Origin of the sequence: Rhodococcus sp. SBT000017, assembly GCF_003688915.1 — a bacterium.
In the GTDB taxonomy this organism is placed as follows: domain Bacteria; phylum Actinomycetota; class Actinomycetes; order Mycobacteriales; family Mycobacteriaceae; genus Rhodococcoides.
In genome coordinates this window covers 3,829,244-3,886,914 of sequence record NZ_REFU01000001.1, presented here as the reverse complement: position 1 = coordinate 3,886,914, position 57,671 = coordinate 3,829,244, and the positions used below count along the sequence as shown (strand labels likewise).

Sequence of the window (57,671 nt, the reverse complement as noted above, 5' to 3'; positions counted from 1 at the left end):
AGTCTGCGATGGGGCACTCGCGCGTACCGCAGCGCTTCTTTCCACCAGTCGTCCAGCGTCCGGGGTGCCACCGCGCGGCCGTCCCAGTGCGTGAGCACGTGCAGATCTCGGGCCCCAATCCATGCATCGCCGGCTCTCTTTCTGGCGATCTGCTGCCGTTCATGCGTGCCCCTCAGCACTTCCAGCACCGGGGCCGGCAGTTTCAGGGACCGTCGTGCGCGGGCGGTCTTTCCGTTCTTCTGATCAATGGTTTGCCCACTGATTCGAACCCGGGTCCGCGCGGCTACCGTGATTCTCCCTGCATCCAGATCGATTGCACTCCAACGTAACCCGGCAAGCTCCCCGCGCCGCAACCCGATCAACGCCAGGTGCACCATGGGCGCATGGACCACGGCCATGTACTCAGCCGACCGCTGTCCGCCGAACAGCGGCAGATCCACTTTGGAGTGCACCGTCAGCAGCCGCGCATATTCGTCTTCACCGAGTCGGTCCGATAAGTCCAACGCACCCTCGTAGGTTTCGACGTCATCCTTCTTGCGCAACGGCTTCACATATTGAATGAGGTTTTCGCTCAGGACCTTCCGCCGCTCAAGGTCTTTCCACACGGCTTTGGTGCGTGCAAGCATCGGGTTGATCGATGTTCGTTTCCACTTCCGCTCACCCGGCCCGGTGCCCGCTACCAGGTCTTGCACGAGCTGCTCTACCTCTCGGTCGCCAATTGTCCGCACGTCGCGATTGCCGAACCGGTCAACGATTGGTGCCAGCGCCGCCGTGTAAGCCGCGAGAGTAGTCAGATTGATCCGCTGCGACGCAAGCCAACGCTCGACCGCCTCGGACACCTTTACGACTCCAGCCTCGTCGGCGGCAGCCGCCACCGCCTCAGCCGACATAGTCTCTTGCAGCTTGTCGAGGTACTCCCCCGCGTGCGCGGCAGTAGTGAACCGACGCCGAGTCTGCCGTCTAGTGCCGTCAGCCCGCGCCAGACGCACCCGCACCTCGTATCGGATGTCCCCGCTCGGGAGCGCCACTTTATCCACGCCTTTTCGCAACGCCATGTCGCGATCCTACTGAGGACGTGTCACATGTGTGTCATACCGGCGTATGGCCAGGTGCGTCGGTGTCAGGGGCGGTTTGTCGAAACCGCCCCTGACGTGCAGCGGAAGCGGAGGGATTCGAACCCCCGGTGGTTTTACCCACTCTCGCTTTCAAGGCGAGTGCATTGGGCCGCTCTGCCACGCTTCCGTGTGCGATCTTAAACGGCCGGGCGCACCGGGGCCCAATCGCCCCTCATCGCCGCGGTGTGGAGCCGGACGCGTCCATCGCTGCGTCGACCTTCTCGAAGATGTCGCCCAGCACCTCGAGTTCGTGGGGCGAGAGGATGTCGATGAGGTGCTGACGGACGCCGCGGAGGTGAGTGGGTGCCGCCTCCGCCAACCGCCGACGGCCCTCTTCGGTGATCACCGCCAGCACGCCCCTACCGTCGTTGACGCAGGTACTGCGAGTCACCATGTCCTGGAGTTCCATTCGCCTGATCTGATGCGTCAGGCGACTTCTCGAGGACAGGACACCGTCGGCCAACTCACTCATCCTGATGGAGCCGTCGATCGATTCCGACAACATCACCAGAATTCGGTATTCGGCCATCGACAGATCGTGGCGATCCTGCATATCTTTGTTCAATACCCCCATCAATCGCTGCCCGCCGTCCATATAGGCGCGCCATGCTTTCATTTCCGCAGTATCGAGCCACTGCGGGTCCCCCCCGGAACCAACGGCTAGTTCGGCTGTCACCCGTGACATCCTAGGCAAGAAATCTACCGACGAGTAGCTTGCGATGGTTGAATGTTCGATTCGAGTCCGGGACCTAGGGTCGAGTTATGACAGATCCCAACATCGACCCACCTTTCGTTGCCGCAGCCGACAGATACGAGTCCATGGTCTTCCGGCAAGTGGGGTCTCGCGGGCCGAAGCTACCGGCGATCTCGCTGGGGCTGTGGCACAACTTCGGTGACGACGTACCGCTGATGAACCAACGCGCGATCCTGCGTCGCGCATTCGATCTCGGTATCACGCACTTCGACCTGGCCAACAACTACGGCCCGCCGTACGGCAGTGCGGAGAAGAACTTCGGCCGCATCTTCTCCGAGGACTTCGCCGGATATCGCGACGAGCTGATCATTTCCAGCAAGGCCGGCTGGGACATGTGGCCCGGCCCCTACGGCTTCGGTGGCTCCCGCAAATACCTGCTGTCCTCGCTCGAGCAATCGTTGACGCGGATGCGACTCGACCACGTCGACATCTTCTACAGCCACCGACCCGACCACGACACCCCGATCGAAGAGACTGCAGGCGCACTGATCAGCGCTGTCCAGCAGGGTAAAGCGCTGTACGCCGGCATCAGCTCGTACAAGCCCGAGGGCACGCAGAAGATGGCGGACCTTCTCGCCGACGCGGGCGTTCCTCTACTGATCCATCAGCCGAGTTATTCGATGGTCAATCGGTGGATCGAACCCGAACTGCTCGACACCCTCGACGCGGTGGGCGCGGGCGTCATCGCGTTCTCACCTCTGGCCCAGGGCATGCTCACCGACAAGTACCTCGACGGCGTCCCGTCGAATTCGAGAGCAGCGCAGGGCAAATCGCTGAATCCGGACTGGCTCACCGACGACCACGTCGGGCACCTGCGTGCGTTGAACGACATCGCCTCGACCCGCGGCCAATCCCTCGCGCAACTCGCGCTGAGCTGGGCCCTGCGCGACCCGCGTGTGACCTCGGTACTGATCGGCGCATCGAGCGTCGAACAGCTCGAGAACAACGTGGCGGCGTTGAAGAATCTGGACTTCATCGACGCAGAACTCGCCGAGATCGACACGCAAGCCGAGGACTTCGGAATCAATCTCTGGGACCTGTAGGAGTGCCTGCGGCAGTGGGGGCGCACTATGGAGACATGCGTGCCATCACACTGAAAGAGTTCGGCGATCCCGACGTCATGGAATGGACCGAGGTCCCCGACCCCCGTCCCGATCGCGGACAGGTGATCGTCGATGTCTCGGCCACCGCCGTCAATCGAGCCGACCTGATGCAGCGACAGGGAATGTACCCGCCGCCGCCCGGTGCCAGCGACATCCTCGGACTCGAATGCTCGGGCATCATCTCCGAACTCGGTGAGGGTGTCAGCGGCTGGAAGGTCGGCGACAGGGTCTGCGCTCTGTTGGCCGGAGGCGGCTACGCCGAGCAGGTCGCCGTACCCGCCACCCAGCTCTTCCCCATACCGCAGGGCCTCGATCTGCATGTGGCAGCGGCACTTCCGGAAGTGGCCTCGACCGTGTGGTCCAACCTGGTGATGGACGCACACATGCGTTCGGGGCAGGTATTGCTCGTTCACGGCGGCGGCAGCGGAATCGGTACTCACGCAATCCAATTGGCCAAGCAGATGGGCGTCACCGTCGCCGTCACCGCTGGATCGAAGTACAAGTTGGACATGTGCGCAGACCTCGGAGCCGACATCCTGATCGACTACAAGAACCAGGACTTCGTCACCGAGATACGTTCACAGACAAAGGATCACGGTGCCGACCTGATCCTGGACAACATGGGAGCGAAGTACCTCGACCGCAACATCGATGCGTTGGCCATGGACGGCACCGTCGTCACCATCGGCATGCAGGGCGGCGTGAAGGGCGAGCTGAATTTCGGCAAACTCCTCGCCAAACGTGGCTCGGTGCATGCTGCCGGTTTACGCGGCCGACCCGAAACCGGGCCGTCGAGCAAAGCGAACATCGTCGCAGACATGACCGCACACCTGTGGCCCATGATCTCCGAGGGCCTCGTCACCGCCGTCGTACACGCCGAGATCCCGATAACCGAAGCGGCGCAAGGACATCGAATGCTCGACGAGGCCGAGACCATCGGGAAGGTGATCCTGCGAATTCAGTAGCGCGCAGGTCGGCGGTCGTGAGTGGAACCTCGTAGTGGGCTACGAGGCCGGAGTGGAGCCTGCGGAACGACCCGGAGGCACCTCGCGCACGTGCGGCGGAGCCGCTCCGTCAGAGGGCGAGAGCGGACAGCGCTGTGACGAGCTGATCGATCTCGTAGCGGGTGGTGTACGGAGCCAGACCGATGGTGACGGCACCACCCTCGTCGTTGACGCCCAATGCGTCGAGCAACCGACTCCCACCGTGGACTCCGCTGACACTGCCGATTCTGGCCTGCGCGAGTTGCTCGGACACCTTCACCGCCGGCATGCCCTCGACGGTGAAGCTCAGGGTGGGAATGCGCGTCGGCGCATTCCCCAGCACCATGACGTGGTCGAGGGAGTCGAGCGCCTTCATCAGGTAATCGAAAAGGCCGTCGTGGTAGTGCTGCAACGATCCGATCGACAGCTCGAGGCGCTCGCGACGCGTCCCAGTTGCTGCGTCGTCGAGATTGGCCAGGTAGTCGATGGACGAGACGACGCCCGCCAACAACGCGTACTGATGGGCGCTGACCTCGAGCCGCTCGGGCCCCTTGGCCGACGGGTTCAGCGACATCGACGGCAACTGCTCCAGCAGCGTCGGATCGCGGAAGATCAGCGCACCGACCGACGGCCCACCCCACGCGGCGGTGTCGATCGCGACGATGTCGGCCCCGAGTTCCTTGATGTCGACGTGGGCGTAGGGGGCAGCTCCGGCCGCGTCGACCACGATGAGCCCACCGACCTCGTGCACCAGATCCGCCGCGACCCGAACATCGGGCGCACTACCGACGATCGGCGACGCCGCAGTGACCGCGACGAGCCGAGTGGTGGAGGTGATCAGGTCGTCGAACTGCCAGGTGGGCAACTCACACGTATCGATTTCGACCTCGGCCCATCGCACATGCGCGCCGGACCGGCTGGCGACCCGCAGCCACGGTGCGACGTTCGCTTCCTCGTCCAGCCGCGAGAGCACCAGACCGGTTCCCAGCCCCAGCCGCGAGCTCATCGAATCCGCGAGCCAGGACAGCAGCGTCGCGCGATCCGGACCGATGACGACACCGGACGGATAGGCACCGACCAGATCGGCGATCGCGACGCGAGCGGACTCCAGCAGAGCTGCACTGCGCTTGGCCGCGATGTTGCCGGCCGAATGATTGGACGCACTGTGCCGGAACGCGGTGGATACAGCGGTGGACACGCGGTCCGGAATCAGCATGCCCAGCTGAGGGTCGAGATGAATCCACCCGTCACCGAGCGAGGGGATGGAACCTCTCACTCGCGCGACGTCGTAACCCATGCCGGACACTCTAAGCGCCGACCGGTGCAGCATGTGTTCCACGTCCTGTTTCGCCAGGGAACGGTTGCCCACCTCGCACGCTCGATCCTCCCGGCCTCCACTGTTCCAGACGACCGAACCAGGATAATCGCCCCAGACGATCGCGCAACGGCGAGCGACGGGTAAAGATGGATATATGACTCAATCCGAGCCGAACAGCGCACCCGACGACCATGTTGTTGTGATCGGCCCCAATGGAGAACCGCTTGCCCTGAGCCGTGAGGAAGCGACGGCCGCCGCGGCCCGCGCCGCCGGATCCTCCGCGAACGACGGATCGGACGATGGATCGGGCCTGTCGGAGATGGTCGAGCAGCCCGCGAAGGTGATGCGCATCGGCACGATGATCAAGCAGCTTCTCGAGGAGGTGCGCGCCGCTCCGCTCGACGACGCGAGCCGGACGCGGCTGAAGGAGATCCACAAGTCGTCCATCCACGAACTCGAACAGGGCCTCGCACCGGAACTGCGCGACGAGCTCGAGCGCCTGGTACTGCCCTTCGGCGACGACGTGGTCCCCACCGACGCCGAACTGCGCATCGCGCAGGCCCAGCTCGTCGGCTGGCTCGAAGGCCTGTTCCACGGCATCCAGACGGCCCTGTTCGCTCAGCAGATGGCCGCCCGCGCTCAACTCGAACAGATGCGGCAGGGCGCGTTGCCTCCCGGTGTGATGCCCGCACCGGGTGGCGGCCACGGCGGCAGCGGTACCGGCCAGTACCTGTGACACGCTCGGAATGAGCCGAAAAGTCGAATGCAGGTAGTGTCGACCGTCGTGTCGGCACCAGCGAAGGATCCCGAGAGCGAGGCAGGAGACCAGATGCCTGCTCCGGTTTCGGACTCACAGACTTATCGGCGGGCTTTCGGCGACCTCAGAACCGGTTTCAACCAGCGCGAGCTGTGGCTGCACCTCGGCTGGCAGGACATCAAGCAGCGGTATCGCCGGTCGGTGATCGGTCCGTTCTGGATCACCATCGCCACCGGCGTCCAGGCCATCGCCATGGGTCTGCTGTATTCGGTTCTGCTCAACATCGATCTGCGCGAGTTCCTGCCGCACGTCACCGTCGGTCTGATCATCTGGAACCTCATCAGTGCCGCGATTCTCGAAGGCGGAGACGTCTTCGTCGCCAACGAAGGCCTGATCAAACAGCTGCCGAGCGCGCTGAGTGTGCACGTCTATCGACTGGTGTGGCGTCAGCTACTGCTGCTCGGCCACAACATGCTGATCTACGTGATCATCATCGCGATCTTCTGGCCGCCCGGCGGGCTGCACTGGACCGTGATCTTCGCGATGCCGGCGCTCGTGCTGATCCTGCTGAACGCGGTGTGGGTGTCGATCCTGTTCGGCATCATCGCGACCCGCTACCGCGACATCGCCCCTATCCTCGGCAGCTTCGTCACGCTGATGTTCTTCATGACGCCGATCGTGTGGACCACCTCGGGACTCGAGTCGATGGGCGGCGAGGCCGCGAACCGCGCCAAGCTCGTCGAGATCAACCCGCTCTTCCACTACCTCGACATCATCCGGGCCCCCCTGATCGGCGAGGATCAGCAGGCGTACCACTGGTACATCGTGCTCGGCTTCACCGTCGTCGGATGGGCGCTGGCCATCGTCGCACTCAAGAAGTACCGGGCCCGCGTGCCCTACTGGGTTTAGGGGTATTCGAGTTGTCCATCAGTATCAGCACGCACGACGCCTGCGTCGACTTCCCCATCTTCGACGCCAAGACGCGGTCGCTGAAGAAGGCGTTCCTCGGCAAGGCCGGTGGCGCGATCGACCGCAACTCTTCCGATGTCGTCGTCGTGGAGGCTCTCAAGAACATCACGATGAACCTGAAGGACGGCGATCGCGTCGGACTGGTGGGACACAACGGTGCGGGCAAGTCGACGCTGCTGCGTCTGCTCTCGGGCATCTACGAGCCGACGCGAGGCAGCGCGACCATCCGCGGCCGCGTCGCGCCGGTGTTCGATCTGGGCGTCGGTATGGACCCGGAGATCTCCGGCTACGAGAACATCATCATCCGCGGCCTGTTCCTGGGGCAGACCCGCAAGCAGATGCTCGCGAAGATGGACGAGATCGCCGACTTCACCGAACTCGGCGACTACCTCGACATGCCGCTGCGCACCTACTCGACGGGCATGCGGGTGCGCGTCGCGATGGGCGTGGTCACCAGCATCGACCCGGAGATCCTGCTGCTCGACGAGGGCATCGGAGCCGTCGACGCCGAGTTCATGAAGAAGGCTCGGCTGCGACTTCAGGAGCTGGTGAAGCGCTCGGGCATCCTGGTGTTCGCAAGCCACTCCAACGAATTCCTGGCTCAGCTGTGCGACACCGCGATGTGGATCGATCACGGCCAAATTCGCCAGCAGGGCGGCATCGAGGACGTGGTCCGGGCATACGAGGGCAACGACGCGGGCGATCACGTCGCGCAGATCTTGAAGGAAATCGAGCGGGAAGATGCAGCGGGTGCCTGACCGGATCATCGGGGTCATCGTCACGCACAAGCGGCGTGAGTTGTTGGCTCTGTCGCTGGACGTGATCGGTGCGCAGACGCGTCCGCTCGATCACCTGATCGTGGTCGACAACGCCGATGAGCCCGCCGTACGCGAACTGGTGGAATCGATCGACCTGCCGACAACGTATCTCGGCTCGCAGCACAATCTCGGCGGCGCAGGCGGGTTCGCGCTCGGGATTCTGTACGCGCTCTCCCTCGGTGCCGATTGGGTTTTTCTCGCCGACGACGACGGCCGCCCCGAGGGCCCGAAGGTTCTCGAAACCCTCTACGACTGCGCGCTCGCGCATGGACTGGACGAGGTGTCGCCGGTCGTCTGCGACATCGAGGATCCTGATCGCCTGGCGTTCCCGCTACGACGCGGCGTCGAATGGCGTCGGCTGCGGTCCGAGTTGATCGACCCGGCGAACCCGAACGACGATCTCCTCGAAGGCATCGCCTCACTGTTCAACGGTGCCCTGTTCAAGGCGTCGACGATCGATGCGGTGGGCGTGCCGGATCTACGCCTGTTCGTCCGCGGCGACGAGGTGGAAGTGCACCGTCGGTTGCAGCGCTCGGGCCTGAAGTTCGGCACCTGCCTCACCGCCGCCTACGTCCACCCCAACGGAGCCGAGGAGTTCAAGCCGATCCTCGGTGGCCGGATGCACACGCAGTACCCGGAGGACGCGACCAAGCGCTACTTCACGTACCGCAATCGCGGCTACCTGATGTCGCAGCCCGGCATGCGAAAGCTGCTGCCGCAGGAGTGGATTCGCTTCACCTGGTTCTTCCTGATCACCACCCGCAACCCGAAGGGTCTTGCCGAATGGTTCCGGCTGCGCGGGCTGGGGCGTCGGGAACACTTTCGTAGGCCCTGACGCTGCCGCCATGGGGTGCGCGGACCCGCGTGATACCGCTACCGTGTGCCCATGACGGAACCTCGGAAGCTCGCTGATCGCATCAAGTCGTCGGCACGGGAGAAGCTTCAACGAGCGATCGGCGAGGTTCTGGCTCAGCAGACCGCCCAGCTGGCCGAGCAGACCAACGATCAGCAGGCGAAATTGCTCGACGTCCTCGAACGCCAACGGCGTGAGATCGACGATCTGCACGCGTTCATCCGCGGCCTCGAGATGCGGATGCGTCGTGACATCCCGTACGCGTCCGACGTCGAAGCAGCCGCCCAGAGCGCCGAGTTCGCCGAAGAGATGATGCCGCAGGCCCCGACGTTCCTGCGGCCCCACGCGACACTGCGATTCGCGCTAGGCGAGGTCTCCATTCGCGGCATGGCCCTCGAGTTCGGCGTGGCCAGCGGGACGACGCTCGAGATCATCGCCGAGGAATTGAGCTCACGTAAGGACATCACCGTCGTCGCCGGATTCGACGTGTTCTCCGGCCTACCCGAGACCTGGCGCACCGGCTTTCCGAAAGGGCTGTTCGAGCAGGAGAGCATTCCCGAAGTGCCGGGCGCGCAGATCGTTCCCGGACTGTTCGAGGATTCGCTACCGGGCTTTCTGAAGGGTCACCACGAGAAGCTTGCGTTTCTGCATCTGGACGCAGACCTGTACTCGTCGACGGTCACCGTGCTGGATCTGGTGGCCGACCGACTCGCCGTCGGCACCGTCATCGTGTTCGACGAGTACTTCAACTTCCCCGGCTGGCGCAACCACGAGTACAGGGCGTGGACGGAATTCGTCGCTCGCACCGGCACAGAGTTCGACTACCTGGGCTACACCGCCGACAACGAACAGGTCGTCGTCCGCATTCGCACCGCCCCGACAGTCCGCGCGAAATAGCTACTGCCCGTACAGGCGAGCCCAGTTCTCTCGGCTCGTCAGTTCCGGCACTGCTGCGCGGTAGGACGCGGCGACCGTCGGCGTCTCGCTACGCAGGCGCTTGAGCGCCGCCACACCGCGCTTGAACAGCTCGACCGCATGAGCCTTGTTGCGCTTGCGAACTCGAACACCCTCCTGCGAGCGATCGGTGACGATCGCGTGGGAGAACAGCGAGACGTGCCACCAGTGCGCGTCGTCGGCCGAGATCGCAACCGGACCGGGATCGACGGTGCCGCGCCACTGATTGAGTACGCGCTTGGCCAGCACTGCGAATTCCATGCTCTTCTTCGGCGGTGGGCCTGCCGGAGTGATGAACATGTCGGCCGGACGCACCCCGGGAACCTCGTTCGCGTTGTGGCGCTTGGTTTCTCCGTACGCGGCGCGTTCCCGCCGGATGGAACCGGCCGCGTCCATTCCGCCGTCGAGCAAGTATTCAGGTCCGGCCAGGAAGTCCTCGACGGCCTTGATCAGCGTGTAGGCCATGCCGTACTGCATCGACACCAGGTACCGCAGCAGGTCGGTGAACAGCTGCTTGGCGAGCGCGCGGCCGTCGAGTTCGATGTGCAGGGCCGCGGTGATCATGCCGTTGCGCAGGTTGAAGTAGCGGTGCCACTCGTCCCAGTCCTTCCACGCGAAGTCGGCATGCCACACCGCTGCGCCCGGAAGCGTCACGGTCGCGAATCCGTTTGCGCGAGAACGGTATCCGTACTCGATGTCGTCCCACTGGAAGAACAGCGGCAGCGGGTATCCGACCTGCCCGACGATCTCGGACGGGATGAGGCACGACCACCAACCGTTGTAGCCGGCGTCGACTCGGACGTCCTGCTGCCGCTTGCGCTTGAATGCACTCTTGTCCGAGATCGCGTTCTTGACGTGCACTCCGGCTTCGAGCTTCTGCAGGTTCGCCACCTCGGCACCGACATGCACACGATCGGGGTGCAACAGATACAGCATCTGCGCGCCGATGATCGCCGGCTCGACGGTCATGTTGGCGAACGAGTTCATGCGCACGATCGCCTCGGGCTCGCACAGCACGTCGTCGTCCATGAAGATCACGTTGGCCGGGTCGCCGCCCTTGCCCTGCACCTCGTAGAGCCCGCGTGTGAATCCACCTGCGCCGCCGAGGTTGGGCTGAGTGATGTAGACGAGCTTGCTGCCGAGCTCGGCCGCGACGCGCTGGAACTTCTCGCGCGTCTGCACCTGGTCGGTGCCCTGATCGACGACGTAGACGTTGTCGACCCCGAGCAGTGCGATGGGATCGTCGGCCATGGCAGCGACGGTGTTGGCGCAGTCGTCGGCGCGGTTGAACGTGCAGATCACCACCGAGGTGGGACGCAGCTTCTCCGGTGCGGCGACGGTCCATTCCGCGTCCTGCACCGACAACTCGCTCGATGTGGTGGTGAAGCGGACGTACAGCGCACCGCCGTCGAGGAACTGCGTGGTGGCGACGGGAACGGCCAACTGAGTCGACGCATTCGCGGAATCGACCGTCGTACTGGCCATCGTGCGCTCGTGGCCCTTGTAATCCGTGGCCACCAGATCGATCCGACCGGCACCGGCGACGGTCGCCCGGAACACCACCTCGGTGACGGTGGTCCACCGCTGCCAGTAGCTGGCCGGGAACCGTCCGAAGTAGCTGTTGGTGTGCAGCACGCTGCGCTTGGCGATCCGAGCGCCCGTGCGGGTGCGCTCGGCATTGCCCTTGCCGACAGAGCTGTACATATCGGCACTGACCAGGGGCGACGGACCGTCGAACAGCAGTCTCTGGACTGTCAGTTCGGGCTCACCGTCACCGCCGGCAACAGCCGACAAATTCGACGCGGAGCCGAGACGATCGAGAGCAGTGCCGTCCATACCGAGAAGTTTCCCATCCAGTTCGAGTAATGACGCTGTGCGGCCGTGGTGAGAAGAAGACCACTGACCATGGTTGCACAGGCCCATCCCGTTCCGTCCGATGCACGCCGCGCCGAGTTCCTTCGTCCGGTTCGGACAGGAGATCCGACTATGCCCCGCGGTCGATCCTCATGCGGCGCTGGTCGTCGAAACGTGGGCAGTCTCGCGACGGAAAGGGGGGCGACGTCGCCAGGTGACGGCCCGGAGGATCCATTCGAGTGGTCCGTAGCGAAATTTCGACAACCAGATTCGGCTCGACACGGACTGCGTAGCGATCAACACGACTGCAACGCCCATTGCTGGGTACACCGAATCTGCATCGAACAGTCCGAACACCCTGGCGGCCACCAGAACGACGAACGACGCGGAAACGTAATTCGTCAAGGACATCTTGCCGAGTGGATCGAACACCGCTCGCAGCGCAGCACGGATCGGTGCCCATTGCCACGCGAGAGCCAGAATTCCGATGTATGCCAACGCCATTGCCAGGCCTGCTTGCGCACCGGGGAGGGAGAATCGCGGATCGCCTGCCCCCGCCGAGATGTAGGACATCATCAGCGGTATTGCGGCCGCACCCGCCGCGCAGGTCAGAACCAGCCCAGGAACCACAGACTTCTCCATCAGCGCCGGTACTCCCAGCTGCGCAGCACCCGCACCGACCAATACCAACCCCGGCAGCGAGTCGACTCCCCCGCCGAGGAAACCGAAACTCACCACGGTCAAGGCACCGCCGACGACTACGTTGACCGGGGCTGGAGCCCAGACGACCAATGGCAGCACGAGCAGTCCGACGATCGCGTACATGCGGAGAATGTCGCCCGAGTACGCAAACGAGTGCACCACCCCGATCAGTCCGAGTCCGAGCAATCGAAGAACCAGCGGCTGCCATGCACCCACACCGCGGCGTCGGGCACCGTCGGCGATCAGATACATGGAAACGCCGAACAACAGGGTGAAGATCGGGACGAACCTTGATTGAACCGTGTGATCGAGCAGGGCCCGGCCTGTACTCGCCGCGGAAATTTCGGTGATGTCCAGGACATTGACCAGCAAAATCCCGAACAGCGCGAATCCGCGCAGCGAGTCCATGAAGTGATATCGAGTCATGATGAACACTCTTCGGTCTCGGGGGTCGATGCGCATCGACCGAGCGGATGAGTTCGATCGTTCGCTCGGATGATCGTGCACTGTTTCATCGACCGGCGGCGAACTGCGGGTCACACGCGTCGACGTTTCGGTTCCCGGACACCTCGAGAGCTACAGTCGAGTGTCTTTGCCCGAACTCACGGAGTTGACCCTTGACCCCCACGGATACACAGATCGCGCGCGCCGCCCTGCCCGACAGCAGGAGAGAGCGCCTCGCGTGGGGAGCAGCGGTCGCTGCAGTCGTCGTCCTCGGTTATCTCCTGGTGCTCAGCGTCGATCCCCGCTTCTTCTACATCGACGACACCGAATCGGGGGCCGTACCCAACTGGCTTCAGCTCGGACGCATCATGCGCGACGGGCATTTCCCCTCGCTGGTGCTCGATCAGTGGATGGCCGGCAACTACCCGGTCGAGGGCCAGGGCGGCCTGTGGAATCCCGTGCAAATGGCGATCAACTACATCTCGCCGTCGATCGACAACCTGGTGCTGCTGGCCACGGTCGTCAAACTCGGCTTCTCGATTCTGTTGGCCTGGGGCGTCTTTCGTGTCGCTCTCGCCTACGGAGCGCGGGCGAACTGGGCTGCGGTGGCGGGCGCGAGCGCACCGTTCGTCGGCTTCACGCTGTTCTTCGAGAACACCTCGTGGGTGACCGCGCTGATGGGCACCGCGTGGATCATGAACGCGTGGGCGAGCTCGGTGTCCTACGCCCGCGGCCGGTCCGGCCCGATCGTGCCGTTCGTCTTCCTCTACCTCGCCATCAGCGTGGGATACGTCCACGCCGCAGTGATGGCCGGAGTGATGATCGGATCCGTCGCGATCGGCGAACGATTGTTCCAGCGGCTGTGGCGTCCGGCGCTGAAGGTGTGCGCGGTCGGTATCGCTGCCGCGGCCTGCGGGGCCGTCACCTTCCTGCCCGGCGTGCTCACGTCCGCTGTCACCTGGCGTAGTGGCGACGAGGGCACGTTCAACGACAACTTCCTGACGGCACCGTGGTCGGAATCGCTTACTGCGAGCATCCCGACGGCGGTGACGAGCATCGAATCCTGGGCGGGTGAGACTACCGAATCGCCGGTCACCTACATCGCCTGGTTCGTGGTGCCCGCGCTGGCGTTCATCGCCTGGCGTCGGGTGCCCGCCGCCCTGCGCGAGCTGGCAGCCCCGCTGATCATGTTGGCGTTCGCCCTGATCTTCACCGCAGGTCCCAGCGACATCGGGCCGATCCGCTGGCCCGCCCGCATCCTGCCGTTCGTCGCCCTCGTCGCGCTGATTCTCGTGGTCACTCTGATCAGCCGGTACGGAACTCTCGACAAGCTGCGGCCCCGGCTGCTCGCGGCCGGTCTGCTGACGCTGGTGCTGCTGCTGCGCGCCGGTTCTTCGGGCCCGGAGATCTTCGGCCGCCACGTGCTCGCTGCGCTCGTGATCCTGCTCGTCGGAGCACTCGCGCTGCTGTTGGCCCACCGTTTCTCCACTCGCGCCACCGCGGCACTGCTGTTGGTGACCATCGCGCCGGTGGCGATGTACCAGGTGGCCACCTACGAACCGCCGTTCGCCAAGTGGTGGCTGCCGGCGTCCCAATCCGAGGCCAAGGCCGAGTTCCCGCGGTGGCAGGGCGCGACGCTGCAGCTCGGCAGCCGCGCACTCACCGAGACCGAAGCCGACGAACCCGACGACCCCCGGCTGCCCTGGCACTCCCAGGTGTACGGCAACTCCGCCAAGATCATGGGCCTGGACTACGTCAACGCCTACACCCCCGTCGGCTATCTCGACTTCGCCAACTTGCTGTGCTTCGAGCACGAGGGATCGACCTGCACGGACGCCTTCCAGCGAGTCTTCGAGATCGAGCCGTACACCGGCCGGACCTATGCCGACCTGATGCAACTCGACCGCATCGTGCTGCAGAAGAACCAGTATCCGCTCGCGAACTCCCGGCCCGCACCCGCAGGCTGGCAGTGGGTGACCGCTCCCACGCCCGAGTCCGCTCGCCAGATCTACGTCCTCGAACGCGTCGACGGGTTGATTCCCGCCACGTCGGGACGCGTCGTCGCGACCGTGAACGCTACGGCCGATCCCCGATCGTCCGATGCGGACTCGGAACACGTCGACGTCAGCGCACCGAACGGCGGCAGCGTCGTGTTCTCGCGTCTGGCCTGGCCCGGCTACACCGCGACGCTGAACGGTGAAGAGCTGCAGACGAAGGGGTTGGCCGACATCTTCCTCTACGTCGACCTGCCGCCCGGCACCGAGAACGCAGATCTGCACATCACCTTCCGGCCGCCGGGCGAACGTCTCGGACTCGCCGCGATGGCGGGCGGGGTGATGCTGCTGGTCGGTCTGGTGGTGCTCGATGTGCGACGACGCAGAAGCCCTGCCGCGCCGGAGTTCGATGGTGACGCCAAGAGCAGTTAGGCTCAGACCTCGTGATGTCCGACGCTGCTGCTGCTGATCCGCACCGCATCTCGATCGTGGTGCCGGTCTACCAAGGTGAGCGGACCCTCAGCGCGTTGATGGACGAGATTCTTCCGCTGACGCAGGTGACGCATACCCCCGTCGGGCGTCCGATGATCGTCGAGGAAGTTCTGCTCGTCTTCGATCACGGACCCGACGATTCCGCTGCGGTGATCAGGCGGCTGACCGCTGCGCATACCTTCGTTCGCGGTGTATGGCTGAGCCGCAATTTCGGTCAGCACCCCGCCACTCTCGCCGGCATGGCGTCGAGCGGCGGCGAATGGATCGTCACGATGGACGAGGACGGCCAGCACGACCCGGCGGCCATCGGCGGCATGCTCGACACCGCCCTCGACCAGCAGTCCACCGTCGTCTACGCCAAGCCGACCAACGTCGCACCGCATGGACTGTGGCGCAATACCGCCTCTCGCGGCGCAAAATGGTTGATCGCCAAGGCCCTGGCCGGGGACAACACCGTCGACTATCAGAGCTACCGCCTGGTGCTCGGCGAGGTCGGTCGCTCCGTCGCCGCCTACGCCGGTTCCGAGGCGTACCTGGACATCGCACTCGGGTGGATAGCGGGCGACGTCACGACCAGCCCGGTGGCGTTGCGCGAAGAGGTGGACCGTCGATCGGGCTACCGACTGCGCACCTTGCTCTCGCACTTCTGGCGGATGGTGCTCTCGAGCGGCACCAAGGGCCTGCGGCTGGTCAGCTTCATCGGCATCGCCTTCGCGGTACTCGGCCTGATTCTGGTGGCCTACGTGCTGGTGTCGTACTTCGTCTTCGATTCGGGTGCCGAGGTGCGAGGCTGGGCGTCGACGATGGTGATTCTGTTGTTCGGCTTCGGGGCAACACTGTTCTCCCTCGGTGTGGTGGCCGAGTACGTGGGCGTCAACGTCAAGACCGCCATGGGCAAACCGCCGTACCTGATCGTCACCGATCCGGGGAACGGCCCGCTCGGTCGTACCGCGCCATCGACCGAACCTGCACCGCCGGCGTGACCGCGACGCACACGTGGATCGTCGGCAGCGGCGGACTACTCGGCGCTGCGGTGACCAGGGAGGCCGGACGTCGCGGACATCGGGTGCACACCAGCACCATCCCGTGGGCGGACACAGCCTCTGCCGAACAGGCTCTGCTGCAGCGCTGTTCGGAATTCTTCGATTCCTTCTCCAACGGCACCTGGAACGTGATCTGGGCCGCGGGCGCGGGCGTGAACGGAACCAGCGCAGCGCAGTTCGCCGAAGAGAACGGTTTGATCCGAACCGTTCTGGCGCGCATCGAGGCTGTCGCCGCCGACCGCGCGGGCACCGGAACCGTGTTCCTCGCCTCGTCCGCCGGTGGCGTCTACGCGGGCGCGACCGGAGCCCCGCATCACGAAGGAACGAACCCGGTTCCGTTGGGCGACTACGGCTTCGCGAAGCTGCAGTCCGAGGCCATCGCGACCGAGTTCGGTGAACGCACCGGCATCAATGTGGCCATCGGTCGGTTCGCGAATCTGTACGGGCCTGGGCAGAACCTCGCGAAACCGCAGGGCCTCATCTCGCACCTGTGCCGCGGATACCTCATGGCCTCCCCCGTCTCCATCTACGTGCCGATGGACACGTTGCGCGACTACCTCTACGTGTCCGACGCGGCCGAGATGGTTGCCGACACCCTCGCAATGTCGGCCACGCGACGACTCTCGCCGACGATCAAGATCTTCGCCTCCGGTGAGGCCGTCACCATCGGCTCGATCCTCGGAGCGTGCCGGACGGTGTTCCGCCGTCGACCGAACGTGGTGCTGGCGGCGTCCCCACTCGCGGTGTTCCAAGGTCGCGATCTACGGCTTCGGTCGACGGTCTGGCCGCAGATCGATCGTCGAACGCACCGAACGTTGCCCGCAGGCATCGCCTCCACCCTGTTCGCGACGCGTCAGGCATTGGGGGCCGGTCGATGACCGAACCACAAACCCCTGCTCCCCCGGCAGGCATGAACGGCGCGCCGGGGCCGCTGATGCGCATCGTCAAGAATCAGAAGATCGCGTTCCTGCTCGTCGGCGGCGTCAACACCGCATTGGGTACCGCCTGGTTCATCCTGTGGCAGTTGTTGATCGGTGAGCAGTACGGCTACCACGCCGCGATCGTGCTCGGCTATCTCTGCAACGTGCTGTGCGCGTTCGCGATGTACCGGTACCTGGTGTTCCGTGTGCGGGGGCACTTCCTACGCGACCTGATGCGGTTCTTCGTCGTGAACTTCGGCGCGTTCGTCGCCAACATCTCACTGATGACGATCGCCGTCTCCGTCTTCCACTTCCCGCCCATTCCTTCACAATTGGTCGTCACATCAGTGATGGCAGTCGTCAGCTTCTTCGGCTACCGCGACTTCTCGTTTCGCAGAAAGAGCCAGGCCCCCACATCATGACGCCCCGTGTTTCCGTAGTCGTTCCCGCGTACAACAACGCCGAGTATCTGGCCGAGACCATCGATTCGATTCTCGCCCAGACGTTCACGGACTTCGAGCTGGTCATCGCCGACCATTCGTCGACCGACGGAACCCTCGCCGTCGCACAGAAGTTCGACGACCCACGGATCCGCCTCCTGACCACCCCGACCGGCGGCGGCGCGCAAGCCAACTGGAATCGCGTGACCGCCGAGGCCACGGGAGAATTGATCAAACTCGTGTGCGGCGACGACACCATCGCGCCCACCGCGTTGGCCATCCAGGTGCAGGCGTTCGACGACAACCCGTCCGCCGTTCTGGTCGCCTCGCAGCGGACGCTGATCGACGCCTACGGCAAGACCGTCATCGCCGCCCGCGGGCTCGGCGGTCTCCACGGCACGGTCTCGGGCCGAGTCGCCGCCCGAACCGCAGTTCGGGCCGGTGCCAACATCTTCGGCGAACCCGGCGGCGTCATGATGAAGCTCGCGGAACTCCGCGAGATCGGACTGTGGGACAACAGTCATCCCTACCTGATCGACCAGGCCACCTTCATCGCAGTCGCCCTTCGCGGTGATATCGTGGCCATCCCACAGCCATTGGCGTCGTTCCGCATCAACTCGGGGCAGTGGAGCGTGGAACTGGCGACACAGCAGGCACGTCAGGCCGCGGACTTCCACCGCTCACTGCAGGCCAGTGACCCGAGCCTGTTGTCCGACAACGACGTTCGCATCGGCAACGCCAAGGCGCTGATGACGTCGTTCATGCGTCGCGCGGTGTATCTGCTGCTGCGCCATCGGATGTCGCGCAGTAGCTAGTGTCGCGCGGCGGCCTCGAGACCCCGCAACCTGTCCGACGGCGATCGACGCGGGCAGCTGGTGCACTTGCCTGCTCCGCCCGTCTCGTAGAGCAGGCAGCACGAGCAACGCTGCGTGAAACGTCGTCCACCGACGTCGACGAAGCGCGGCTTCGGAAGCGTTGCAGCCATCTCCCCGATCAGCCATGCTGCGAAGTCACTGCCGAGTGCCTGATCACCCAGCGCCACAGCCACATCCACGCTTCGATTGGCGATCGAATCCGAGGCGATTGCCCACAGCGCTTGCCTGCGCGCCCCCGACGCCGCCGCCAACGCGTCGACGATGCCGGTGAACGTCTCGGTCAGTGCCTCGGGCAATGCCGAGACCTCGATAACTCTGTCCGACACCGTTCCGCCCAGGTATCCGTCCGGCCGCAGGAAGCAACGCGCACCATACAGTCGTGGATCTGCCGACTCACCCGTGACCATCGCTGCGGCGATGGCAACGAACGCGATCGTCGAGCTGGCCGAATACCACCACAGAGTCCCGTTGACTCGCGCGTCGGTGCGCTGCCACCGGCGGCCGGTGTCGTCGACTCGCGCCCGCAACCACTCGCCGTCGAGCATGACCGTCGCACTGAGATCGAACGGCCCGTCGAGGTACTGCTGAACACTCGGAACTCGCTGCGCTGCAAGCGCGTAGATGTTCATGCCAACCCGTGAATGTCGATGGTGGGCGGCGGTCCTGTACGGACGGTCGCGCGAATGCCGAACACGTCGGCGAGCAACCGATCATCGAGAACATCGGTGGTCGGTCCCGACGCCACCACGGCTCCACCGTCCAGGACAGCCAGACTGTGGCAATACTGCACCGCCAGCCGCAGATCGTGCACGGTCACGACGATGGCCAACCCATCCGCGGCCAGGTCGCGAACCGCATTCATCACGATCAACTGCTGCCGTAGGTCGAGATGGTTGGTCGGCTCGTCGAGCAACAGTATCTGCGGCCGCTGCGCCAGGGCGCGCGCGATGGACACCCGCTGCCGCTCACCGCCGGAGAGTGACCCGACGTCGCGACTCTCCAACGCGAGCAGATCGACGCGGCCCATACTTGCGGTGACGATGTCGTCGTCGGACGAGGTAGGGCGGTCGAACCAACCGCGGTGCGGCACGCGGCCGAGCGCTACGGATTCGCGGACGGTCAGACCGACCGAGGCCTGCGGCTCCTGGGTTCCGACGCCGACAGTCCGCGACAGCTCCGATCGCTTCATGGTGTGCGCATCGACGCCGTCGACGAGAACTGTTCCGGCAGAGGGAGTCAGAGCTCGATAGCAACACCGCAGTGCTGTCGTCTTCCCGGACCCGTTCGGGCCGACGAGACCGAGCACCTCACCGGGAGCAACGTCGAAGTTCACACTGCGCAGTACCTCTCGCGACCCGAATCGCGTGGACAACTCCCGCACGGACAACCGCATCAGATCTCCCGTGCGTAGCGGCGATACAGCATGAACACGAAGATCGGTGCGCCGACGAGCGCGGTGATCACTCCTACCGGAACCTCGGTGCTCTGCGTGATCGAGCGTGCGAGCGTGTCGGCACCGACGAGGGCTATCGCACCGAACAACGCCGCCACGGGCAGCAGCCTGACGGCACGGGAGCCGACGACGTATCCGGCGAGGTGCGGCACCAGCAGTCCGACGAATCCGATTCCGCCACTGACCGATACAGCTGCACCCGCCAGCAGGGAGATGGCCAGCAGTTGCAACATCCTGAACCGGCGTACGTTCATCCCCAGCGCGGCCGCTCCGTCGTCCCCTGTCTTGAGCAGGTCCATCCTGGGCGCGCTGATCGAGACGAGTAGTCCCACACCGATCAACGCCAGCACGGGGAACACGAGAGTCGACCAGCGGGCATCACCGAAACCACCCGCGAGCCAATGCAGTACACCGCTCAGGCTTCGCTCGTCCGCGAACACGAGCAGCGTCAAGGTGATGAGAGCGGTGAACACGCTGCCCACTGCGACACCGACCAGGACGATCGCCGTCGAGTGTGGGTATCGACCGCCGATCGCGAGCGCCAAGAACAACGGGATCAGCGCACCGACGAACGCGGCCGCAGGCACGGTGAACGCGCCGAGTGCACCCGCGCCGATGCCGAGCGTCATCACCATCACGACACCGAAACCTGCACCCGAGGACACGCCGAGCAGGTACGGATCGGCCAACGGATTTCGCGTAACCGCCTGCGCGACACCGCCGGCGAGGGCGAGGGACGCACCGACCACCGCGGCGGTCAACGACCGTGGAAGCCGCGAATCGACGACGATCACCGCACGCGCCTCGGTCCACCACGACTCGAACGCGCCTGGCACGAGACGGTGCGCGACGATGGCCCACACGTCGCCCATGGGGATTCTCACCGACCCGAACGAGACGGCCGCCGCAATGGATGCGAGCAACGCTGCCGACGACAGGAGCAGGATCACGGCGTAGCCGGTGCGCGACGATCGCGTGCTCCGGACTGCGACGACGGCGGGTCTGTCCAATAGCGCGCTCATCAGAAGCGCTCGGGATGCAGTGCGCGCGCAATGGTCTCGGCGCTTCCGACGAGCCGCGGACTCTGGAAGAAGTCGTCGAGCGGAACGACCACGAAGTTGGCTTGCTGCACCGCCGGCGTCGTCGCCATGATCGGCTGGCTCTTCAAGAAGTCGATCTTGCCCTGCGCGGACGTATCGCCGTAGTCGAGAACCACGATGGCCTCGGGGGCCCGTTCGCCGACGAGTTCCCACGTCGTACCCAGGTACGGCCGGTCTCCCTCTACGAAGATGTTCTCGGCTCGGGCGTGATCGGCGATGAGTTGCCCGACGCCCACGCCCCCGACTGTCGTGGGCTCGCTCTCGCCCGAGTCGTAGAAGAACGTGGATACGGGGGCGACGCCGGCGAGCGCGTCGTCGATCTCGGCGAGCCCGCTGATCACGCCGTAGGTGATGCCCCGCGCCGCGTCGGCAACACCCAGGATGTCGCCCAGTTGCGCGTAGTCCGTCTCCAGCATGCCGATATCGGCGAGACCTGTGCCGCAATATTCGGAGAACAGGAACGTCGGGATGTCGAGCTCGGCGAACGACGCGCGCGAGCGACCTTCCTTGTCGTCGAACGCGCTGCGCATGCCGCCGACGACGAGATCCGGGTCCAGGTCGAGGATCTGCTCCTTGGTCGGATACTCGTCGGCGAGGCCGTCTATCGACGCGAACTCGTCGGCCGTCTCCGGCGTCGGAACGGCATTGCGATACCCCATCCCGACGATCCGATCCGCAACGCCCATCTCGATGAGGACCTCGGTGACGTGGTCGTTCATCGAAACGATGCGCTGAGGCGGGGCATCGAACCGCTGCACGATGTCGCAGTTCGTCACCTCGACGGGCTGATCGAACGATGCTGTCTGCGCTGCATCGGCGGGGGCGTCACCGCGGGAGCACCCGGCGAGCAGGACAGCCGCGGAGAGAACGGCGATGTAGGCGGAGCGTGACATGAGGACCTCACTTGGAGCTCAGAGCCACGAAATGAAAGTCGGGTGCGCAGCACGAAGCAGCCACGCGCAGGACTGCCGATTCGTAGACCACGACGAGTAGGTGTGTCGCACACCGGTCGCTGGGTAATCGGGCTCGCCACCTGTGTCGGTGGCCCACCGTTGCGGGTCAGCGCCGGATTTCGACCGGCTTCCCCCATTGCGACTGGCTTGCTTGTGTTCGCCTCGCAGTATGCATCACCGTGTCGAACCCGTGTGAGCGCGCCTCCCGTGTCGGTCAGGGCAGTACGGACTCTTTCGCCGCGTAGACGGCCTCGGTGGCGTCTTTCTGCGGTCGCCACCACTGTTCGTTGTCGCGATACCAGCCGATGGTGGCTTTCAGGCCGGCGCGGAAGTCGACATAGGTTGGCGTCCAACCCAATTCGGTACGCAGCTTGGTCGAGTCGATGGCATAGCGCAGGTCGTGGCCGGGGCGGTCGGTGACGAAATCGAAGGCGTCGGGCGCGTTGCCGGTTTCCTCAAGGATCGCTTCGAGGACGGTGCGGTTGTTCGCCTCGCCGTCTGCTCCGATGAGGTAGGTCTCGCCGATGCGTCCGCCGTCGATGATGGCCCAGACGGCGCTGTTGTGATCGTCGACGTGGATCCAGTCGCGCACGTTCTGACCTGCCCCGTAGAGCTTGGGGCGGGAGCCGCTGAGGATGTTGGTGATCTGGCGTGGGATGAACTTTTCCACGTGCTGGTACGGGCCGTAGTTGTTCGAGCAGTTGGAGATGGTGGACCGGACGCCGAACGAGCGGGTCCAGGCGCGCACCAGCAGATCACTCGAGGCCTTGGTCGACGAGTACGGGCTCGACGGGTTGTACGGGGTCGATTCGGTGAACCGCGCCGGGTCGTCGAGTTCGAGATCGCCGTAGACCTCGTCGGTGGAGATGTGGTGGTAGCGGACGTCGTGTTCGCGGACCGCGTTGAGCAGGGTGGTGGTGCCGATGACGTTGGTGTGTACGAACGGCCACGGGTCGGTCAACGAGTTGTCGTTGTGGGATTCGGCGGCGAAGTGCACGACCAGATCCGTTTCGCGAACGAGGCGGTCGACGAGGTCGGCGTCGGCGATGTCTCCGTGGACGAAGTCGATGCGATCGGCCACCGGGTCGAGGGAGGCCTTGTTGCCTGCGTAGGTGAGCTTGTCGAGCACGGTGACCTGGGAGTCGGGGCGCTGCGCGAGGGTCTGATGTACGAAGTTCGCGCCGATGAACCCGGCCCCACCCGTGACGAGAATTCTCATGAACAGGCACTTTACCGGCGGAGGCTCGTGCGGGCTGTTCATGTCTTGGTCCACAGGCCACTCCGGTGAGGGTGCCGCTGCACGGAATGCTCCACTCGACGCCCCGGCGGGGAGGTTCCCGGCGATGAGACATTCGAGTGGAGTGAAAGTTGCCCTTTCGAATCCCGTACGCGTTGGAACAGCACAACCGAGCGGGTGATCGGAGGGTCTGGAAGACTTCGCGGTCATGCGGGGAATCATTCTGGCGGGCGGCACGGGCTCGCGTCTTCATCCGATCACGATGGGCGTCAGCAAGCAGCTGGTCCCGGTCTACGACAAACCGATGATCTACTACCCGCTCTCGACACTGATCCTGGCCGGGATCCGCGAGATCCTCATCATCACCACACCCCAGGACGCCGACCAATTCACCCGCCTGCTCGGCGACGGCTCCCAATTCGGCATCGAACTGACCTACAAAGTCCAACACGAGCCGAACGGCCTCGCCCAAGCATTCGTGTTGGGTGCCGAACACATCGGCACCGACTCCGCGGCATTGGTGTTGGGCGACAACATCTTCTACGGACCCGGCCTGGGCACCCAACTGTCCCGCTTCGACACCATCGACGGCGGAGCCGTATTCGCGTACGAGGTCTCCGACCCCACCGCCTACGGCGTCATCGAATTCGATGCGAACCGAAAAGCCATCTCCCTCGAAGAAAAACCCGCCGCCCCGAAATCGAACTACGCCGTCCCGGGCCTGTACTTCTACGACAACGACGTCATCGCCATCGCCCGCGACCTCGAGCCGTCCGCCCGCGGGGAGTACGAGATCACCGACGTCAACCGCCACTACCTCGACGCCGGCCGCCTCCAGGTCGAAGTCCTGCCGCGCGGTACTGCCTGGCTCGACACCGGCACCTTCGACTCCCTCCTCGACGCCTCGAACTACGTCCGCACGATCGAGCAACGCCAAGGATTGAAGATCGGGTCCCCCGAAGAGGTGGCGTGGCGACGCGGATTCATCACCGACGACGAACTCCGCGCCCGGGCGGAGACACTCGTCAAGTCCGGGTACGGCACCTACCTGCTCGATCTGATCGACCGAGGGAACCGATGACCTTTCGTGAGCTGAGCATCGCCGGTGCCTACGAGTACACCCCACGTCAGTTCGGTGACGATCGCGGTGTGTTCTTCGAATGGTTCAAAGCCAGCCTCTTCGAGGAGACGACCGGGCGGTCGCTGGACCTGTTGCAGGCGAACTGCTCGGTCTCCGCCGCCGGGGTCCTGCGCGGGATTCACTTCACCACCAACCCGCCCGGGCAGGCGAAATACGTCACCTGCGCCCGCGGAGCGTTCCTCGATGTCATCGTCGATCTGCGGGTCGGGTCACCGACGTTCGGGCAGTGGGATTCGGTTCTGATCGACGACATCGACCGCAAAGCGGTCTTCTTGTCCGAAGGACTCGGCCACGCGATCCTCTCCCTCGAGGACAACTCGACCGTGATGTACCTGTGCAGCCTCGAGTACACCCCGGCCCTGGACCGCGACATCAACCCCCTCGACCCGGCCCTGGGCATCGACTGGCCCACCACCGCCCGCGACGGCTCACCGTTGACCTACGAACTCTCCGACAAAGACAAAGCCGCCCCCACCCTCGCCGAAGCCCTCGAACGAGGAGACCTGCCGGACTTGTCGTGAGCGGGGGACGAGGCGGCCACCCCAGATCGGGCAAACGCGCTCGCATTCGTCAGGCGCGCGCAGAATCGCCCCTGACCGCTGACGAGAATGCGCGCGTTCAGCAAGTGCGCGCGCGTTTGCGAAACCCTGGGGCGAACCCGCGCTTGCGAACCCGGGGGCGAACCCGGGGGCGAACCCGGAGGCTCAGCGGATCTTGAAGATCACGAATCGCTGAACGAGGAAGTTGATGACCGTCGCCGTGCCCTGTGCGATGACGAAGGCCACGTTGGCGTACCAGAAGCCGTCGGGAAGAGCCTGGTAGAGCCAGGTGTAGATGCCGACCTGGACGGCGAAGGTGACGCCGTACAGCGCGACGACGGCGAAGAACCTGGCCCGTGACGGAGCCGCGTTGAAGGTCCAGCGGCGGTTGATCAGATAGGCCGTCGTCGTTCCGAGTACGAAGCCGATCGCCTTGGCCAGCGTCACACCGACGCCGAACACGAAATGCAGGATCAGGTTGACGCCCTGGTCGACGATCGCCGACAGCACACCCGTCGCCAGGAACCGCAGCACCTGCGTCTTGAGATCGAGGGCTGCGTCGGCGATGTTCTCGGTCAGCGGCAGCTCGACGGGCAGCGGGACGTGATGCTGCAACTCTTCGTCCTGGGGCGACCAGTCGTCGTCCGTCGAGCCTTCTTCTGCGGAGCGGTCGGGGGTGGACACGAGGACTGACACTAGCCGCTGCTGCGGTGCGGGTACCCTCTTGAGCGATGTCCACGACAGCCGACGACGCACTCTTCCCCCTGGAACCACAGGCCGGGAACACTGCGCCGCTACCCACGCAGACCCGCACAATCTCCGGATTCGGCCGCACCGCGCGCTCGACCGGGGAGGTGCTCGCCACCTCCGACCCCGAGCTCATCGCGAACGCGGTCAAGCAGGTCGCCGAGCAGAACGACTCCAAGCCGTCCTACCTGCGACGCGGTGTCATCCCTCGCGGCCTCGGCCGCTCCTACGGTGACAACGCGCAGAACTCCGGCGGCCTCGTCATCGACATGACGGCACTGAACCGCATCTACAGCATCGACACGTCGACGCGCATCGTCGATCTCGACGGTGGCGTCAGCCTCGACCAGCTGATGCGGGCGGCGTTGCCGTTCGGACTGTGGGTACCGGTGCTGCCGGGTACGCGCCAGGTCACGATCGGTGGTGCCATCGGCTGCGACATCCACGGCAAGAACCATCACAGCGCGGGTAGCTTCGGCAACCACGTCCGCTCGATGGAGCTGCTCACTGCAGACGGTCAGATCCGCCACCTGACGCCGTCGGGCAAGAACGCCAAACTCTTCTGGGCGACGGTCGGAGGCAACGGCCTGACCGGCATCATCCTGCGCGCGACGATCGAGATGACGCCGACGGAAACGGCCTACTTCATCAATGACGGCATCCGCACCGAGAGCCTCAACGAGACCGTCGCCGCTCACCAGGACGGAACCGAGGACAACTACACGTACTCGAGCGCGTGGTTCGACGTCATGAGCGGCCCGCCCAAGCTCGGCCGCGCGACGATCACTCGCGGCTCGCTGGCAAAGTTCGACGAACTTCCCGCGAAGCTGCAGAAGGATCCGCTCAAGTTCGACGCACCTCAGCTGTTGACGGTGCCGGACGTCTTTCCGATCAGCGGCTTGAACAAGCTGTCGATGAGCATGATCGGCGAGGCCTACTATCGAATGGGCGGTAACTACACCGGCAAGGTGCAGAACCTCACGCAGTTCTACCACCCACTCGACCTCGTCGGTGAGTGGAACAGGGGCTACGGCCCCAAGGGATTTCTGCAGTATCAGTTCCTCGTTCCGACCGAGGCGCTCGAAGAGTTCAAGGACATCATCCGGTTCATCCAGCGTTCGGGCCAGTACTCGGCACTGAACGTCTTCAAGCTGTTCGGGCCGGGAAACAAAGCGCCGCTGAGCTTTCCGATGGCCGGTTGGAACGTAGCGATGGACTTCCCGATCAAGGCAGGTCTCAACGAGATGGTCCGCGAGCTCGACAAGCGCGTCCTCGAGTTCGGTGGTCGTCTCTACACCGCGAAGGACTCGCGCACCGACGCCGAGACCTTCCACTCGATGTACCCGCGGATCGACGAATGGATCAAGGTTCGCCGATCCGTTGACCCCACAGGCGTTTTCGCCTCCGATATGGCAAGAAGGTTGGAACTGCTGTGACGATAGATGCCGTCGGTAACCCCCAGACGATTCTGGTTCTGGGTGGCACCAGCGAGATCGGTCTCGCGATCACCGAGGAGTACCTGTCGAAGTCACCGGCACGTGTCATCCTCGCCGCGCTGCCGAACGATCCGCTTCGCGAGAGCGCCGTCGCACAGCTGACGGCCAAGGGCGCGAAGGCCGTCGACGTCATCGACTTCGATGCACTCGACACCGCCTCGCACCCGAAGGTCATCGACGCCGCCTGGGCCAAGGGTGACGTCGACGTCGCCATCGTCGCCTTCGCCGTCGACTTCGATGCCGAGCAGCTCTGGCAGGACCAGCGCAAGGCCGTCCTCGCCGCGAACATCAACTACACCGCCTCCGTCTCGGTCGGCGTGTTGCTGGGCGAGAAGATGAAGGCGCAGGCCTACGGCCGCATCATCGTCATGTCCTCGGTGGCAGGCGAGCGGGTTCGCCGCTCCAACTTCGTCTACGGCTCCACCAAGGCAGGACTCGACGGGTTCTACCTCGGACTCGGAGAAGCGTTGCGCGAGTTCGGACCTCGGGTCACCGTGGTTCGCCCGGGTATGGTGCGCACCAAGTTCAGCGCGCACGTCAAGGAAGCCCCGATGACGGTCGACAAGGAGGTCATCGCGAAGCTCGCGGTGAACGCGTCGCGCAAGGGCACTCCGCTCATCTGGACTCCCGCGCCCTGGCGTCTGGTGATGATGGTGCTGCGGCACGTACCGCGGCCGATCTTCCGCAAGCTGCCCATCTGATTTCGATGACAATCGGGGTTGCACCGGCTCGGAGAACCGCCTCTGCCGTCGGCGAGATCGCTGCCGGTGTTCTTGTCGCCGTCGTGGTGGCGGCGGTCGGGTTGTACGCTTTCTCACTGGTTCAGTGGCCTGCGTTCAACTCGTCCAACGTCACTCGCGCCATCACGACGCTCGGCCAGGTGGTTGCGGCAGCACTGTTCGCCACGTCGATCTACCTGTACCGGATTCACAAGTGGCCGTGGATCGCTCGGCTCGCGGCGTGGATCGGGCTGAGCGGATTCGTCACCGTCACCCTCGGGATGCCGCTGGCTGCAACCAAGCTCTACTTGTTCGGCATCTCCGTCGACCAGGAGTTTCGCACCGAATACCTGACGCGGCTGACCGATTCGGCGTCGTTGCGCGACATGACGTACGCCGACATTCCGCCGTTCTACCCCGCAGGCTGGTTCTGGCTCGGCGGACGCGTGGGCAACATCCTGGGCATGGACGGCTGGGAAGTGTTCAAGCCCTACGCAATCGGGCTGCTAGCCGTTACCGCCGTCGTGTCATTCGTGCTGTGGAAGGCCCTCATCCGAGCCGACTGGGCCGTCGCCGTCAGCGCCGTCACCACCGCACTCGTCGTCGCCCACGCCTCCCCCGAGGCATACAGCGCCGTGATCGTGATGCTCTTCGCTCCGGCACTGGTCCTCGCGTGGGGAGCGCTGCACCGCACTGCATCGGGCGGGTGGGGAGCGGTGGTCGGCACCGGACTCTTCCTCGGCCTGGCTGCGACGTTCTACACCCTGTATCTCGGTCTGGCGGCGTTCACCGTCGTACTCATGGCGTTGTTCGCCGCCGTCCTCGCCTATCGCGAGCGGAGGTCCTGGAAAGTACTGGTTCCCATCGCGATCAAGGTCGCCGCAATCGCTGCGATTTCGGGCCTCATCGCCGCGACCGTGTGGCTGCCGTATCTGATCGACTTCCTGCGCGGCGCACCGTCCACATCGGGCACGGCACTGCACTACCTGCCCGAAGCCGGTGCGACGCTTCCCTTCCCGATGTTCGAGTTCTCCCTGATGGGCGTGCTGTGCCTCATCGGCACAGTGTGGGTGGCGGTGCGGTTCTCGTCCTCACGCCGAGCGCAGGCACTCGGCGTCGGCGTCGTATCGATCTACCTGTGGACTCTGCTGTCCATGGCCGCGACGGCGGCGGGCACCACCCTGCTCTCGTTCCGTCTCGAAGCGGTGCTGATCGTATTGCTGGGCAGCGCGGGCGTTTTCGGCTTCCTCGAAGGCAGTCACGCGATCTATCAGGCAATCAACGAGCCACCGAAGTTCCGCATCGCCGCTGTCGTCGTAGCGGCCATCGGTGCCATGACCTACGCGCAGAACATCCCCCAGGTACTGCAGACCGAGATCACCGTCGCGTACTCCGACACCGACGGTGACGGCACCCGCGCCGACATGCGTCCGCCGAGCGCGGTCTCGTACTACCGCGAGGTCGACGCCGCCTTGACCGAGCAGACCCAGCGTCCGCGGGACGAGACCGTCGTACTGACCGCAGACACGTCTTTCCTCAGCTACTACCCGTACTTCGGCTTCCAGGGATTGACCTCGCACTACGCCAACCCACTGGCGCAGTTCGATCAGCGGGCCGAGGCCATCGAGCAGTGGACCGAACTCGAGACGCCCGATCAGTTGGTGGACGCGCTGGAGACCAGCCAGTGGCGCGCGCCGGATGCGTTCCTGTTCCGCCGCGGCGCGGACGGCTACACGTTGAGACTGGCCGAGGACGTCTACCCGAACGACCCGAACGTGCGCCGCTACACCGTCACCTTCCCCGATTCACTGTTCGAGGACCCACGCTTCACCGTGACCGATATCGGCCCCTTCGCTCTGGTGGTGCGCACGAGTTGAACGCGACCGCATTACCTCGGCGATGCGGTGTGAGATCGAAATTCCCTCGGTGAGCGTCCGGTCCATCGCGTGAAGGCGTGCGAGAAACTGGCGACGTCGCTGTAGCCGAGTTCGGCAGCGATCTCCCCTACCGTCACCGAACTGTCGAGCAGACGCACGGTCGCGCGCTCCTGAAGGAACGCCTGGCGCAGCGCACGGAACGTGGTTCCCTCGTTGCCGAGTTTCCGTTTGAGGGTACTGGTCGAGGTGGCCATTCTCCGCGCACAGTGCGCACAGTTCGTGCAGTCGCGGTCGGCGTCGAACAGCGCGCGCACGGTGTCCGTGTACGACTTCGTACGACGGCCGTCGACAGCCTTCTTCAGTTCCGCGATCCCGAGTTGATACGACAACGAATCGGAGAACCGGCACGCCTCGGCGAGGATGGCCGCAGGCACGAAGACGAACGGTGACGGCGCATCGAACACGATGCTCCGGATCTCGTCGTCGTCGAGCGTATCCCGCTCCGGGGCCGGGATATCGAGGTGAAGTTCGACCGCGTGCGCGGAGCCGGCGAGCATGCCGATCAAACGAAGAAGGCACGAACCGGCGTACGCGACAGCGATGCTGTCGAGTCCGTCGTCCCCCGTGCGCCCGGCGAGTCCGATGGTCAACCCTCGATCGGTGTGGTGGATGTGCACGGCGAGAGCCGTCGAGATCAGAGGGAGGAACTCGAGCAACTCGACCATCTCTGCCACCGATCCGGCACTGATCAGCGGAAGACTGAGTCGGCCGAACGACGTGGGCTGCACATATCGCGCGAACGTCGCGCCGAGCCGGAACCCCTGTTGGCGGTCGAGGTCCGGGTACACCTCCCGAAACCACCGCAGCGGCACCTGGCCGTCGCGGGTGACCAGCTCCGTCATGCTGACGCCGTCACGCACCAGGATGCGTCGGAACGCCGCCTCGGCCCGCTCGCCCAGCGCGCCGCTGCCGAGCAGCTGTGCGAAGGCAAGCGGGGGCACTCCGGACTCCACGACTCCCACGTGAGCCAAATTAACAACAAAACGACGCGTTCGAGCCTGGTTCGGGAACCCCGTCGCAGAGAGACTTGGAACACAGTTACTCAGCGAGGAGAACACCATGGCCGACGTCACCTTTGTCACGCACGACGGCGAGAAGCACGAGGCGCCGCTGACCGAGGGCACATCCCTCATGCAGATTGCCGTCGACAACGCAATCCCGGGTATCGACGGGGACTGTGGCGGCGAAGCAGCCTGCGGAACCTGTCACGTCGTTGTCGACAGCGCATGGAGCGACGTCGTCGGCACCAACGACGAGGTCGAGGAAGACATGCTCGCCATGAACCCCGAGCGTGAACCGACATCTCGGTTGTCGTGCCAGATGACCGCGCGCGAATCCTGGGACGGCTTGACCGTTCGCGTTCCCGAATTCCAGATCTGACCTGCGGCCCGGAGGAGAGAAAAATGAGTATCACCGACACCGTCGCGACCACCGCGAGATCCGTCATCCCGATGGAACTGCAGATCCGCGGCGCGCACCTCTACGACAAGACGCGCCGGATCGTGACCCGCACCGACGGCCAGGTCATGTTCACCGAGACCCCCATACCGCCCGTCGACGAGGTCGATCTCGCCGATATCGACCTGAGTAACCCGTTTCTGTACCGCCAGGGGCTCTGGAAGTCGTACTTCGAGCGCGTCCGCAACGAAGCGCCGGTGCACTTCCAGCCGAACAGCCCGTTCGGGCCGTTCTGGTCGGTCACCCGACATGCCGACATCATCGCCGTCGACAAGAACCACAAGGTGTTCTCGGCGGAGCCGTTCATCATCATCGGCAAGCCTCCGCGCTTCATGGATATCGCCATGTTCATCGCGATGGACCCCCCGCGTCACGACTCTCAGCGCGCCGCGGTCCAAGGGGTGGTGGCCCCGAAAAACCTCCGCGAGATGGAGGACCTGATCCGGTCCCGGGTTCAGGAAGTCCTCGACAACCTTCCCGTGAACCAGTCGTTCGATTGGGTTCGCACGGTGTCCGTCGAACTCACGGCACGGATGCTGGCGACGTTGCTCGATTTCCCGTACGAGCAGCGACACAAGCTCGTCGAGTGGTCGGACCTGGCGACGGCAATGGAACAGACGAACGGTGGCCCCTCGGACAACGACGAGGTGTTCGGTGCCATGGTCGACGCAGCCAAGGGGCTGAGCGCTCTCTGGCACGACAAGGCCGCTCGGAAAGCAGCAGGAGAAGAGCCCGGCTTCGACCTGATCTCGTTGCTGCAAGCCAACGACGACACGAAGGACCTCATCGACCGGCCGCTGGAGTTCCTGGGAAATCTCACCCTGCTCATCGTCGGCGGCAACGACACCACACGTAACTCGATGAGCGGTGGAGTGTTGGCGCTCAACGAGTTTCCCGATCAGTTCGACAAGCTCAAGGCGAATCCCGATCTCGTGCCCGGCATGGTGTCGGAGATCATCCGCTGGCAGACCCCGCTGGCCTACATGCGCAGGATCGCGAAGGAAGACACCATCCTGAACGGCCAGTTCATCCGCAAGGGCGACAAAGTGGTCATGTGGTACGCATCCGGCAACCGCGACGAGCGCGTGTTCGATCGGCCGGACGACTTCGTCATCGACCGCAAGAACGCCCGCAACCACATCGCGTTCGGGTTCGGCGTGCACCGGTGCATGGGCAACAGGCTCGCCGAGATGCAACTCCGAATCCTCTGGGAAGAACTCCTGGTTCGCTTCGAGAACATCGAGGTGGTCGGTGAACCCGAATACGTTCAATCGAACTTCGTGCGGGGTATCGCAAAGATGATGGTCACGCTTACCCCGAAAGTGCAGGCGCAGTGACGACTGATCGTGCGGTGATCATCGGCGCCAGCCACGCCGGCGCTCAGCTCGCCGCACATCTGCGGCGCGAGAAGTGGGCGGGGGATGTCGTTCTCATCGGTGACGAGGGGACATTGCCCTACCAACGTCCCCCGTTGTCGAAGGCCTATCTGGCCGGCACCTCCACATTGGAGGCTCTGGCAATCCGCGGTGCGGACTTTTACGACAAGCAGAACATCGAGCTGGTCGATGGTTCGGTGAGCAGCATCGATCGTGAGGCTCGCACGGTCACGTTCGATACCGGAGTCACGCAGTCGTACAGCAAGCTCGCCCTGTGCACCGGTGCGCGAACTCGCCGATTGGCAACTCCCGGAGCAGATTTGGCGGGCATCCACTACCTGCGCACCGCCGCCGACTCCGCATCGCTACGCTCGGCCGCGACGCCGGGCACACGGGTAGTCGTCGTCGGCGGCGGTTACATCGGATTGGAAACGGCAGCGTCCCTCCGGGCATCGGGTCTCGATGTCACCGTCGTCGAGGCCGCGGAGCGTGTTCTGGAACGCGTCACCGCACCGGTGGTCTCAGAGTTCTTCACCCGAATCCACCGCGAGGCGGGCGTAGAGATTCGAACGCAGGCCCTCGTGGAGGAGTTCCGCGGAGACAGCCACGTGCGCGAGGTCGTGCTGGCCGGCGGAGACACCCTACCGGCAGATCTGGTCGTCATCGGCGTGGGCATCGTGCCCAACACCGAGCTCGCCGAATCGGCAGGAATCACCGTCGAGAACGGAATCGTCATCGACGATCGGGCACGCACCAACGATCCCGACATCGTCGCCGCCGGTGACTGCGCCTTCTTCGAGGTTCCACGCTACTCCCGACGCGTTCGCCTCGAATGCGTCTCCGCTGCAATCGAACACGCGAAGGTGGCGGCGTCGACCATGACCGGAGGGTCCGCCACCATCACCGCGCTTCCGTGGTTCTGGTCCGACCAGTACGACCTCAAGCTTCAGATCGCCGGCCTCAACACCGGATACGACGAGGTCGTCATCAACGGCGACCCGGAGCGCGATCGCGACTTCACCTGCTACTACCTCCGCAGCGGCCAACTCATCGCCGCAGACTGCATCAACCGTCCGCGCGATTTCATGAACAGCAAGAAGAAGATCGCCGAGCATTCCACAGTCGAACTCGCCGAATTGGTCAGATAGGAACTCGACGACCGCCGCCACCACCTCGCTGGGGGCCAGGATCCTCACCGTGTGACCCAGGTCGTTCGAGTTTTCGCCCACCGTGATCTTTCTGTAACCTCGACGCGATGACCACCCACGACCAGAGAGTTCTCGAGCGGCAGCCGACAACGGCACCGGCTCGACACTCCGGCGTCGGGCGTGGTGACGTCGTTGCGGCGGCCGCATTTCTGGTCGCGGCGGTCTACGTCCTGCAGGGCCAATGGCGCAATCTGGGTGGCGGCTACCTCTACAACAGCGGCCAGGACCAGACGATGTGGGAGTGGTTCTTTTCCGTCGCAGCGCATTCGGTTGCTTCACTGAGCAACCCCTTGGCGAGTGACCTGCAGAATTACCCGCTCGGGGTGAATCTGATGGCGAACACCGCGATGTTCGGCATCTCCATCCCGCTGGCCCCGATCACGTTGCTCTTCGGACCGACGGTGACCTGGGCAATTGCCCTCACCATCGGCCTCGCCGGCACATCGTTCGCGTGGTTCTGGCTGTTCTCCCGTCAACTGAACGCGTCCAAGGGTGCCGCGGCAATGGGCGGTGCGCTGTGCGGCTTTGCGCCCGGCGCCATTTCCCACGCCAACGGTCACCCCAATTTCGTGGTGCTGTTCCTGCTTCCGGTCATCGCGATGCTGGTCACCCGCATCGCCCACGGCGGCGGAACCACCAAGAACACCGTCGGACTCGGCCTGATCGTCGCACTGCAGATCCTGCTCGGCGAAGAACCGCTCCTGATCTTCGCGATATCGTTCGCCATCTTCGCCGTCGTCTACTACCTGTCGCGCCCGCGTTCGCTGTGGCCCGCCGTCCGCAACGCCGTTCCCCGACTCGCAGTGTCGGCCGGTATCGCGTTGACGCTCGTGGCGTTTCCGCTGTGGTGGCAGTTCTTCGGCCCGCAGTCGTACTCGTTCCTCGAACACGGGCCGATGGGCAACGACGCCAAAGCGCTGTTCCAGTTCCCGACGCAATCCCTCGGCGGCGAGGCGACGCCGGGGCAGAACGTCCGTATCAACGCCACCGAGGAGAACGCGTACTTCGGCTGGCCGCTGCTGGTGCTGTGCCTGATTGCAGCGGTGTGGATGTGGCGCGTCGCGTGTGCCCGTGCCGCCGCGGCCACCGCGATCGTCATGAGCGTGCTCTCGCTCGGCGCAACGCTGGTGATCGGCAAGAACGAGACCGGCATCACGCTGCCGTGGACGAAGCTCGCCGAGTACCCCCTCGTCGAATCCGTGCTCGAGACCCGCTTCGCGTTGGGCGCGGTTCCTGCCCTGGCCCTGCTGCTCGTCCTGGCCACCGATCGAACGTTCCGCAACGGACTTCGTCCGCTGCCTGCGTTCTGGATCGCCGGACTCGCCCTCGCGCTCGTACCCCTGATCCCGACGCCGCTGGTCACCGTCGACAAGTCTCCGACCCCGCAGTTCTTCGCCGACGGTGAGTGGAAGAACTACGTCGACGACGGTTCCGTCGTCACCGTTCCCCTTCCGCGACCCGAGGACGCCCGCCCGCTGCGCTGGCAGATGGACGCCGACATGGGCTTCAAGCTCGCCGCCGGCTACTTCGTCGGGCCGAGCGACAAGGAAGACAAGGTCGCCAAGTACGGAGCCGTCGACCGTCCGACCGCGCTGCTGCTCGGCTCGGTCTACGACTCGGGCAGCGTCCCCGAGATCACCGCGGATCAACGCACTCAGGCAGCGCAGGACATGGCCTTCTGGGAGGCCGACGTCGTGGTGCTGCCGCCGAGCAAGAACACCATAGCCCTGCGCACCACCGTCACCGACCTCGTCGGTGTCGAGCCTCGATACACCGGCGGCGTGTGGGTGTGGGATGTGCGGACGCTCGTCCCATAGCATCGTCGGCGTGCCCGAGACCGCTCCGAACCTCAAGACCTCCCGGCTGATAGCGATCGTCACCGGCATCATCGGTGCGATTCTCGCCATCGCGACTCCACTGCTGCCGGTTCAACAGGACGTTGCCACCCTCTCGTGGCCGCAGAGCTCGTTCGGCAGCGTCAATGCCCCGCTGGTGAGCTACTCGCCCGTCGACTTCGAAGCAACCGTTCCGTGCAGCGCGGCCACTGCTCTCGCCGACGGCGGCACACTGATTTCCACCGCACCCATCGCGGCTGCGAAGACCGAGCAGAAGGCACTGATCGTGCGGGTCGACGACGGCCGACTGCAGGTTCTGCTGCGTGAGCGCGTCCTCGCCGAAACTCCCGTTTCCGAGCTGTCCGAGAACTGCGCACTGACGGTGTCCTCGAACGCCGCCAGCACCGTCGTCGACCTCGACGGCGAGCCAAGCACCGTGGACGGCGACATCCGCCCGCAGGTCGTCGGCATCTACACCGACCTCACCGCACCGGTCGACGGCCTGAACGTGCGCGCAGACATCGACTCGCGCTACTCCTCGAGCCCCACCACATTCAAGTTGCTGGCCATGATCGTCGGCGCGCTCGCTGTGATCGCATCCCTGTTCGCGCTGCACCGACTCGACAGCATGGACGGTCGACGCCACCGCCGATTCCTCCCCTCGCGCTGGAAGTCGATCACCGGCGTCGACGCGGTCGTGGTGGGTGTGCTGGTGCTGTGGCACTTCATCGGCGCGAACACCTCCGACGACGGCTACCTGCTCAACATGGCCCGCGTCTCCGAGAACGCCGGCTACATGGCCAACTACTTCCGCTGGTTCGGCGTCCCCGAAGCGCCGTTCGGCATGCCGTACTACGACATGCTCGCCGCACTCGCCAAGATCAGCACGGCCAGCATCTGGATGCGCTTGCCCGCTACCATCGCGGCGCTGCTGTGCTGGCTGGTCATCAGCCGCGAGGTCATCCCCCGCCTCGGCCGCGCAGTGCTCACCAACCGCGTCGCACTGTGGACCGCCGGACTGGTATTCCTCGCGTTCTGGCTGCCCTACAACAACGGGCTGCGCCCCGAACCTATCATCGCCCTCGGCGCACTGTTGACGTGGTGCTCGATCGAGCGCGCAATCGCCACCGGACGACTGTTGCCCGCCGCGGTCGGCACCCTGATTGCCGCGTTCTCGCTCGCCGCCGGACCGACCGGGCTGATCGCCGTCGCCGCGCTGCTCGCCGGACTGCGACCGCTGGTGATGATCGTCATCAAACGAGCGCGAGAGGTGGGGCTGCTCGCAGTTCTCGCGCCGCTGGTGGCGTCGGGAACGGCGGTGCTGATCGCGATCTTCGCCGACCAGACTCTGAGCACCGTGCTCGAAGCGACCCGGGTGCGCTCGGCCATCGGACCGAACGTGCCGTGGTTCGAAGAACGCGTCCGCTGGGACGCACTGATGACCATCTCGCCCGACGGCTCGCTCGCCCGACGATTCGGCATGTTCGCGATGCTGCTGTGCATCGTCGTGTGTATCGCGGTGATGCTCCGCAAGAACGGACGCATCCCCGGGACCGCCACCGGGCCGTCGCGTCGGATCCTCGGAATCATCCTGGGCGCACTGGCTTTGATGATGTTCACGCCCACCAAGTGGACCCACCACTTCGGTGTGTACGCCGGTCTCGCGGCATCGTTGGCCGCGCTGGCCGCCGTTGCCGTGACCGCGGCGACCGTCCGTTCTCCGCGCAACAGAACACTGTTCACCGCCGCCGTGCTGTTCCTGACGGCGGTGGCATTCACCAGCTCCAACGGGTGGTGGTACGTCTCGAGCTACGGAATTCCATGGTTCGACAAACCGCCGTCCATTGCCGGAAAGGGCTTTTCGACGATCCTGCTCGGCCTGACGGTTCTGACGCTGCTCTACGCCGCCTATCAGCACGTCCGATTGCCTTATCGCAGAAAAGAACCCACCACGCGTCGACGCTTCGCGCCGTCCGCACTGACCATCGTCGCCGGCGGCGTCGTCGCCTTCGAGGTGCTCTCCTTCGTCAAAGGTGCTGTGGCGCAATACCCTGCATACTCGATCGCCCGCTCGAACTTCTCGGCGCTCGCCGGAAACTCGTGCGGACTAGCCGGTGACGTGCAGGTGGAAACCGACGTCAACGGCTCGGTCCTGCAACCGATCGATCCAGCGGCCGACGCCTTGGGTGCCGGTGGGAGTACCGGCTTCACCCCCGACGGCGTCGCCCAGGATCTGACCGCAGACTCCGAGGACACCGCCCAGGGCAGCGCCAACTCCATCCGACCCGAGGACTCCGAACAGAGCGCGGCGGCCACCTCGTCGAACTCTGCGGGCACCTCCGGCGGAACCAACGAGAACGTCGGAATCAACGGCAGCACAGTCGCTTTGCCGTTCGGCTTGAATCCTGCCACCACTCCGGTACTGGGCAGCTTCGGAGCCACCGAGCCCGCATCGCTGACCTCCGGCTGGTACCAGCTTTCCGACACCGACCGCGGCGACCTGATCGCCATCGCCGCCGCAGGCCGCATCCGCTCGGTGGACAAGGACGGCATCGTCAGCCCGGGCCAACGCGTCGAACTGGAGTATGGACGCCGCGACGGCGATGACGTGCTCGCGCTGGGACGGATCACCCCACTCGACATCGGTCCGTCGCCGTCGTGGCGCAACCTGCGGGTCCCGATGAACGATCTTCCGGCCGACGCGGACGTCGTGCGCATCGCCGCCGAGGACAACGACCTGGCCGGCGATCAATGGCTCGCCGTCACCCCACCGCGCGTCCCGAAGACACAGACGCTCAACTCGTTGGTCGGATCGACCGATCCGGTGTTGCTGGACTGGGCCGTCGGACTCGCGTTTCCGTGCCAGCGCCCGTTCGATCATCGCGACGGCGTCGCCGAGGTACCGCAGTACCGCATCCTGCCCGACCGCACCGGTGCCGAATCCACCAACGCCTGGCAGGACTCGATCGGCGGCGGCCCGCTCGGCTGGACGGAACTGCTTCTCGGTGCACAGACACTGCCGTCGTATCTCGCCGACGACTACTCCCGAGACTGGGGATCCATCGAGAGATACATGCCACTCGATCCCGACGCGGCGACGGCCGATATCGCCGTCGAGCAGCGGTCTCGGTCCGGATTGGCCAGCGACGGACCGATGAAAACAGACTGATTCCCTGGTTCTGGAACTATTCCGGGGACGGTGCCTGTGTGACCTCTTCGTCACGCTCGCATAACATCGACTCTCGTGCCCGACGTCGTGACAGATTCATCAGCTGGTCCACCCGTCCCCGCTCCACTGGGAGCCTCGGACGAACTTCGTGCTCAGGTACGAGTTCCCCGGCTGATGGCCATGGTGGCAGGCGTGCTCGGTGTGCTGTTCGCGCTGATCACTCCGTTCGCACCCGTCACTCAGACCACGGCGACCATCGAATGGCCGCAGAACGGGCTCCTGCAGGACGTGGACGCCCCGCTGGTGTCCCAGGCACCCCTGAGCCTCACTGCGACCCTCCCGTGCTCTGCCGTCGCAGCACTCCCCGCGTCGGGCGGGTTGCTGCTGGCGACGGCGCCCCCGCAGGGTGAAGGCGCAGCACTGAACAGTCTGTTCGTTCGCGTCGGCGAACAGAACGTCGACGTTCTGGACCGCAACGTCGTCGTCGCGACGGCACCTCGCGCCGACGTCCAGAGCACCCGCTGCGCGGCCATCGAGATCACCTCGAACGACCAGTACACCTCCGCGGCCTTCACCGGACTGACCGATGATGACGGGCAGCCTCTGCAGGGCCGGCTCGACGGCGATCTGCGCCCCCAGGTCGTCGGCATCTTCAGCGATCTCAGCGGCGCGGCCCCGGCCGACATGTCCGTCACCGTCGACGTCGACTCGCGCTTCTCGTCGTCGCCGACGTTGCTCAAGTCGCTGATCATGATCCTCGCGATCGCATGCACCTTGCTGGCCATCGGCGCACTCGGACGGCTCGACGGCACCGACGGCCGCGCGCACCGCCGCTTCTTCCCCTCCCACTGGTGGAAATTCACCGGCGTCGACGTCACCGTTCTCGGCGTTCTGGTGGGTTGGCACTTCGTCGGTGCCAATACCTCGGACGACGGCTACCTGCTCACGATGGCCCGCGCCGCCGATCACTCCGGCTACATGGCCAACTACTTCCGCTGGTTCGGCGTACCCGAGGCCCCGTTCGGCTGGTACTACGACGTACTCGCCGTCTTCGCCAAGATCTCGACCGCCAGCCCGTGGATGCGTCTACCAGCCCTCATCGCAGGCGTCCTGTGCTGGATGGTGATCAGCCGTGAGGTGGTGCCACGCCTCGGCCGCGCCGTACGCAAATCCAATGTCGCCCTGTGGACCGGCGGACTGGTGTTCCTCGCGTTCTGGCTGCCGTACAACAACGGACTTCGTCCCGAGCCGATCGTCGCTCTGGGCGCACTCCTCACCTGGTGCTCGGTGGAACGATCCATCGCCACCGGACGACTGCTCCCCGCAGCCGCGGCATGTCTCATCGGAGCCTTCACCCTCGCCGCAGCGCCGACCGGATTGATGTGTGTGGCAGCACTTCTCGCCGGGGCCCGGCCCATCGCGCGCATCGTCGTCCGACGCCACCGCCAGGTCGGCACCCTCGCGATGCTGGCACCGTTGGCCGCGGCAGGCGTACTGGTTCTCGTGGTCGTGTTCGCCGACCAGACGTACGCGACGGTCATCGAGTCCACCCGAGTCCGCACCATCATCGGCCCCAACGAGGCCTGGTACCAGGACTTCCTGCGCTACTACTACCTCTTCGTGCAGACCGTCGACGGCTCCGTCGCACGCCGCTTCGCATTCCTGACGATGATCCTGTGCCTGTTCACCACACTGTTCGTTCTGCTTCGTCGCCGACGCATCCCCGGTATCGCGAACGGGCCGGCCTGGAGGCTTCTCGGCGTCGTGCTCGGCACCATCTTCTTCATGATGTTCAACCCCACCAAGTGGACTCACCACTTCGGTTCCTACGCCGGAATCGCCGGTGGACTCGCCGCCCTGACCGCAGTCGCCGTCTCGGCCAGCGCACTGCGCTCGCGACGCAACCGATCGCTGTTCACCGCCGGGCTGATGTTCGTTCTCGCACTGTCGTTCTCGGGCATCAACGGCTACTGGTACGTCTCGAGCTACGGCGTGCCGTGGTTCGACAAGACGGTATCGCTGAGCGGCAACGAATCGGGAACCCTGTTCCTCATCCTGTTCGGGCTCGTCCTCGCCGTCGCCGCATTCCAATATCTACGCGAGGGATACGCTCCCCCACAACCGAAACCGACGTCTGCGCGCGGCAAGCGCATCCGTAAGTTCGCCGCCGCACCGCTGACCGTCATCGCCGGAATCATGGTGCTGTTCGAGGTGCTCTCGCTCGTCAAGGGAGCCGTCTCGCAGTATCCCGCCTACTCGCTGGCCCGCTCGAATGTGCAATCAGTTCTGGGCAATTCGTGCGGACTCGCCAACGACGTCCTCGTCGAATCGAACCCCAACGCAGGTGTACTGAGCCCGCTGCCCGAGGAATTCGACCCCGTCGCAGGACCCCTCGGCGGATCGAGCAGCACACTGCGAAACTTCACTGCCAACGGCGTTCCCAGCGACCTCAGCGCCGACGCCGTGGAAGTCAAACCAGGACAAGGCAATACCGACCAACAGTCCGTCGGACCCGCCTTCGAGGAAGGCCAGAGCTCCGGAACTGCAGGAGGCACCGGCGAAGTGGGCGTCAACGGCTCCTCCGCCGCCCTGCCCTTCGGTCTCGACCCGGCCACCACCCCCGTCCTCGGCTCCTACCAGGAAGGCGTCCAGGAGCCGGCCGCGGCCACCTCGACCTGGTACCAGCTACCCGCCCGCAGCGACGACGCTCCCCTGGTCGTCTTCTCCGCAGCCGGACGCATCTGGTCCTACGACGACACCGGAGCCCTCACCTACGGACAATCCCTACTGCTCGAATACGGCAAGCGCCAGGCCGACGGAAGCGTCCAGGCACAGGGCACCTACCTGCCGCGCGACATCGGACCCGCACCCTCGTGGCGTAACCTCCGAATCCCGTTGGCGGACATCGCACCCGACGCCGACGCCGTCCGCATCGTCGCCAACGACCCCAACCTCACCGGCGACCAATGGCTCGCGTTCACCCCGCCCCGGGTGCCCGTGATGGAGAATCTGAACACCCTCATCGGCAGCGATCAGCCCGTACTGCTCGACTGGGCCGTCGGACTGCAATTCCCGTGCCAACGCCCCTTCGACCACCGAAACGGCGTCGCCGAGGTACCCGGATACCGCATCCTCCCCGACCGCCCACTCGCCGTCAGCTCCACCGACACCTGGCAATCCGGCGAGAACGGCGGCCCACTGGGCTGGTCCGAACTGCTCGCCAAGCCCGTCGCCATCCCCACGTACCTCGACAACGACTGGGCCAGGGACTGGGGATCACTCGAACGCTACGAGCAGTACTACCCCAGCGCCGTGCCCGCCGACGTGAACACTGCTGACGTCACCCGTTCGGGTTGGTACAAAGACGGCCAACTGCGAGTTTTCGAGGACTGACTTCGGCCGGCCCCACGCGATCGTGGGGCCGGCTGTCGGACAGTTACTCGCTCAAGACCTGATCCGCGAGGACTCCTCGGCCCACGCGCGCTCGCGCAGGGCGAACTTCTGGATCTTGCCGGTCGACGTATGGGGCAGTTGTCCGAAGTAGACCTGCTTGGGCGTCTTGAACCCCGCCAGGCGGTATCGGACGTGCGCGATCACCTCTTCCGCCGTCGCGATGCTCCCCTCGTGCAGGGTGACATACGCCGCGGGAACTTCGCCCCACCGCGCGTCGGGAACGCCGATGACTGCCACTTCGAGGACAGCGGGGTGCGCGGCAATGGCCTGCTCCACCTCGACCGAGGAGATGTTCTCTCCTCCCGAGATGATGACGTCCTTGCTGCGGTCACGAAGCTCGATGAAGCCGTCAGCATGCATGACTCCTAGGTCACCGCTGCGGAACCAGCCGTCTGGGGCCGCGGCCGACGTGCCCTCCGGGTCCTTGAAGTAGCCGAGCATCACGCCGTTACCGCGGAACGCGATCTCACCGACCGTCCAACCGTCCGCCGGAGCGTCGCCGTCCGCCGTGATGACCCGAGCCCGCGTCGAGATCATGGTAGGAACCCCCTGCCGCGCGCGAAGGCGGGCTTGCTCCGCCGAATCGAGCACGTCCCATTCCGGCGGCCAGTCGCAGATCATCCCCGGTCCGTAGGTCTCGGTCAGACCGTAGAAGTGGGTCACATCGAAACCGAGTCTCCGCATGCGCTCGAGAAGTGTCGGGCTCGGCGGCGCGCCGCCCGTGCCGATACGGATCAACGGCTGATCCGCGCGCCGGGCAGCGATGTCGTCCGAAGCCTTCGCGTACGCCAGCATCGACAGCACTGTGGGCGCACCGCAGAGGTGCGTCACGCCCTCTTCGTCGATCAGCCGCCACGCCTCGTCGGCATCGACCTTGCTCAGACACACGTGTGTGCCGCCGGCCGCCGTCACCGCCCACGGAAAAGTCCACCCGTTGCAATGGAACATCGGCAAAGTCCACAGGTACTTCGTGGCGGGGCTCAGACCGAAGTGGCCCACCATCGACAGCGCCTGAAGATAGGCACCACGGTTGTGGTACATCACTCCCTTGGGTCGTCCGGTGGTGCCAGAGGTGTAACTGATGGACAACAGCGCACGCTCGTCGGTGAGCGTGGGCAGGGGGTTCCGGTGACCTTCCCCGATGAAACGCTCGTAGTCCTCGCTGCCGACCCACACGATCTCCACGTCAGCGGGGATGTCCGCCGTTGCGGCTGTCACTGCGTCGCGAAAGTCGTTGTGAGCGATCAGCGTCGAGGCTTCGGAATGCTCGAGGATATAGGCGATCTCGGTGCCGGTGAGCCTGGTGTTGATGGTGACAAGGGCTCGTCCTGACATCGGTACTCCGAAGTGCGCCTCCAGCGTCTCGTGCGTGTTGGGGCACAGGACGGCCACCGGAGTCACCGGGCCCGCCAAAGCCGCTGCCAAATCTCGACAGCGGGCGGCGAACTCGGCGTAGGTGAACCGGGAGTCTCCGTCTATCACGGCGACCCGGCCCGCATGGGAGGCGAGTGCCCGCTCGAGAAGCAGCTGCGGAAGCAGCGGCTCGAACGACAGTTCGTACGACGGATCGGCGTTCATCGAGAGCTCCTTGCAGTCATGGCTTGTCGGTTCACTGGCCGGGCGTGAACAAGAGCGCGCGCGCGACCGTCGAGGGCCCGATCTCCGCCAGCTGACGCTTCTCCATGTCGCCCAGCGCATGGTGCACCGTCCGGTCGCCGATGTGCTTGCGATCGAGCACCGGTGCCGCGATGCCGCGCATCAACGACACCGGCAGCCAACGCGCAGGAACCGTCATCGCTCGCTGTCGTGCCACGATTCCGTCCACGAGTGCTGCCGCAGCCTGCTCGGGCTTGATGTGCTTGAGCAGGAACTTCGGACTGGCCTCCAGCAGAGCCATCATGTGCGGGTCCGAATCGACGCCGTCGCGCACCATGTCGGTGTCGATGAGCGAAAAGTAGGCCGTCATCGCCGAGGCGCCGTGCATGGCCAGCTCCACACTGAGTCCTCGACCGAGCTGCTCGATGGCCGCCTTACTCATGGCGTACGGGATCGCCCCGGCTCCGTTGATGTAGGCGAAGACCGAGCTGATCAGAACGATCTGGCCCTTCGAGTCGATGATGTCCTCGATCGTCGCCGCGACCGAGTTCATCACCCCGTCGACATTGACGGACATGACGGACTCGGCCTGACCGGGACGCAGCGAACGCACCGTGGCAGCCCCGCCGAAGATGCCCGCATTGGCGATCAGGACGTCGATGCGTCCGAACTGCTGTCGTGCGTTCGCAGCCGCTGCCGTGACCGATGCGGAGTCGGTCACGTCGCACTGCACCGCGGCACCGAGACCGTCGGGCAGCGATGATGCTGTGCGCCGGGCTCCTTCGAGGTCACGGTCGGCAATCACAACTCGCGCACCCCGACGAGCCAGGGCATCGGCGGTCGCCGCGCCGAGACCTCGGCCTGCCCCAGTGAGGAAGACCACCTTGCCGTCCAGTGCGTAGCTCTCTTTCCGCCACAGCATCTTTCGACCCCGTGCGCTCACAGCTCTTCTCCGGAATCCGCAAGGAAGCCGACAAGCGCGGGGGCAAATTTCTCGTGGTATTGGAAGATGCCTCCGTGTCCCGAGTTCGGATAGATGATGAGCTCCGATCCGTCGATCCGACGTTGCAGCTCGCCCGAGAGAGCCGAATCCACCATTCGGTCGTTGTCGCCGTTGGCAATCAACGTCGGTTGTCTCACCGTCGAGAGATCGTGAGGCGCAGATCGTCCCCACGCCTTGATCGCCTTGAGCTGACGAAGAATCGCGGGCAGGGACACCGCCTTGTCGCGGTCGGAGCGCTCCTCGAGTCGACGCATGAATTCCCGCGCTGCGCCCCGGCCCTGTGCGTCGCGACCGAAGAACAGGAACTCCTTGGGATCCGAACGGGTGATGGCACCTCGGAAGATGTCGTAGAAGGTGACCCTCGAGACCGCATCCATGCTGGCACCCTTCGGACCCGTGCCGGTGAGGACGAGCTTGCGCACCAGCTCGGGATGCCGGACAACCAGCTCCTGCGCCACCATCCCGCCGAGCGAGAAGCCGAAAAGGTCGACTCGTTGGTATCCAAGAGCGCGGATGAAGGCCACTGCATCGCGGGTCATGGCCTCGACGTCGGTCGGCACACTTCCGGTCGTCGCACCAAGGCCGCGATTGTCGAACGCAATGACGTGGCGGTGTGCAGCGACGGCGTCGACGATCCGTGGATCCCAGTTGTCGAGGTTCGCCGCGAGGTGGACGAGGAACACGACGGGAATGCCGCCCTTCGGCCCCAGCTCACGGTAGGCGTAGGTGACGTCTCCGACGTCGACCGTACGAGTCGGCGCGTCTCGGTAGGCCATGACGGTCGGGGCCGTGGAACTCGGCACCCCCTGGCCGTTCTGGTTGCTCTTCTCGGACATACCACTCTCCTCATCGAGTACGTGGCGCAGCAGCGTCACGATGGCGGCCTCGACCCCATCGTGACGGCGGAGTCTCGGATGAACTTCAGAGCGATAGTATCATGATCATAATTCAATGAGGTCGAATCGGCGCAACCGACGAAAGCTGTATGGCACCTACACTGGCCGTCGAGGATTCGAGATGTCCGAGGTGCGTCGGGCCGGAAGGGAATGGGCGAGATGACGCGTTACGGTCGAGAGCACAAGGCAGTGACTCGTCGCAGAATCCTGGAGTCGGCAGGGAAGCGACTGAAGGTGTCAGGGATCGACGGCTCGGGCGTCGCATCGCTGATGGGCGATGCAGGCCTGACCACGGGTGCGTTCTACGCCCACTTCGACTCCAAGGACGATCTTGTGGTCGAAGTCGTGAAGAACGAGCTGGAATCCCAGCGCAGCGAGCTCAACGCACTGCCTACTGGGCCGGAGGGTGTAGCGGCATTTCTCCGCAACTATCTCTCGGCGCTCCACCGGGACGACCCGGCGCAGGGCTGCGTCTCAGCGGCGCTTCTCGACGAGATCGCCCGCGGCTCGGATACGACGCGGGATGCCTACAGCACCGCACTCATCGCGGTCATCGACGACTTGGCAGATGCGGCCGCGGCCGCATCCGGGACCCCGACACAACGCGTGGATGCCCTCAGCGCACTCGCACTGATGGCTGGAACGGTCCAGGTCGCCCGGTCACTGACCGACACGTCACTGTCCGACGCGGTGCTCGACGCGGGCCTTCGAAACGCAGCGGCGATACTGAATCTGAAGTCGGTCGACCTCACTAAATCGGGAGCAGCGAGTGCTTCCGTGGACTCTTGATCACTTCTTTGTCCCTGAGGATGTGCAGGGCCTTACGGATTTCGAGGCGCGTGCTCGACGGCTCGATGACGGCGTCGATGTAGCCACGCTCGGCCGCGATCCACGGCGTAGCCACGTGCTCGTTGTAGAAGTTGATCAATTGCTTGCGCAGGGCGGGTGCGTTCTCTCCGGCCTCGGCAAGCTGCTTGCGACTCATGATGTTGATGGCGCCCTCGGCACCCATGACGGCGATGCGGGCCGTCGGCCAGGCGAGGTTGATGTCGGATCCGAGCTGCTTCGAGCCCATCACCGCATATCCACCGCCGTACGACTTACGAATCACCACGGTCAGTTTCGGCACCGTCGCTTCGACGAACGAGAAGATGAAGCGGCCACCGCGGTGGATGACACCGAGGGTCTCCTGATCGACGCCGGGCAGGAACCCGGGTGTGTCGACGAGAAAGATGATCGGGATGTTGTACGCGTCGCTGAGGCGGATGAACCGGGCGCATTTGTCCGCTGCCTTGGCGTCGAGCGCCCCGGACAGGTGCATCGGCTGATTGCCGACGATTCCCACCGGTCGACCGTCGACACGGGCAAATCCGGTGATCACGTTCGGTGCAGTCTGACCCGAGAGCTCGTGGAATTCACCGTCGTCGAAGATGCGCAGGATGATGTCGTGCATGTCGTAACCGGCGTTGTCGGCGTCGGGCATGAACGAGTCGAGCTTGCGATCGGATTCGGTGATCTCGGGCTCGAGCCCCGGATTGATCACCGGCGACTCTTCCTGGCAGCTCGACGGCATGTAGCTCAGGTAGTTCCGGATCCACTCGAAAGCGGCCTTCTCGTCGGCAGCCACGTGGTGCACGTTGCCGTTGATGGCCTGGACCCGCGCACTACCCAGTTCGTCGAGGCTGACGTCCTCACCGGTGACGGATTTGATGACGTCCGGGCCGGTGACGAACATGTACGCCTCTTCGGTGGCGACCACGATGTCGGTGTTGATCGGCGCATACACCGCACCACCGGCGCACTTTCCGAGGATCAGGGAGATCTGCGGGCACAGACCGGACAACGCCTCGTGGCGTCGACCCAGCTCGGCGTACCAGGCCAGGGAGGTCACCGCATCCTGCACACGAGCTCCACCGGAGTCGTTGATGCCGACGACCGGGCAGCCCATCTTGATCGCGAAGTCCATGATTCCGGCGACCTTGCGGCCGAACATCTCGCCGACGGTTCCGCCGAACACTGTCTGATCGTGCGAGAACACCGCGATCGGACGACCGTCGACGGTTCCGTGGCCGGTGACGACGCCGTCGCTGTAGAGAGCGGCCGGGTCGTTCGGGGCCTTCACCAGTGCGCCGATCTCGACGAAGCTACCGGGATCGAGCAACGACTTGACGCGATCGCGGGCACTGGGGATGCCCTTCTTCGCGCGCTTCGCTACCCCGATCTCGCCGGCCGGTTCCTCGGCCAGGACGAGCCTCGCTCGTAGTTCGGCCAGCTTCTCCGCAGTGGTGCCACTCAAGATCTACGCTCCGGTTCTTGCAGACTCGATGTTCTCGAGCGTCTTCGACAGATGGGCCGCAATTTTTCCAATGTACGGCTCGTCCACGACGGCGAGGTGGTCGCCTCCGACGTACACGATCTCGAGGTCCTTCACCACCGGTCCCCAGCCACCGTGCTCTTCGCGGGTGGCGTACGCGGGCTCGAGAGCGATCGCGTCGTCGTGGTACTTGTCGGCCAGGTACAGCGTCACGTGCCCGCCGTACTCCTTGAGCTCGGCGGTCTGGATCGCGCGGTTGTCGAGCCACGACGTGCGCTGATGCTCGATGATTCCGCCGGGGATCTTCGCGCCGCTGAGCTTGACCAAGTCGGTGATGATGCGGATCTGTCCCTCGTCGTCCGAGTCCACCAACTTGTCGTACGGAATCGGGTAGTCGACGTTGTACGTCTTCTTCGCGAATGCGGCGTACCGCTCCCAGCGCTTGCGGACCTCGTCCTTGGTGTCCGGAATCGCGGTGCCGGGCATGACGGTGTCGAGCAAACCGACGTAGGCGACCTCGATGCCCTCTTCTTCCATCTGACGCGCCACCTCGTAGGCGAGGATGCCGCCGAGCGACCAGCCGACGAAGACGTACGGCCCCTCGGGCTGGATCGCCTTGATCAGCGGCACGTACTCCGCAGCGCGAGTGGCGATGGGCCCTTCGACGCGCTCGAGTCCGTACATCGGCGTACCTGCCGGCAACTTCCGCAGCAGCGGTTCGTAGGCGACGGTGGAGCTACCGGCCGAGTGGAAGGCGAACACCGGTGTGGCAGTGGAACCTTCGGGGCGGGCGCGCAGATTGCGAACCACACCGTCGATCTCGCCGTCTTCGAGGTGCGGGCGTACCTTGTCGGCGAGCTGCTCGATGGTCTCCGAGTCCAGGACGTCGTCGAAGGTGATCTCGCCACCGGCCCGTTCGGTCAGACGAGCGGCCAACTTCTCGGCCGTCTCGTCATCGAGGATCGGCAGGGTGTTGAAGATGCCCTTGGCCGATTCCTTCGTCACGACCGCCCACGTTGCGAACGTCATCCGCTCGGCGTTGTCACGCGGGGGCACATCGGATCCGGCCGCTTCGGCGAACGCTTCCTTACCGCCCAGGTCGGTCTCGGCTGCAGCAGGAACAGCCGGTGCAGCAACAGGTTCCGGGACTTCAGGAGCCTGCTCGACAGGAGCGGCTTCGACGGCCGGAGCCGGCGCAACTGCAGCCTGCTCGGCAGCCTTCTCGGCTGCCTGCTTGTCGGCCAGCGCCTGCACCTCGTCGCGGTTGTCGATCGCGTAGCGCAGGTACTTCTCCACCTCACGCAGATTCGCGTCGCGGACAGCCTGCAATTGCACTGTGGGGATATCGAATTCGTACTCCACCCGATTCTTGATTCGGACAGCGCTGAGCGAATCGAGGCCCAGTTCGATCAGGGGAACCTCGGGCGGAAGATCCTCCGGTGAGTAGCCCATGGACTCCGCGACGATGATGGCCAGTCGGTCCTCGAGCTTCTGATTGCCGTTGGGATCCCAGCGATCACCGAACGTCTCGACGACCTCGGGCAGTTCCTCCATGGGAGAAGAGGAGCGCTCTTCCAGAGCAACAACGGGTTCCGGACGCACATCGCCCGAGGTGACGACGGCCTCGTGCAGCAACGTGAACGCCGAGCCCTCGTGCGCGTGCACCTGCACCGACGCGCCACCGAGGTGCGAAGTCAGCGTGGTGACGACAGTGCCCACCTTCGGCACGTCGGCGTGGGATGCCGAAACACCCAGTGCCACATCGGAGAACACCTGCGATGCAGCGGCCGTGACCAGCGCATCGAATCCGGTGACGGCCGAGGCCTGAACTTCCCAGACGTGACGGCCGTCGGGCAGCGCGACGCGTGCGCCGGGCACTCGCGTGTTGCCGCTCGAGCTGACCTGCGAGTTGAGCCAGAACTCCTTGCGCAGGTACGCGGTACGTGGGATTGCCGCGTACGGGCCGGACTCGAACAGTGTTGCCAACTCCAGCGCATGCCCGTGGACGTAGAGCTGCGCGAGTGCGGCGAGGAACGTCTCGGCCTCGTCTTCCTTGCGCTTGAGTGTCGGGATGAGCGTCGAGTCGGCAACGCCTGCGGCCCACGCCGTCGCAGCGACCGACATCAATGCCACGGGGTTGGGTGCGAGCTCGATGAACGTCGTATGTCCATCTCCCACAGCGACATTGACAGCCTGGGTGAACCAGACCGGATGACGCATTCCCTTGGTCCAGTAGTCGACGCCGTGGATCGCCGCATGCCCGACGCGATAGTGCGCCTCACGATCGACCGACGAGTAGACCCCGGCAGTGAGTTTGCCGGGTTCGATTCCGGCAAGTTCGGCGGCCAGCTCACCGAGCAGCACGTCGACGGCCGCGGTGTGTCCGGCTCCCTTGACATCGAGGAGGCGGGCCATCTTGCCTGCGGCTTCGGCCATATCGACGAGAGCCTCGACCTCGGCGCGTGGCCCTCCGACGGTGGTGTGAGTCGGTGCTGCGTAGACGCAGGGTTCGACGTTGGGGAACTGATCGGTGAGGGTCTTGACCTCGTCCGGGGTGTACTCGACGAGAGCCATGGCACCCTGCGATGCGGCTCCGAGTCCCTCCTGGCCCTCGGCCAGCAGTCGCGAGCGGGCGTAGATGATGCGCACTGCGTCTTCGAGGTTCAGGCCCCCGGCGACGTATGCGGCCGCGACCTCGCCCATCGAGTGTCCGATGACGGCCGACGGCTCGGCACCGTGCGCGCGAAGCGTTGCCGCCAAGGCGATCTGGATGACGAAGATACCCACCTGGGAGTTCTCGAACTCGTAGGTCTGCGAGTCGTCGAGGATGATCTCGCGAATGGAGTAGCCGGCCTCGTCGACGAGCAACTCGTCCACCTTGTCGACCTCTGCGGCGAACTCCGCGTTGGTGCGGTAGAGCCGCGACGCCATCTTGCGATGCTGCGAACCGAAGCCCGAGAACACCCACACTGCGCCGTTGGACGCGGGCGAATCCGCGGAGAACACACCGGGTCCCGGCTTGCCCGCCGCGATGGCGCGAAGCCCGGCAATCGCCTCGGCCGTCGTGGACGCGAGAACCACTGCACGCGAACGCCCGTGGTTGCGGCGGGCCAACGTGCGGCCGACGTCGACGAGAGGCGTCGTGCTGCCCTCTTCGGTTTCGAGCCAGTCGGCCAGCTCTCCGGCGGCCCGCTTGCGACGCGACGGAAGAGCCGCGGACACAGCGAGAATCACTGTCTTCGAACCGGTTTCAGCGTCAGACGATGCGGTCTCGACCTCCGAAACAGCAGGCTCAGGCTCGGCCACGATCGGCAACTCGGCACCGGAAACGTCGGTAACGCCCTCGATCAGAACGGCTTCCGGGTCCACTGCCGAGGGGTCGAATGCGCCGTCGGTCTCACCCGGGACGTACTCGCGCACGACGACGTGCGCGTTGGTGCCACCGAATCCGAAGCCGGAGACGCCTGCGACGGCCTTGCCGGTGTACCGCGGCCAGTCGGTGGCCTCCGGGATGACTTTCAGGTGCGCCTTGTCGAAGTCGATGTACGGGTTGGGGCCCACGTAGTTCAGCGAGGCGGGGAGCTTGTTCTGCTGCATCGCGAGGACGACCTTGATCAAACCTGCTGCGCCTGCGGCAGATTCGAGGTGTCCGAAGTTGGTCTTCGCCGATCCCAGCAGGGCGGGCTTGTCTGCGTCACGGCCACGACCGACCACCCGACCGAGAGCGTCGGCCTCGATCGGGTCGCCCAGAATGGTTCCGGTGCCGTGCGCTTCGATGTAGTCCACGCCCGACGGGTTGATACCGGCGTCCCGGTAGGCGAATCGCAGCGCATCGGCCTGGGCGTCCGGGTTCGGCGCGAGCAGTCCGTTGGAGCGGCCGTCCTGGTTGATCGCGGATCCGGCGATGACGGCGAGCACCTGATCACCGTCGCGTTCGGCGTCCTCGAGTCGCTTGAGCACGACGAGGCCGCCGCCCTCGGAACGGATCATGCCGTTGGCGTCGGAGGAGAAAGCCTTGATTCGGCCGTCGGGCGCGAGCACACCCGTCTGGCCGAATCCGACGGTGATGGGCGGCGCGAGCAGCATGTTGACGCCACCGGCAACGGCGAGATCGGATTCGCCGGTACGCAGACTGCGCACCGCCTGGTGCACGGCGACCAGCGACGACGAGCACGCGGTGTCGACGGCGATCGACGGCCCACGGAAGTCGTAGAAGTACGACACTCGGTTGGCGACGATGGCGGTGGACGTGCCGGTGAGGGCATACGGGTGCACGGCCGGGTCGCTGACGGCGATGAGCTGGTAGTCGTTGGAGGAGCTGCCGATGAAGACGCCGACCTGGCTGCCCTTGATCGAGCTGGCCGGAATGTGCGCGTGCTCCAACGCTTCCCAGGTCAGTTCGAGCGCGAGCCGCTGCTGCGGATCGACGTTGACGACCTCGTTGGGCGACATCGCGAAGAACTCGGCGTCGAAGGTCTTGACGTCGTCGAGGTAACCGCCCTTGGTCACCGTTGCGGCCACCGCGGCAGCGATGACGGGATCGGAGGTGAATTCCTGCCAGCGGCCGTCGGGCAGATCGGTGATGCCGTCGCGGCCCTCGATCAGCAGCGACCACATCTCTTCCGGAGTCTGTCCGGTGCCGGGGAAGCGGGAGGACAGGCCGACGATCGCGACGTCGTGCGCGTCGCCCGAATGCCCGCCGCTGGTGTAGAACGCGTCGTCGACGGTGCCGACCGGCTCGTCCGGCTCGCCCTCGATGATGATCTTGGCCAGCGAGGCGATGGTGGGGTGCTGATAGACGACGGTGGCGGTCAGGGTGACCCCCACCAGCTCCTCGATCTCGCCGCTCAGGGCAACGGCATCGCGAGAGGACAGACCGAATTCCTCCATCGGGCGGTCGTCGGAGATGGCCGACGCCGGTTGCCCGGTCGCGTCCGCAACCCAGTTGCGCAGCCAGTCCCGCAGCTGCGCAACCGTGAGGTCTCCGCCGTCCACGCGCTCGATTTTGTCGGTCTCTAGTTCAGCCATTACTCACCAAGTTGTGTCGGAGGAAAACGGAGGGTGCGCGATCGTCAGTCGGGCAGTTCTGCGTCCGGGAAGGCCGTCTGCTGGTAACCACCGCGCAGAGTGCCCTCGATGTACGCGGCCTTGCATGCGCGTCGAGCGATCTTTCCGCTCGACGTACGCGGAATGGAACCGGCCGGGACGAGCAGGACGTCGCGAACGGTGACGCCGTGCCGAGCGGACACTGCGGTACGCACCTCGTCGGCGATCGGAGCCGGGTCTGCCTTGCCGGAGCCGGGTGCGCGCTCGGCGACGATGACGAGCTGCTCGGAGCTGTCGTCGGAGTCCTTGGTCAGGGCAGCGCCACTGAACTCGAACACGATGTCCGGGAGCTGGTTGAGCGGGACGGCAAAGGCTGCGACGAAGCCGGGACGCAATGCCTTGCTGGCTTCCTGAGCCGAGAACTCGAGGTCCTGCGGGTAGTGATTGCGGCCGTCGACGATGACGAGGTCCTTGACGCGGCCGGTGATGTAGAGCTCGCCGTCGTGGTAGACGCCGAAGTCGCCGGTACGCATCCAGTTGCCGCCCTCGGGAGCGCCATCTGCGTGCGAGCCCTCGGGGTTGCGGTGGACGAGCTTGTTGTGGAAGGTCTCCGAGGTCTCGGTGTCGCGGCCCCAGTAGCCCTTGCCGATGTTCTCGCCGTGCAACCAGATCTCGCCGACATGCTCGTCGGCAACCTCGGTGGCGGTCTCGGAATCGACGATGGCGGCCCACTGGCTGCGGGCGACGGTTCCGGTGGACACCTGCGGGATGGCACCGGGGGCGTCCGGGGCGACGACGACGAAGTTGCCCGCGTTGAGCTCGACGCGGTCGACGTAGACGACCTTGGCCTCGTCGGCGTGCTTGCTGGTCGATACGAACAGGGTCGCCTCCGCCATGCCGTAGGACGGCTTGATCGCGGACTTCGGCAAGCCGTAGGGGCCGAACGCATCGTTGAACTTCTTCATCGACGACGTGGTGACGGGCTCACTGCCGTTGATCAGACCGATGACGTTGGACAGGTCCAGGCTCTCGCCGTTCTTCGGCAGACCACGCTGGGCGGCGTGCTCGAACGCGAAGTTGGGTGCTGCTGCGAAGGTGCCTGCGCCGTCGGAGACCGCGGCGAGTTCCTTGATCCAGCGCCATGGCCGCTGCACGAACGCGCGCGGGCTCATGATGGTGATGTACTTGCCGCCGAGCGCCGGAAGGATGACGGTGAGCAGGCCCATGTCGTGGAACATCGGCAACCAGGTGACGCCGCGGGAGTCGTGGTTGATCTCCATGCTGTCGACCATCTGCAACGCGTTGACGCCGACTGCACGGTGGGTGATCTCGACGCCAGCCGGGGTCCGCGTCGAGCCCGAGGTGTACTGCAGGTACGCGATGTCGTCGAGCCCGGCCTTGGGCTCTACCCACGTCTCGCCGACGCTGTCCGGGACGGCGTCGACGGCGATGATCCGGGGACGCTCCGCGGCGGGCAGCGCGCGGAAGAACGCGCGCACGCCTGCTGCCGAGTTGCTCGCGGTGAGGATGGCGCTCGGCTTGCAGTCACCGAGGACCGCATGCAGGCGGTCGGTGTGGCCGGGCTCGTCGGGATCGAACAGCGGTACCGCGATGGTGCCCGCGTAGATCGCTCCGAAGAATGCGATGACGTACTCGAGGCCCTGCGGCGCCAGAATGGCCACTCGATCACCGGGTTGGGTGACCTGCTGCAGGCGAGCCGCGACAGCTTTGAGGCGAGTACCGAACTCGGCCCAGGTCAGCTCGTGAGCTTCGCCGTCACGTTCCCGGGAGTAGTCGACGAACCGGTACGCGAGCGTGTCGGAATTCTCTTCCACGTTCACCTCGACGTGGCGGACGAGCGTCTGCCCTTCGTCGATGGTGATGTGGCCGTTCTCATCGATGAAGTCATCGAACGTGTGGCTCATTACTTCAATCTCCTCCGACACGAATTCGCTGCCACACAGCCTGCGTGACCTGGGCCCGCACGACCGGCTACGTGCACACGGACACCGAACAGCGTTTTATGTTACTTACTGGTAGCTCTTGCGGTGTCGGTTTGGCACCTGGTTTGAAAGGCCAGCTACATGGTACCGACACGCGCCTACGTCACTCGCCTTTCAGCAAGTCGACAACCGGCGCGAATGCTTCCATTTGAGTGGGGAAAACCCCGACATAGGACATCGTCGTCCGCGCGCGAACGTTACGGATCTGATCGGCAATTTCCTCGTATGTCCCGAATGCGAGGTACGGAGACGACAGGATGTCCTCGACGGTAAGCTTGACGTCGACGTCCACGTTCGGCGGGTAGCCGTTGTCGAGTGCCGCCAGTGCCATCTCCGCCATCTGCTCACGGTCGTCGGTGACGACGATCGTGGTGATGGCCCAGTTCAGTTCGATGTCGTCGAACCGATCGCCCGCGGCTGCGCGAATGAGCTCGACTCGCTCGAGGGTCTTCTCGATGGTCATGCCCGAGAGCAGGAGCTTGCCCTCCTTCGAGGTGCTCGGTACCACGGAGATGATGTCGGCGTGCTTGGCCGCCAGGGCGAGCATCTTCGGACCGCCACCGCCGATGCAGATGGGAGGACGCGGCCCCTGGCGTGGCCGGGGACTGCCCTTGAGTCCGGCGATCGTGTAGTGCTTGCCCTGAAAGTTGCATTCCTGACCGCGCAACAGCACGTCGAGAATTTCGAGGGTCTCTTCCAGCTTCTCGATGCGCACGCCAGGGCGGTCGTACGTGATTCCCGCCTTGTCGTACTCCTCACGCATCCAACCGGCACCGAGACCGAGTTCGAGCCGTCCACCCGAGAGCACATCGATGGTGGCCGCATCCTTGGCCAGCACCGCGGGATGCCGGAAGCCGTTGGCCAGGACCGCAGTGCCGAGCCGAATCTTGTCGGTGGCGACGGCGAGCGCGCCGAGTGCTGCGATGGGCCCGACCTGGTTGCCCAGGTGGTCGGGGATCATGAAGCTGTCGTAGCCCAGTTCCTCGGCTTGTTGCGCCAGCTTGATGAACTTCCGAGCCCCGCCCTCCTCGGCGTTTCCCTCTCCGCCTGCAGCGAATCGGAATTTGCGCGGCCCTGCGGTCGCGGCCTCGGCGGAACTCATCTATTGCTCTCCTCGCAAGTGTGCAGCGGTCTTGTTTCGGGTGGCGAGAGCAGCCCGGCCGGGGCCGATCTGCGCAGGTCCAAGGCGCCACTCTAGCCGCTGGCCCGAGTCGATCACACCGGCTGGGGGCTTCACGACTCAGGTTTGTGCCCGGCAATAGATCGCCCCACGTCCCGTTGTGACGTTTCCGTTATAAAGCGTGGTCGCTCACGAATGAGCGGGCGTCGGGGCATTCTCGATCAGCCCGGCGGCCCACGCAGCAGTCCACTGGGTGGCCGTCGTACCGGATCCGTCGACGACGAAACTGTTGTACGACGCATGGACCGGGTTGCCTGCAGCACCGATCAGAATCTGGATGCTCTGCGGAATATTGCGGAGCGACAATCCATCCGACGGTGACGAGCAGATCAGGTCGCCGGGAGCGCAGATCTGATTGGTCCGGTCGTCGAGGGCACCGAAGCCACCTTCTCGACGCCCCGTCATCGTGATGCCGGGCAGGTCGAGTCCGCCGAGAGCGACCTCGGCACCGACACCGTCGAGCGGGGCCGGAACATCGGTACCGGAGACGCCGTCGCGTCGACCGTCGGCGATGAGGGTGACGCCGAGAACGCGATCGGCGGAGATGGGACCGTTGCCCGCTCCGATCTCCGCCGCGATGTCACCGGAGATCACCGCGCCCTGCGAGAAACCGGCGAGGACGAAATTGGTCAACGGGCAGCGTGCACTGACGTCCGTCATCTTCTGCACGGCGACGGCTTTGCCTTCGGTACGACTGTTGTTGTAGGACTCCTGGCCGTCCGGCGGCAGCGCGATGGGATTCGAGAACTGAGCCACGTACGGCACGGTGTAGACGTCGGCTCGTGAGCCGGGGAACTGCTCCTGCAACGGGCGAGTGACGTTGAGCATCAACGACACCGGATTGGCCGTCGGGTTGTACGGATCGTCGGTGGCAGACGACTCCCAGGTACCGGGGATGGCGATGACCTGGACGTCGGGGCAATCGGCCGGCTGCGACGTCGGCTCCTCGGGGCCCGGAGGCACCGGAATTCCCGGATCCTTCGGCAGCCGTCCGGCAAGCAGGTACCAGAGGGCGACGATGATCAGACCGATGATCGCCGCAACGGCGATCACCGGGAGAATCCTGCGCTTACGCTTGGCCATCTCCGTGGATCTCTACGGCCTGCAGTACGTCGCCTGCGCGGCGGCGATGTAGGTCTGGGCTGTTTGCTGAGCCTGCGTCTCGCTCATCTGGGTTCCGGAGGCGCTGGCCTCGACGCCGACGTTCGCCGTGACGAAGGTCGAGATCTCCTCCGCCGTGACGCCCTGCGCCTGCGCGGCACAGATGTAATTGGCCGTCGACACCGCGATGTCGCCGTTGCCCGCCGGGGTGATGCCCTGATTCCTCAACTCGTCCAGGAAACTCTGACCGCGGTCATCGATCTGACTTTCCGTCGGCCCCGGGAAATCGTCCGGGACGGGCTGAGGCTGCTCCGGCGGCGCGG

General features: G+C 65.0%; 45 protein-coding genes, 1 tRNA gene and 1 riboswitch (2 of these 47 running past the window's edge). Of the genes, 24 read left to right on the top strand and 22 right to left on the bottom strand.

From position 1 onward, the window contains the following. The 3 genes from AYK61_RS18225 to AYK61_RS18215 form a co-directional block, all read right to left on the bottom strand. Nucleotides 1-1,055, bottom strand: partial view of a site-specific integrase gene (locus AYK61_RS18225; RefSeq protein ID WP_121871851.1) — the 5' portion only. The gene continues 166 nt to the left of window position 1, outside the view; the window shows 1,055 of its 1,221 coding nt (coding positions 1-1,055); it begins with the start codon at nucleotides 1,053-1,055; its stop codon lies off the left edge, out of view. Nucleotides 1,056-1,157: 102 nt separating this feature from the next. Further along, nucleotides 1,158-1,242: transfer RNA gene (locus AYK61_RS18220), tRNA-Ser, on the bottom strand. Nucleotides 1,243-1,287: 45 nt separating this feature from the next. Beyond that, nucleotides 1,288-1,800 carry a MarR family winged helix-turn-helix transcriptional regulator gene (locus tag AYK61_RS18215; RefSeq protein WP_121871850.1) on the bottom strand — a complete coding sequence of 171 codons (513 nt, stop codon included), beginning with the start codon at nucleotides 1,798-1,800 and terminating at the stop codon, nucleotides 1,288-1,290. A 77-nt stretch (nucleotides 1,801-1,877) separates the two neighbouring features. Here AYK61_RS18215 and mgrA point away from each other — a divergent pair, with 77 nt between their 5' ends. Together mgrA and AYK61_RS18205 are read left to right on the top strand one after the other, a co-directional pair. Beyond that, the gene (mgrA, locus tag AYK61_RS18210) at nucleotides 1,878-2,912 is read left to right on the top strand and encodes an L-glyceraldehyde 3-phosphate reductase (RefSeq protein WP_121871849.1); all 1,035 of its coding nucleotides are present in this window, start codon (nucleotides 1,878-1,880) and stop codon (nucleotides 2,910-2,912) included. A 35-nt stretch (nucleotides 2,913-2,947) separates the two neighbouring features. Beyond that, on the top strand, nucleotides 2,948-3,937 hold the full coding sequence (locus AYK61_RS18205; RefSeq protein WP_121872875.1) for an NAD(P)H-quinone oxidoreductase: 990 nt from the start codon (nucleotides 2,948-2,950) through the stop codon (nucleotides 3,935-3,937). A 109-nt stretch (nucleotides 3,938-4,046) separates the two neighbouring features. On the opposite strand, the gene AYK61_RS18200 is transcribed toward AYK61_RS18205, so the two are convergent. Beyond that, nucleotides 4,047-5,252: a cysteine desulfurase-like protein gene (locus tag AYK61_RS18200; RefSeq protein WP_121872874.1), complete on the bottom strand. Its 1,206-nt coding sequence runs from the start codon at nucleotides 5,250-5,252 to the stop codon at nucleotides 4,047-4,049. A 175-nt stretch (nucleotides 5,253-5,427) separates the two neighbouring features. On the opposite strand from AYK61_RS18200, the gene AYK61_RS18195 reads away from it, so the two are divergent. From AYK61_RS18195 to AYK61_RS18175, 5 genes are all read left to right on the top strand, one after another. Further along, nucleotides 5,428-6,009, top strand: coding sequence for a bacterial proteasome activator family protein (locus tag AYK61_RS18195; protein WP_121871848.1), 582 nt, complete (start codon nucleotides 5,428-5,430; stop codon nucleotides 6,007-6,009). Between the two features lie 93 nt (nucleotides 6,010-6,102). Continuing rightward, nucleotides 6,103-6,939, top strand: coding sequence for an ABC transporter permease (locus tag AYK61_RS18190; protein ID WP_183130462.1), 837 nt, complete (start codon nucleotides 6,103-6,105; stop codon nucleotides 6,937-6,939). Nucleotides 6,940-6,950: 11 nt separating this feature from the next. Beyond that, nucleotides 6,951-7,757 (top strand): ABC transporter ATP-binding protein, encoded by an 807-nt coding sequence (locus AYK61_RS18185; protein ID WP_121871847.1) that lies wholly within the window; start codon nucleotides 6,951-6,953, stop codon nucleotides 7,755-7,757. After that, nucleotides 7,741-8,652 carry a glycosyltransferase gene (locus AYK61_RS18180; RefSeq protein ID WP_183130345.1) on the top strand — a complete coding sequence of 304 codons (912 nt, stop codon included), beginning with the start codon at nucleotides 7,741-7,743 and terminating at the stop codon, nucleotides 8,650-8,652. The genes AYK61_RS18185 and AYK61_RS18180 overlap by 17 nt, the downstream gene beginning before the upstream one ends. A gap of 51 nt (nucleotides 8,653-8,703) precedes the next feature. After that, nucleotides 8,704-9,567: a TylF/MycF/NovP-related O-methyltransferase gene (locus AYK61_RS18175; RefSeq protein WP_121871846.1), complete on the top strand. Its 864-nt coding sequence runs from the start codon at nucleotides 8,704-8,706 to the stop codon at nucleotides 9,565-9,567. Here the strand turns inward: AYK61_RS18175 and AYK61_RS18170 are convergent, their stop codons facing one another. Next, nucleotides 9,568-11,460: a glycosyltransferase gene (locus AYK61_RS18170; RefSeq protein ID WP_121871845.1), complete on the bottom strand. Its 1,893-nt coding sequence runs from the start codon at nucleotides 11,458-11,460 to the stop codon at nucleotides 9,568-9,570. A gap of 168 nt (nucleotides 11,461-11,628) precedes the next feature. Then, nucleotides 11,629-12,606 carry a DUF418 domain-containing protein gene (locus tag AYK61_RS18165; RefSeq protein ID WP_183130344.1) on the bottom strand — a complete coding sequence of 326 codons (978 nt, stop codon included), beginning with the start codon at nucleotides 12,604-12,606 and terminating at the stop codon, nucleotides 11,629-11,631. Nucleotides 12,607-12,797: 191 nt separating this feature from the next. Between AYK61_RS18165 and AYK61_RS18160 the strand changes: the two genes are divergently transcribed. The 5 genes from AYK61_RS18160 to AYK61_RS18140 are packed head-to-tail and all read left to right on the top strand — an operon-like array spanning nucleotide 12,798 to nucleotide 18,328. Further along, entirely contained in the window at nucleotides 12,798-15,050 is a 2,253-nt protein-coding gene (locus AYK61_RS18160) for a hypothetical protein (RefSeq protein ID WP_121871843.1), read from the top strand. Nucleotides 15,051-15,064: 14 nt separating this feature from the next. Continuing rightward, complete coding sequence (locus AYK61_RS18155; RefSeq protein WP_183130461.1) at nucleotides 15,065-16,093, top strand: glycosyltransferase; 1,029 nt, start codon at nucleotides 15,065-15,067, stop codon at nucleotides 16,091-16,093. Next, on the top strand, nucleotides 16,090-17,031 hold the full coding sequence (locus AYK61_RS18150; RefSeq protein WP_121871842.1) for an NAD(P)-dependent oxidoreductase: 942 nt from the start codon (nucleotides 16,090-16,092) through the stop codon (nucleotides 17,029-17,031). Before AYK61_RS18155 ends, AYK61_RS18150 begins: the two co-directional genes overlap by 4 nt. Beyond that, nucleotides 17,028-17,495 (top strand): GtrA family protein, encoded by a 468-nt coding sequence (locus tag AYK61_RS18145; protein WP_121871841.1) that lies wholly within the window; start codon nucleotides 17,028-17,030, stop codon nucleotides 17,493-17,495. Before AYK61_RS18150 ends, AYK61_RS18145 begins: the two co-directional genes overlap by 4 nt. Further along, nucleotides 17,492-18,328: a glycosyltransferase family A protein gene (locus AYK61_RS18140; protein WP_121871840.1), complete on the top strand. Its 837-nt coding sequence runs from the start codon at nucleotides 17,492-17,494 to the stop codon at nucleotides 18,326-18,328. Before AYK61_RS18145 ends, AYK61_RS18140 begins: the two co-directional genes overlap by 4 nt. Here the strand turns inward: AYK61_RS18140 and AYK61_RS18135 are convergent. The 5 genes from AYK61_RS18135 to rfbB form a co-directional block, all read right to left on the bottom strand. Further along, on the bottom strand, nucleotides 18,325-19,017 hold the full coding sequence (locus tag AYK61_RS18135) for a (2Fe-2S)-binding protein (RefSeq protein WP_121871839.1): 693 nt from the start codon (nucleotides 19,015-19,017) through the stop codon (nucleotides 18,325-18,327). The two genes, AYK61_RS18140 and AYK61_RS18135, sit on opposite strands and share 4 nt — an antisense overlap. Further along, a complete protein-coding gene (locus AYK61_RS18130) occupies nucleotides 19,014-19,784 on the bottom strand; it encodes an ABC transporter ATP-binding protein (protein WP_397485490.1) in 771 nt (256 codons plus the stop codon). The genes AYK61_RS18135 and AYK61_RS18130 overlap by 4 nt, the downstream gene beginning before the upstream one ends. Next, nucleotides 19,781-20,863, bottom strand: coding sequence for an iron ABC transporter permease (locus AYK61_RS18125; protein WP_121871837.1), 1,083 nt, complete (start codon nucleotides 20,861-20,863; stop codon nucleotides 19,781-19,783). The genes AYK61_RS18130 and AYK61_RS18125 overlap by 4 nt, the downstream gene beginning before the upstream one ends. Next, entirely contained in the window at nucleotides 20,863-21,834 is a 972-nt protein-coding gene (locus tag AYK61_RS18120; RefSeq protein WP_121871836.1) for an ABC transporter substrate-binding protein, read from the bottom strand. Before AYK61_RS18120 ends, AYK61_RS18125 begins: the two co-directional genes overlap by 1 nt. 100 nt (nucleotides 21,835-21,934) lie before the next feature. Further along, nucleotides 21,935-22,085: riboswitch (cobalamin riboswitch) on the bottom strand. A gap of 23 nt (nucleotides 22,086-22,108) precedes the next feature. Further along, nucleotides 22,109-23,113: a dTDP-glucose 4,6-dehydratase gene (gene rfbB / locus AYK61_RS18115; RefSeq protein WP_121871835.1), complete on the bottom strand. Its 1,005-nt coding sequence runs from the start codon at nucleotides 23,111-23,113 to the stop codon at nucleotides 22,109-22,111. Nucleotides 23,114-23,339: 226 nt separating this feature from the next. Here rfbB and rfbA point away from each other — a divergent pair, with 226 nt between their 5' ends. After that, the gene (gene rfbA, locus AYK61_RS18110; protein WP_121871834.1) at nucleotides 23,340-24,212 is read left to right on the top strand and encodes a glucose-1-phosphate thymidylyltransferase RfbA; all 873 of its coding nucleotides are present in this window, start codon (nucleotides 23,340-23,342) and stop codon (nucleotides 24,210-24,212) included. Then, entirely contained in the window at nucleotides 24,209-24,793 is a 585-nt protein-coding gene (locus AYK61_RS18105) for a dTDP-4-dehydrorhamnose 3,5-epimerase family protein (protein ID WP_121871833.1), read from the top strand. The genes rfbA and AYK61_RS18105 overlap by 4 nt, the downstream gene beginning before the upstream one ends. A 183-nt stretch (nucleotides 24,794-24,976) precedes the next feature. Here the strand turns inward: AYK61_RS18105 and AYK61_RS18100 are convergent, their stop codons facing one another. Next, the gene (locus AYK61_RS18100; protein WP_121872870.1) at nucleotides 24,977-25,495 is read right to left on the bottom strand and encodes a GtrA family protein; all 519 of its coding nucleotides are present in this window, start codon (nucleotides 25,493-25,495) and stop codon (nucleotides 24,977-24,979) included. Between the two features lie 47 nt (nucleotides 25,496-25,542). Between AYK61_RS18100 and AYK61_RS18095 the strand changes: the two genes are divergently transcribed. Genes AYK61_RS18095 through AYK61_RS18085 form a run of 3 tightly spaced genes read left to right on the top strand, consistent with a single transcriptional unit; the run spans nucleotide 25,543 to nucleotide 29,650 of the window. Next, on the top strand, nucleotides 25,543-26,994 hold the full coding sequence (locus AYK61_RS18095; protein ID WP_121871832.1) for an FAD-binding oxidoreductase: 1,452 nt from the start codon (nucleotides 25,543-25,545) through the stop codon (nucleotides 26,992-26,994). Beyond that, on the top strand, nucleotides 26,991-27,755 hold the full coding sequence (locus AYK61_RS18090) for a decaprenylphospho-beta-D-erythro-pentofuranosid-2-ulose 2-reductase (protein WP_121871831.1): 765 nt from the start codon (nucleotides 26,991-26,993) through the stop codon (nucleotides 27,753-27,755). The genes AYK61_RS18095 and AYK61_RS18090 overlap by 4 nt, the downstream gene beginning before the upstream one ends. 5 nt (nucleotides 27,756-27,760) lie before the next feature. Beyond that, on the top strand, nucleotides 27,761-29,650 hold the full coding sequence (locus tag AYK61_RS18085; RefSeq protein ID WP_121871830.1) for a galactan 5-O-arabinofuranosyltransferase: 1,890 nt from the start codon (nucleotides 27,761-27,763) through the stop codon (nucleotides 29,648-29,650). 11 nt (nucleotides 29,651-29,661) lie between these two features. Here AYK61_RS18085 and AYK61_RS18080 read toward each other — a convergent pair whose 3' ends face one another. After that, nucleotides 29,662-30,672, bottom strand: a complete 1,011-nt coding sequence (locus AYK61_RS18080; RefSeq protein WP_183130343.1) for an AraC family transcriptional regulator — start codon at nucleotides 30,670-30,672, stop codon at nucleotides 29,662-29,664. 97 nt (nucleotides 30,673-30,769) lie between these two features. Between AYK61_RS18080 and AYK61_RS18075 the strand changes: the two genes are divergently transcribed. From AYK61_RS18075 to AYK61_RS18050, 6 genes are all read left to right on the top strand, one after another. Next, entirely contained in the window at nucleotides 30,770-31,090 is a 321-nt protein-coding gene (locus tag AYK61_RS18075; protein WP_121871829.1) for a 2Fe-2S iron-sulfur cluster-binding protein, read from the top strand. A 23-nt stretch (nucleotides 31,091-31,113) separates the two neighbouring features. After that, nucleotides 31,114-32,505, top strand: coding sequence for a cytochrome P450 (locus tag AYK61_RS18070; RefSeq protein WP_121871828.1), 1,392 nt, complete (start codon nucleotides 31,114-31,116; stop codon nucleotides 32,503-32,505). Continuing rightward, nucleotides 32,502-33,692: an NAD(P)/FAD-dependent oxidoreductase gene (locus AYK61_RS18065; protein WP_121871827.1), complete on the top strand. Its 1,191-nt coding sequence runs from the start codon at nucleotides 32,502-32,504 to the stop codon at nucleotides 33,690-33,692. Before AYK61_RS18070 ends, AYK61_RS18065 begins: the two co-directional genes overlap by 4 nt. Nucleotides 33,693-33,799: 107 nt before the next feature. Beyond that, complete coding sequence (locus AYK61_RS18060; RefSeq protein ID WP_121871826.1) at nucleotides 33,800-35,569, top strand: glycosyl transferase; 1,770 nt, start codon at nucleotides 33,800-33,802, stop codon at nucleotides 35,567-35,569. Next, on the top strand, nucleotides 35,547-38,756 hold the full coding sequence (locus AYK61_RS18055; RefSeq protein ID WP_121871825.1) for an arabinosyltransferase domain-containing protein: 3,210 nt from the start codon (nucleotides 35,547-35,549) through the stop codon (nucleotides 38,754-38,756). Before AYK61_RS18060 ends, AYK61_RS18055 begins: the two co-directional genes overlap by 23 nt. A 75-nt stretch (nucleotides 38,757-38,831) precedes the next feature. Further along, nucleotides 38,832-42,149, top strand: a complete 3,318-nt coding sequence (locus AYK61_RS18050) for an arabinosyltransferase domain-containing protein (RefSeq protein ID WP_121871824.1) — start codon at nucleotides 38,832-38,834, stop codon at nucleotides 42,147-42,149. Between the two features lie 51 nt (nucleotides 42,150-42,200). On the opposite strand, the gene AYK61_RS18045 is transcribed toward AYK61_RS18050, so the two are convergent. The 3 genes from AYK61_RS18045 to AYK61_RS18035 are packed head-to-tail and all read right to left on the bottom strand — an operon-like array spanning nucleotide 42,201 to nucleotide 45,644. Next, entirely contained in the window at nucleotides 42,201-43,787 is a 1,587-nt protein-coding gene (locus AYK61_RS18045; protein ID WP_121871823.1) for an AMP-binding protein, read from the bottom strand. Nucleotides 43,788-43,818: 31 nt separating this feature from the next. Continuing rightward, complete coding sequence (locus AYK61_RS18040; RefSeq protein WP_259468111.1) at nucleotides 43,819-44,748, bottom strand: SDR family NAD(P)-dependent oxidoreductase; 930 nt, start codon at nucleotides 44,746-44,748, stop codon at nucleotides 43,819-43,821. Continuing rightward, the gene (locus AYK61_RS18035; protein WP_183130342.1) at nucleotides 44,745-45,644 is read right to left on the bottom strand and encodes an alpha/beta fold hydrolase; all 900 of its coding nucleotides are present in this window, start codon (nucleotides 45,642-45,644) and stop codon (nucleotides 44,745-44,747) included. Before AYK61_RS18035 ends, AYK61_RS18040 begins: the two co-directional genes overlap by 4 nt. 219 nt (nucleotides 45,645-45,863) lie before the next feature. On the opposite strand from AYK61_RS18035, the gene AYK61_RS18030 reads away from it, so the two are divergent. Further along, complete coding sequence (locus tag AYK61_RS18030) at nucleotides 45,864-46,493, top strand: TetR/AcrR family transcriptional regulator (protein WP_121872867.1); 630 nt, start codon at nucleotides 45,864-45,866, stop codon at nucleotides 46,491-46,493. Here the strand turns inward: AYK61_RS18030 and AYK61_RS18025 are convergent. The 6 genes from AYK61_RS18025 to AYK61_RS18000 form a co-directional block, all read right to left on the bottom strand. Beyond that, nucleotides 46,456-48,000 (bottom strand): acyl-CoA carboxylase subunit beta, encoded by a 1,545-nt coding sequence (locus AYK61_RS18025; protein ID WP_121871821.1) that lies wholly within the window; start codon nucleotides 47,998-48,000, stop codon nucleotides 46,456-46,458. The genes AYK61_RS18030 and AYK61_RS18025 overlap by 38 nt on opposite strands. Before the next feature lie 3 nt (nucleotides 48,001-48,003). Further along, complete coding sequence (pks13, locus tag AYK61_RS18020) at nucleotides 48,004-53,046, bottom strand: polyketide synthase Pks13 (protein ID WP_121871820.1); 5,043 nt, start codon at nucleotides 53,044-53,046, stop codon at nucleotides 48,004-48,006. A 44-nt stretch (nucleotides 53,047-53,090) separates the two neighbouring features. Beyond that, nucleotides 53,091-54,989 (bottom strand): long-chain-fatty-acid--AMP ligase FadD32, encoded by a 1,899-nt coding sequence (fadD32, locus tag AYK61_RS18015; RefSeq protein ID WP_121871819.1) that lies wholly within the window; start codon nucleotides 54,987-54,989, stop codon nucleotides 53,091-53,093. Nucleotides 54,990-55,170: 181 nt separating this feature from the next. Continuing rightward, nucleotides 55,171-56,169: an LLM class F420-dependent oxidoreductase gene (locus AYK61_RS18010; RefSeq protein WP_121871818.1), complete on the bottom strand. Its 999-nt coding sequence runs from the start codon at nucleotides 56,167-56,169 to the stop codon at nucleotides 55,171-55,173. Between the two features lie 207 nt (nucleotides 56,170-56,376). Beyond that, nucleotides 56,377-57,330 carry a cutinase family protein gene (locus AYK61_RS18005; protein WP_121871817.1) on the bottom strand — a complete coding sequence of 318 codons (954 nt, stop codon included), beginning with the start codon at nucleotides 57,328-57,330 and terminating at the stop codon, nucleotides 56,377-56,379. A 12-nt stretch (nucleotides 57,331-57,342) separates the two neighbouring features. Then, a protein-coding gene (locus AYK61_RS18000; protein ID WP_121872866.1) for a DUF732 domain-containing protein crosses the window boundary here: on the bottom strand, nucleotides 57,343-57,671 show its 3' portion. 217 nt of this gene lie beyond the right edge of the window; 329 of the gene's 546 nt are visible here — the last part of the coding sequence; its start codon lies beyond the right edge, outside the window; it ends in the stop codon at nucleotides 57,343-57,345.

What these genes read in the sequence shown, in the direction of transcription:
- AYK61_RS18215 (WP_121871850.1), bottom strand. Translation starts at nt 1,800, where the DNA reads ATGTCACGGGTGACAGCCGAACTAGCCGTTGGTTCCGGGGGGGACCCG.
- mgrA (WP_121871849.1), top strand. Translation starts at nt 1,878, where the DNA reads ATGACAGATCCCAACATCGACCCACCTTTCGTTGCCGCAGCCGACAGA.
- AYK61_RS18205 (WP_121872875.1), top strand. Translation starts at nt 2,948, where the DNA reads ATGCGTGCCATCACACTGAAAGAGTTCGGCGATCCCGACGTCATGGAA.
- AYK61_RS18200 (WP_121872874.1), bottom strand. Translation starts at nt 5,252, where the DNA reads ATGGGTTACGACGTCGCGCGAGTGAGAGGTTCCATCCCCTCGCTCGGT.
- AYK61_RS18195 (WP_121871848.1), top strand. Translation starts at nt 5,428, where the DNA reads ATGACTCAATCCGAGCCGAACAGCGCACCCGACGACCATGTTGTTGTG.
- AYK61_RS18190 (WP_183130462.1), top strand. Translation starts at nt 6,103, where the DNA reads ATGCCTGCTCCGGTTTCGGACTCACAGACTTATCGGCGGGCTTTCGGC.
- AYK61_RS18180 (WP_183130345.1), top strand. Translation starts at nt 7,741, where the DNA reads ATGCAGCGGGTGCCTGACCGGATCATCGGGGTCATCGTCACGCACAAG.
- AYK61_RS18175 (WP_121871846.1), top strand. Translation starts at nt 8,704, where the DNA reads ATGACGGAACCTCGGAAGCTCGCTGATCGCATCAAGTCGTCGGCACGG.
- AYK61_RS18170 (WP_121871845.1), bottom strand. Translation starts at nt 11,460, where the DNA reads ATGGACGGCACTGCTCTCGATCGTCTCGGCTCCGCGTCGAATTTGTCG.
- AYK61_RS18165 (WP_183130344.1), bottom strand. Translation starts at nt 12,606, where the DNA reads ATGACTCGATATCACTTCATGGACTCGCTGCGCGGATTCGCGCTGTTC.
- AYK61_RS18155 (WP_183130461.1), top strand. Translation starts at nt 15,065, where the DNA reads ATGTCCGACGCTGCTGCTGCTGATCCGCACCGCATCTCGATCGTGGTG.
- AYK61_RS18145 (WP_121871841.1), top strand. Translation starts at nt 17,028, where the DNA reads ATGACCGAACCACAAACCCCTGCTCCCCCGGCAGGCATGAACGGCGCG.
- AYK61_RS18140 (WP_121871840.1), top strand. Translation starts at nt 17,492, where the DNA reads ATGACGCCCCGTGTTTCCGTAGTCGTTCCCGCGTACAACAACGCCGAG.
- AYK61_RS18135 (WP_121871839.1), bottom strand. Translation starts at nt 19,017, where the DNA reads ATGAACATCTACGCGCTTGCAGCGCAGCGAGTTCCGAGTGTTCAGCAG.
- AYK61_RS18125 (WP_121871837.1), bottom strand. Translation starts at nt 20,863, where the DNA reads ATGAGCGCGCTATTGGACAGACCCGCCGTCGTCGCAGTCCGGAGCACG.
- AYK61_RS18120 (WP_121871836.1), bottom strand. Translation starts at nt 21,834, where the DNA reads ATGTCACGCTCCGCCTACATCGCCGTTCTCTCCGCGGCTGTCCTGCTC.
- rfbB (WP_121871835.1), bottom strand. Translation starts at nt 23,113, where the DNA reads ATGAGAATTCTCGTCACGGGTGGGGCCGGGTTCATCGGCGCGAACTTC.
- rfbA (WP_121871834.1), top strand. Translation starts at nt 23,340, where the DNA reads ATGCGGGGAATCATTCTGGCGGGCGGCACGGGCTCGCGTCTTCATCCG.
- AYK61_RS18105 (WP_121871833.1), top strand. Translation starts at nt 24,209, where the DNA reads ATGACCTTTCGTGAGCTGAGCATCGCCGGTGCCTACGAGTACACCCCA.
- AYK61_RS18095 (WP_121871832.1), top strand. Translation starts at nt 25,543, where the DNA reads ATGTCCACGACAGCCGACGACGCACTCTTCCCCCTGGAACCACAGGCC.
- AYK61_RS18085 (WP_121871830.1), top strand. Translation starts at nt 27,761, where the DNA reads ATGACAATCGGGGTTGCACCGGCTCGGAGAACCGCCTCTGCCGTCGGC.
- AYK61_RS18075 (WP_121871829.1), top strand. Translation starts at nt 30,770, where the DNA reads ATGGCCGACGTCACCTTTGTCACGCACGACGGCGAGAAGCACGAGGCG.
- AYK61_RS18070 (WP_121871828.1), top strand. Translation starts at nt 31,114, where the DNA reads ATGAGTATCACCGACACCGTCGCGACCACCGCGAGATCCGTCATCCCG.
- AYK61_RS18060 (WP_121871826.1), top strand. Translation starts at nt 33,800, where the DNA reads ATGACCACCCACGACCAGAGAGTTCTCGAGCGGCAGCCGACAACGGCA.
- AYK61_RS18055 (WP_121871825.1), top strand. Translation starts at nt 35,547, where the DNA reads ATGTGCGGACGCTCGTCCCATAGCATCGTCGGCGTGCCCGAGACCGCT.
- AYK61_RS18045 (WP_121871823.1), bottom strand. Translation starts at nt 43,787, where the DNA reads ATGAACGCCGATCCGTCGTACGAACTGTCGTTCGAGCCGCTGCTTCCG.
- AYK61_RS18035 (WP_183130342.1), bottom strand. Translation starts at nt 45,644, where the DNA reads ATGTCCGAGAAGAGCAACCAGAACGGCCAGGGGGTGCCGAGTTCCACG.
- AYK61_RS18030 (WP_121872867.1), top strand. Translation starts at nt 45,864, where the DNA reads ATGACGCGTTACGGTCGAGAGCACAAGGCAGTGACTCGTCGCAGAATC.
- pks13 (WP_121871820.1), bottom strand. Translation starts at nt 53,046, where the DNA reads ATGGCTGAACTAGAGACCGACAAAATCGAGCGCGTGGACGGCGGAGAC.
- fadD32 (WP_121871819.1), bottom strand. Translation starts at nt 54,989, where the DNA reads ATGAGCCACACGTTCGATGACTTCATCGATGAGAACGGCCACATCACC.
- AYK61_RS18010 (WP_121871818.1), bottom strand. Translation starts at nt 56,169, where the DNA reads ATGAGTTCCGCCGAGGCCGCGACCGCAGGGCCGCGCAAATTCCGATTC.
- AYK61_RS18005 (WP_121871817.1), bottom strand. Translation starts at nt 57,330, where the DNA reads ATGGCCAAGCGTAAGCGCAGGATTCTCCCGGTGATCGCCGTTGCGGCG.